The sequence below is a fragment of the Streptomyces sp. NPDC025638 genome (assembly GCF_055558775.1).
This window is the reverse complement of record NZ_JBVHLX010000003.1, coordinates 642897-684872: the sequence shown is the minus strand read 5'-3', so window position 1 is coordinate 684872 and position 41976 is coordinate 642897. Positions and strand designations below refer to the sequence as shown.

The following is a 41976-nucleotide window of genomic DNA, read 5'->3' as shown; positions in this document are numbered from 1 at the left end:
CCCGTCGCGGAACTGCCCAAGACCCGCTCCGGCAAGATCATGCGCCGGCTGCTGCGCGACGTCGCCGAGAACCGCCAGCTCGGAGACGTCACCACCCTCACCGACTCCGGCGTCATGGACCTGATCCAGGCGAAGCTCCCCGCCGCGCCGGCCGAAGACTGACCACGGAACAGGAACTGAGATGCGCATCGTTCTGATCGGCCCCCCGGGCGCGGGCAAGGGCACCCAGGCCCGTGTCCTGGCCGGCCGTCTGTCCGTCCCGGCGATCTCCAGCGGGGACCTGTTCCGTGCGGAGACCAGCCGGGGAACCGCGCTGGGTGAACTGGTCCGGCAGCACACGGAAGCCGGTGAGCTGGTGCCCGACGAGCTCACCACCACCATCGTCACGCGGCGTCTGCGCGAACCCGACGCGGGGGACGGCTTCCTGCTCGACGGCTTCCCCCGGACCGTACGGCAGGCCGAACTCCTGGCGCAGGCCCTGGGGGAGGACGAGACCGTGCTCGACGCGGTGATCGCCCTCGACCTGCCGGACGAGGAGATCGTGCAGCGGCTGACGGGCCGGCGCATGTGTCCGGCGTGCGGGACGACCGTGCACACGGTGTTCTCCCCGCCCCGCGTCCCGGACCGCTGCGACGGGTGCGCGGGCGCCCTCGTCAGGCGCGCCGACGACACCGAGGAGACCGTTCGGCGGCGCCTCGCGGTGTACGCGGAGCAGACCGTCCCGCTGCTGCGGTGGTACGCGGACCGGGAACTGCTGTTTCCCGTGGACGCGACGGGCACGGTGCCGGAGGTCTCCGACCGGATGCGCTCGGCCCTGGCGGCGGTGACGCGGTGAATCCCTACCCCCGGCCCGCCGCGCACCGCGAACCGGGCGGCACCCCGGCGACGGCGGCCCAGTCCGGGCCGCCGCCCGCGGACCTGCGCGAACTGCGCCGCCTCCGCCTCGCCTTCGGGATACCGGCCGGGGTCACCGTCGTGGGCAGCTATCTGCTCATCGCCCTGCTGGCCGGGGACTGGAACGCGGCCTCGCTCGCCTTCCTCGCCTTCGCCATCGCCGCCTCCTCCCTCGTGCCGACCATCGTGTACACGCTGTTCTGGCCCCGCTTCACCGCGGGCGGTGCGCTCCTCGGTCTCTACGGCGGCCTCGGCTGCTCCCTCGTGCTGGTCGCCTTCAGCCCGCTCGTCTCCTCCACGCCGGCGTCCCTGCTGCCCTCGGCGGACGTCGCCTGGTTCCCCCTGCAGAACCCGGGCATCGTCTCCGTCCCGGTCGGGTTCCTGCTGGGATGGCTCGGCACCGTCCTGAACTCCAAAACGACCGACGTCGCCGCGTACCGCGCGTTCGAGGAGCGCTGCCTGACCGCCGCGGAGTGACGCGGGGGACGACCTCACCCGGACGGCGACAGGGCCCCGGGCACCGTCGAAGGGCAGGCGACGGCGCCCGGGGCCGTGTCCCCTCACCGCTCAGGCCGGTTCGCTCCCAACAGCCGCTCCCGCACCCTCTTCAGATGCCGCTGGAACACGTCCCGTGCCTGCGGCGTCATGCGCCACCAGCGCCGGGTGCCTCGCGCAGGCCGGGAAATCCGCGGATCCGTGATCGCCGAGGAGGCAGCGATCTTGAGCTCCGACAACCACCCGCGACCAGCACGAGAACACGATCAACGACTGACGCCAGACCCATGACCAGCAGTTTCACGATGGCGGATCTTCAATGGGCATGCCAGGGTCGACCGGCTGTCCTGCACGCACAGCAGGTGGTGGGTGTGGCGGTTCGGCGAGGTAGCGGGCGTCTCGGTGCCGTGTTGAACTGAGCAGAGTGCGCGTCACTACGGCGCCGATCAACGCCGTCGTATGGTATCGGTCAAGTTCGGGTGTACGTCACAAAGCATGACATTGAGGATGTGGAGGCGGCTCATGGCGGAGTCGCGAGACGACGAGCAGCTCAGTCTGCGCCTGACGGCCGTAGCGGCGTTGGGGTTCGTGCTGATCGTTCCGCCGTTCCTGGCGGTGTTCGATCGCATGGGCATGGTCTTCGGCGTCCCCGTTCTCGCGGCTTACCTGTTTCTCGTCTGGGCGATCGTGATCGCTCTGGTCGCCGTGATCGGTGGCAGATCGAGGTAGGCCGTGCTCCAGACCTGGTTCATCGTCGCTGTTTCGGCCGGGTACCTGGGCCTGCTCTTCGCTGTGGCCTTCTACGGTGACCGGCGGGCGGATTCCGGTCGGAGCATCATCAACAATGCGACGATCTACGCGCTGTCCTTCGGCGTGTACGCCACCTCGTGGACGTACTACGGCAGTGTGGGCTGGGCCGCCAGGGCTGGAGTCGGCTTCCTGCCGATCTACCTGGGGCCGACGCTCATGCTCGCGCTGGGCTGGCTGGTGCTGCGCAGAATCATCCGGATAAGCCACCGGCACCGGGTCACCTCGCTGGCCGACTTCGTCTCCGCCCGCTACGGCAAGAGCACCGCGCTGGGTTGTCTGGTGACGATCATCGCTGTGGTGGGGGTTGTTCCCTACATCTCGCTGCAGCTCAAGGCGGTCTCCATCACCTTTGCGGTCATTCGGCGGCACCCCGAGGTCACCTCCGGACCGAAGCTGAGCCATATCCCGCTGTTGCAGGACACCGGGTTGTACGCGGCGCTGGTGCTCGCCGCGTTCGCCATCGTCTTCGGCACACGTCATCTGGACGCCACCGAACGCCACGAGGGCATGGTCGCCGCCATCGCGTTCGAGTCCGTGGTCAAGCTCGTGGCGTTCCTCTCGGCCGGGATTTTTGTGGCCTTCTGGATGTTCGGGGGGCTCCACGACCTGTTCTCCCGGGCCGCGGACGCCGGCTTCACCACGCTGTTCACGCTGCGCGAGCAGACCGGCTACGGCATGTGGGTCTGGCTCACGGTGCTGTCCATGCTGGCGATCGTGCTGCTGCCCCGGCAGTGGCAGATCAGCGTTGTCGAGAACGTCGACGAGAGGCACCTCAAACGGGCGATGTGGCTGTTCCCTCTGTACCTGCTCGCGATCAGCATCTTCGTGCTTCCGATCGCAGCCGGCGGGCTTCTGCGGTTCGGAAAGGCCGTCGACGCCGACACCTATGTGCTGACCCTGCCGATGGCCGGAGGTCAGCAGGCACTCGCACTGCTCGTCTTCATCGGCGGCCTCAGCGCGGCCACCAGCATGGTCATCGTCGAGACGACCGCGCTCAGCACCATGGTGTCGAACTCACTCGTGATGCCGCTGCTGCTGCGCAGCAAATCCCGGCTGGCGCACCGGGACAACCTCGCCGGGCTGGTGCTGGGCATTCGCCGGGCGACCATCGTGCTGGTCCTGCTGCTCGGGTACGCGTACTTTCGGGTTGCAGGCGAGCAGACGGCATTGGTGTCGATCGGCCTGGTGTCGTTCGCGGCTGTGGCACAGTTCGCGCCCGCCATCCTGGGCGGCCTGTTCTGGAAGGGTGGTACCCGCCGGGGCGTGCTGGTCGGCCTGGTGGCGGGGTTCGCCGTGTGGGCGTACACCCTCGTGCTGCCGACCTTCGCCGATGCCGGGTTGCTGTCTGCTTCCTTCTTGCGGGAGGGCCCGCTCGGCATTGGGCTGCTCCGGCCACAGCAGCTGTTCGGCCTGGCGGGAATGGACCCGATCAGCCATGCGATGTTCTGGAGTGTACTGCTGAACTTCGGGGGGTATGTCGCAGTCTCCCTCGTGGACCGACCGGACGCTGCCGAGCGGGCGCAGGCGGAGCAGTTCGTCGAAATCCTCGAAGAGCCCGTCAGGGAGCGGCGCTGGCAGGTCCGTGCCACGGTCGGCGAACTGCAGACCCTGCTGGAGCGCTTCCTCGGGCGCGAGGGCGCCCAGCGGGCGTTGCGCTCCTACCCTGGAACGAGGCCCGACTCACTGGCAGCCGAAGCGCCGCCGGAGCTGGTCCATCACGCGGAAGCCCAGCTCGCTGGTTCGGTAGGCGCCGCGTCCGCGCGGCTTGCGGTCGCCGCGGTGGCCGGAGAGGAGGAGGTCGGCACCGATGAAGTGATGGAGATGATCGGCGAGGCGTCGCAGCGGGTCGAGCTGGTCCGGTGGCGGCTGAAGTTGCTCTACGACGCGACCGGCGGCATCGGCACCACCCTCGATGTGACCCGTACAGCCGAAGAGCTGACGCAGGTCGCGGTTCCGCGCTTCGCCGACTACGTCACCGTCGACCTTGCCGAGTCCGTGTTGCGCCATGAGGAACTGGGGACGAACGGCACAAGCACCGGCAGTAAGCGGATGCAGCGCGCGGCCGTCAGCGGCATTCGCGACGACGCTCCCTTCTTCGCCGTCGGCGACCTGATCACTTTCGGGCCGTCCTCGCCACAGGCCCGCAGCGTCGAGAGCGGGCAGGCGGTCCTGGTGCCTCGTCTGCGTGATGCCACGCGATGGCAGGAGGTGGACCCCGCGCGGGGCTCCCGCATCATCGACTACGGGATCCATTCACTCATCACGGCGCCGCTGTCCGCCCGGGGCGTGCTGCTGGGCGTCGTCCACTTCTGGCGCTCCGAGAAGCCCGAGCCCTTCGATCAGGACGATCTCTCCCTCGCGGCCGAACTGGCCACCCGAGCCGCCGTGTCCCTCGACAACGCACGCCGCTACACCCGCGAGCACGGCTTGGCCGTGGCGCTGCAGCGGAGACTGCTGCCGCGCGCGCTGCCCGAACAGAACGCCGTCGAGGTCGCTTCCCGTTACCTCCCCGCGCAGGCAGTCGGCGGCGACTGGTTCGATGTCATCCCGCTGCCGGGCGCCAGGGTGGCGCTGGTCATGGGCGACATCGTCGGGCACGGACTGCACGCCGCAGCCACCATGGGGCAGCTGCGCACCGCCGTGCACAACTTCTCCACCCCCCTGGACCTGCCGCCCGACGAACTCCTCAGCCACCTCGACGAGTTGGTCACCCTTATCGACCAGGACGCGATCGCGGCCGGCGACAAGACCACCGTAACCGGCGCCACCTGCCTGTACGCGGTCTACGACTCCGTGTCCGGCAACTGTGCCATCGCCAGCGCCGGACACCTGGCGCCCGCGCTCGTACAGCCCGACGGGACGGTGGAGTTCCTGGACGTGCCGTCCTGCCTTCCCCTCGGCATCGGCGGACTGCCCTTCGAGTGCGCCGAGTTGCATCTGCCCGAGGGCAGCAGGCTCGTCCTGTTCACCGACGGCCTCGTCGAGCGCCGCGACCTGGACGTCGACACCGGGCTGCGGCTGCTCCGCGAGACGCTGGCGCGCGCGGACCAGTCGCCCGAGGAGACCTGCGACGCCGTGCTCGACGCCCTGCTCCCGGAGCTCCAGAGCGACGACATCGCGCTGCTCGTCGCCCGTACGCGGGTGCTGGGGTCCGGGCAGGTCGCCGAGTGGGCCGTGGAGTGCGACCCTGCCGCCGTTCGCCGCGTACGCGCTGCCGTCTCCGCCCGGCTCATGGAGTGGGAGCTGGAGGCCCTCGTGGACACCACGGAGCTGATCTGCAGCGAACTGATCACCAACGCCATGCGCCACGCCACCGGACCCATCAAGGCGCGGTTGATCCGCGACCGTGCGCTCATCTGCGAGGTCTCCGACCACAGCAGCACCTCGCCGCATCTGCGCTATGCGGTCAGTACGGACGAGGGCGGACGGGGCCTCTTCCTCGTGGCCCAGTTCGCCGAGCGCTGGGGCACGCGCTACACCAAGGACGGCAAGGTCATCTGGGCCGAGCAGGCGGCTCCGGGGACGCTCGGCAGCTGACCGGCGCCGCCCACGGACCCGGCCGCCCGCCCAGCCGCCGGAACCGGTTGGAACTACGCGGTGACCGGTGCCCGGATGGCGGACCTGCCGGAGCAGATGGCCCAGGCGGCCACCCGCGGCCCCGAGTCGGTGACGGTGCTGATCGGCGCGAACGACGCGTGCCGCTCGTCGGCCCGGGGACCAGGGATCCTGGTCGACCTGAGCATGGGGTGGCGAAGCATCTGTGGTGATCGTCACGGAGGCCCTCGGGGGCCGTTGCGTACGCTGTTCTCGGTAGTACGGAGGGGCGACCCGGGGAGTGACACCGATCCCGAGTAGCCCTTCCGGGCGTCTGACGCCCCACCAGGAAAGGCGCCATTCGGTCAGCATCAGTCCTGAGAAACCCGGGGAGAGCTGCCCGAACATACGACTGGCTGTAGTGTGTGGAAACAGCCCTTGACCTGCAAAAACGCAGGCAGGGAGCCTACTTTCAGGAGTACCCCCGATGTTGCGTACCATGTTCAAGTCCAAGATCCACCGAGCCACCGTCACCCAGGCCGACCTGCACTATGTGGGATCGGTGACCATCGACGCGGACCTGCTCGACGCGGCGGATCTGCTGCCCGGCGAGCTCGTCCACATCGTCGACATCACCAACGGCGCCCGCCTGGAGACGTACGTCATCGAGGGCGAGCGCGGTTCCGGTGTCATCGGCATCAACGGCGCGGCCGCCCACCTCGTCCACCCCGGCGACCTGGTGATCATCATCAGCTACGCCCAGGTGACCGACGCCGAGGCGCGGGCGCTGCGGCCCCGGGTGGTGCACGTCGATGGGGACAACCGGATCGTGGCCCTCGGCGCCGACCCGTCCGAGCCGGTGCCGGGCTCTGACCAGGAGCGCAGCCCGCAGGCCGTCCCGGCCTGACCGGCGGACGGACGACCAGGAGCGTGCGTGGCCATGAGTGACATCGGGATCCGGGACGAGCGGGCGGCGGGCCGCCTGGAAGCCGTCGGCGACGGCGAAGTGGTCGGACGGATCGAGTACTTCGTCCTCGAATCCCCCGAGCGCGCCCTGGTTCCCGTCCACACGATCGTGGAACCGGTCCACGAGGGGAAGGGCGGCGCCGGCTCCCTGGCCCGTGAGCTGTACGCCCTCGCCGCGCGCGAGGGCGTACCGGTGGCGCCCCTGTGCCCGTACGTCACCAAGTGGGCCGAACGCCACCCCGACGTGGCCCCGACGCCCGATCCCGAGCTGCGGCGGGCCGTGAAGGAGTGGCTGGTGGCGCAGCCGGGCCGGTTCTGATGCCCGCGTCGCTCGCTCTTCTGCACACCTCACCCGTGCACGTCCCGGTCTTCGACGCCCTGCGCGACGAATACCACCAGGGCCTGGAACTACGGCACTTCGTCGACGAAGGGCTGCTGGAGCGGGCCAGGCGGGACGGTCCGGAGGCGGCGGCGCCGGTAGTGGGTGCCCTGGTGGAGCGGGCCGTGGCCGACGGGGCACGGGCCGTGCTGTGCACCTGCTCGACCATCGGCGGGGTCGCGGAGGCGGCCGCCGCCGGGGCGGGGGTGCCGGTGCTGCGCGTCGACCGGCCGATGGCCGCCGCGGCCGTGGCGGCGGGCCCCCGCGTCCTCGTCCTGGCCGCCCTTGAGAGCACGCTCGGCCCGACCGCGGCCCTGGTCGACGAGGAGGCCCGCCGGGCGGGGCGGGACGTCACCGTACGCACCCTGCTCGTCGAGGGCGCCTGGGCCCGCTTCGAGGCCGGCGACGACGAGGGGTACGTACGCCGGGTGGCGGCCGCCGCCGACGCCGTCACCGGCGCCGACGCGATCGTCCTGGCCCAGGCCTCGATGGCCCCGGCCCAGCGGCTGACGACGACCGCGCTTCCGGTGCTGTCGAGCCCGCGGCCGGGTCTGGCGGCGGGGGCCGAAGCGGTGGCCGGAGCCGACGCGGTGGTCCGGGGCTACCCGAATTCCTGAGCATCCTCCCCCCGGCAAGCCCACCCGGGCCCCCGCGTTGCCGCCCACGGGTGAGTGGCGGAGCGGGCGTCGGGTAGGTGGGGGATGAGTCCAGAGGCGATGTCGAGCGACTGGCCGGAGGACACCATGACGACCCCCTATCCGGAACCCGTCGGGCCCGGGCCCACCCCCGGCCCGGACCCCCAGCACCCGGAGCCGCCCCCCAACCCGGTCCCGGCCCCCGAACCACCGCCGGCTCCCCAGCCGCCGCCCCCGGAGCCCCCGCCCGGCCCCCGGCCGACCCCGCCCCCGGAGCCGTCCCCGTCGCCGATCCCCCCGGGCCCCGAACCGGTCCCGAACCCCGAACCGGGCCCACCGCTCACCTGAAACGCACCCGGCCCCGGGCCCCCGGAAGGGGGCACGGGGCCGGGACGCCGCAGGGCCGTGCCGGGCGGTCCCTACGCGGACACCTCGGACCGGTCCCCGCCCCACAGCGTGTGGAAGGAACCGTCCCGGTCCACCCGCCGGTACGTGTGCGCCCCGAAGAAGTCCCGCTGCCCCTGCGTGAGGGCGGCGGGCAGGCGCTCGGCGCGCAGCCCGTCGTAGTAGGCGAGGGCCGCGGCGAAGCCCGGGGTCGCCACGCCCTGGCGGGTGGCGGCGATCAGGACCTCGCGCCAGTCGTCCTGGGCGGCCGCGATCTCCTGCGCGAACGTCTCGTCGGAGAGCAGGCTCGGCAGGTCGGGCCGGGCGTCGTAGGCGGCGCGGATACGGTCCAGGAAGGCCGCCCGGATGATGCAGCCGCCGCGCCAGATCGAGGAGACCGCGCCGAGGTCGATGTTCCAGTCGTACTCGTCGCTGCCCGCGGCGATCTCGTGGAAGCCCTGGGTGTACGACACGATCTTCGAGGCGTACAGCGCCTGCTCCACCCGGTCGGCGAAGGCCGCCGCCTCGGACTCGGACAGTGCCGTGGGCTTCGGCCCGGCAAGACCCCGCGAGGCCTCGCGCAGCGCCGCGTGGCCGGACAGCGAGCGGGCGAAGACCGCCTCCGCGATTCCGGAGACCGGGACGCCGAGGTCGAGGGCGATCTGGACGGTCCAGCGGCCGGTGCCCTTCTGCTCGGCCTGGTCCACCACGACGTCGACGAACGGCTTGCCGGTCGCCCCGTCCACGTGCGACAGGACCTCCGCCGTGATCTCGATCAGATAGGAGTCCAGACGGCCCGTGTTCCAGGTCCGGAAGATGTCCGCGATCTGCGCGGGGGAGTACCCGGCGACATCGCGCAGCAACTGGTAGGCCTCGCCGATCAACTGCATGTCGGCGTACTCGATGCCGTTGTGCACCATCTTCACGAAGTGACCGGCGCCGTCCGGGCCGACGTGCGTGACGCAGGGCGCGCCGTCCGCCGCCTTCGCCGAGATCTTCTCCAGCATCGGGCCGAGCGAGTCGTACGACTCCTTCGGGCCGCCCGGCATGATGCTCGGCCCGTGCAGCGCGCCCTCCTCGCCGCCGGAGACGCCCATGCCGACGAAGTGGATGCCCTGCTCGCGCAGCGCCTTCTCACGGCGGCGGGTGTCCGCGAAGTGCGCGTTGCCACCGTCGATGATCATGTCACCGGGCTCCAGCAGCGGGGCGAACTCCTCGATCACCGCGTCCGTCGGGCCGCCGGCCTTGACCATGATGACCAGCCGGCGCGGCCGCTCGAGGGCCGCCACGAACTCCTCGGCGGTCTCGGCCCCGATGAAGTCCCCCTCGTTCCCGAACTCCTCCACCAGCGCCTTCGTCCGCGACACCGTACGGTTGTGCACGGCGACCGTGTAGCCGTTGCGCGCGAAGTTCCGCGCGAGGTTGCGGCCCATGACCGCGAGACCCGTGACGCCGATCTGCGCTGAAGTGCTCATACCGCCTGCTCCTCAAAGATCCGGTGGATCCGCTGGATCCTGCAAAACAACAAGGGTGGTGCCGGGCGTGCTCGTCAGTATTGCCCTGCGACCATCCTGACGTGCCGGTACGGCGACCGCACATCCGACCCGCCAGGCTTGAGTACGCACGGAAGGTGCCCAGCGCCTCAGCCGGTTCGGCCGATCCGGCCAACGAGGGCCGATTCCTGGCCACTTGCGGTGACCAGTGGCCCGATTGCCGTCTTGTCATGGCCTGTTCGCCGCGCTTACTTTTGCCCCTCCTGACGCATGTCGAGGGGGCTCTCCATGGCCGTACGCGGCCGGCACCGCCGGTACCAGCCGAACAGGATCAACCGCGCCTCACTCACCGTCACGGCGGGCGGCGCCGGCATGGCGATCCCACTGGTGGCCGCCGGGACCGCCGGCGCGGCCGACGCGGCCACCTGGAACAAGGTCGCCGCCTGCGAGTCCAGCGGAAACTGGAGCATCAACACCGGCAACGGCTACTACGGCGGACTGCAGTTCACCGGGTCCACCTGGGAGGCCTACGGCGGCACCAAGTACGCCCCGCGCGCGGACCTGGCCACCAGGGACCAGCAGATCGCGGTCGCCGAGAAGGTGCTCGACGGGCAGGGCCCCGGCGCCTGGCCGGTCTGCTCGGTGCGGGCCGGACTCACCCGGGACGGCTCCGCCCCCGACGTCCACACCGAGAGCGTCTCGACCCGGCCCACCAAGAGCGCCGGGAGCTCGGTGCGCGACGTACAGCCGCAGACCACGCCCCAGTCCCGGGCGGGCAAGGCCGAGATGTACACCGTCGTGCACGGCGACACGCTCTCCGGCATCGCCGAGGAGCGGCACGTACCGGGCGGCTGGCACCGGCTCTACTCCGCCAACCGCACGACCATCGGGTCCGATCCCGATCTGATCCTGCCGGGGCAGCGACTGAACCTGCGCGGCAAGGCCGCCCCGGCGGCGGGCAGCGACACCCACACCCCGGCCAAGCCCTCGACGAAGAAGCCTGCTTCGAAGCACCCTTCGAGGTCGGCTCCGGGAACGAAGAAGTCCTCGTCCGAGGGCACCCGCACGACGTCCACGAGCGGCCACTCCCTGGTCGCCCCGGTCCACGCGGCCATGGGCACGCCCTACCACCAGGCAGGTTCCCACTGGTCGAAGGGCTACCACACCGGCGTCGACTTCCCCGTGCCCACCGGCACCTCCGTGCGGGCGGTCGCCGCCGGACAGGTGGTCGCGGCCGGCTGGGGCGGCTCCTTCGGCTACCAGGTCGTCATCCGGCACGCCGACGGGCGCTACACCCAGTACGCCCATCTGTCGGCCATCTCCGTGAAGGCCGGGCAGCCGGTCTCCGCGGGGCAGCGCATCGGCCGCTCGGGCTCCACCGGAAACACCACGGGCCCGCATCTGCACTTCGAGGTGCGGACCGGACCCGGTTTCGGTACGGACATCGACCCGGTCGCCTATCTCCGGGCCGGTGGCGTCAGGATCTGACCCTGATGCGGTGCCGCTCCACGCCGGTGCGGTGCCGGTTCACGACGGGCAGCGGTACATAGACGCCCGTGTAGAAGGGGCTGTAGGTGGGCACGAGGAGGTAGGGGTCCGAGGGCTCCTCGGTGCTGTCGCCGCGTGTCCCGTCCGCCGCCGGTACGAGGACGTCGTCCAGGGGGGTGTCGTCCAGGATCTCCTCCAGGTCCGCCAACTCCTCCAGGTCCGCCAACTCCTCCAGTTCCTCCAACTCCTCCAGTTCCTCCAACTCCTCCAGGGCCGATGCGACCCGCTGCTGGGGCAGGACGACCGACGGTGTTCCGGCGGGTGCCGGCTCGGCGAGGGCGAGGGCGGGCGCGGCCGGCGCGAGCGGGGCCGGTCCGGTCTCGGGCAGCGGCTCCGTCGTACGGGGGGTGTGCTCCAGCCGCTCCGTGGTCAGCAGGATCAGACCACCCGCCGCCACCACACCGCAGCTCAGGGCGAGCGCGGTGCCCGTGGTGCCGTGGCGGAAGGTCTCGCCGAACATCGTGATGCCGACCGCGGCCGCGAGCACCGGGTTCACCACGGTCAGGGTGGCGAGCGGCGCCGCGAGGCCGCCGCCGCGGTAGGAGGCCTGCGACAGCAGTACACCGGCGACCGCGAACACACCGATCACGGCCAGCGACGGCAGTTCCTCGAGGGAGGCGCCGCCGGTCCAGTCGACGGCCACGGTCTTGGTGAACACGGACGACATGCCGAACGCTATGCCGGACGCGGTGGCGAGCAGCACGCTGCGCACCGCCGGGTGCCGGTGCGCGGCCCGGCCCGCGAGCATCAGCGCGACGACCGCCCCGCCGGTGACCATGGCCACGGCCACGCGCTGCGCGGCGTCGAGGGACGTGGCGTCGGACGAGCCGACCAGGGAGAGCAGACCGGCGAGGCCGACCGTCGCCATGATCGCGCCCCGCCAGGCGGTCGCCCCGGCCTTGCGGCCGACGAACAGGGCCGCCATGGGCAGCGCGAACACGATGGTCAGGGCGCCCAGCGGCTGCACCAGACTGAGGGGGCCATAGGCCAGCGCCACCACGTGGAGCAGCCCGCCGAGCCCGTTCAACGCCACCGCCGCCCACCAGCTGAGGCGGCGCAGCGGCGCATACTGCCCGTCGGGGGAGGACACCGCGACCTGCTCCTGCACGATCGCTCCGCCCGCGTACGCGACGGCGGAGACGAACGACAGCAGCACGGACACCGCGAGGGCGCTCATGAGCTGTTCCTCTGCGTGAGGCCGGGGCCCTGGGCCCGGTTCGACGAACGGTCTGCTTGCATGGCCAACACTCTGCCGTGTCGAGTTCTTCCCGTCGTCGTACCTGAGCAGGCAATGGGTCCTACTGCCGATGGAGTACGCCTGGACCCCGATCATCCCCAGGGTGGGCGACACAGGGTGGAGACCCTCGGGGGCACGCTGCTACCGCCCCTGGTACTACTGCTGCTCGTGGACCTCGACCCGGACCTTGCCGCGCTCCGCCCGCTCGGTGGTTTCTTCGTCCTGCGCACGGCAGGAGGAGCGGCCGGGGCAACACCGGGAGGGCTGCCCACACTTGCCGAAACCTACGAAAAAGCGACGGCGGATGTCGACGACAACACGCTGACGTTCCGCGTCGAGACCGTCGCACACCGCCTCCGCACCCGGGAGTCCCGGGTGGCGGCCTCGATCGCCCATCAGGCGCTCGCGGCCCGCCTGTGGTCGCCGGCCCTCGGCTGCGCCGCCCTGTACGGCCGCCTCCCCGACCTGGACCCCCACCTGCTGCGCTGGGACCCGGCCGCCGTCGCCCCCGACGACCTGTGGCTGACCGAGCCGCGCCCGCTGCCCGGGAACCCCGGGAACGCCGCCGCCCTCGCCGCTGCCGTGCTGCGGGGCCATCTGGAGCCCCTAGGGGAAGCCCTGAGAGCCCGGTACGGCCTCGCGGCCGGCCTCCTGTGGGGCAACGCGGGCTCGGCGCTCGCCGGAGCGGCCCGCGAGCTCGACCGGTGGGCCCGCGGCAACGGCCGCGGCGACGTGGCCGACCGGGCCCGCACACTCACCGCCGAACTCTTCACCCACCCCCTCCTGACGGACACCGGCACCCTCACCGGCACCTCCTTCCGGCGCCGCAGCTGCTGCCTCTACTACCGGGTACCCGGCGGCGGGGTCTGCGGTGACTGTTGTTTCACACGGCCACCGTGCTCTTCCCCGGGCGCCGCATCTGGGTGACCATGAGGGGACCGGCCGGTGAGACCAGGGGGTTGCAGGTGCGAGTGGGACTGCTGAGCCGGGAGTACCCCCCGGACGTGTACGGCGGCGCGGGCGTCCATGTCGAGTTCCTGGCGCGGGAGTTGAGGCCGCTGGTCGACCTGGAGGTGCACTGCTGGGGCGAGGGCCGCGCAGTGGGCGTCGTACGCCACCGGCCCTGGTCCGCGCTCGACACCGCCAACGACGCACTGCGCACCTTCTCCGTGGACCTCTCCATCGCCGCGGCCCTCGAAGGCCGCGAACTCGTCCACTCCCACACCTGGTACGCCAATCTCGCCGGCCACGTCGCCAAGCTCATGTACGGCGCCCCGCACGTGCTGACCGCCCACTCGCTGGAGCCGCTGCGCCCCTGGAAGGCCGAGCAACTCGGCGGCGGGTACGCCCTGTCCGGCTGGGCCGAGCGCACCGCGATCGAGGCCGCCGACGCTGTGATCGCCGTGTCGGCGGCGATGCGCGAGGACATCCTCGGCTGCTACCCCGCGCTGGACCCGGCGCGGGTCCACGTCGTGCACAACGGCATCGACACCACCCTCTACCGGCCGGACCACGGCACCGACGTCCTCACCCGTGTCGGCCTGGACCCGGACCGCCCCTATGTGCTGTTCGTCGGCCGGATCACCCGGCAGAAGGGCGTGCCCCATCTGCTGCGCGCGGTGCGGAACATCGACCCGGCGGCACAGGTCGTGCTGTGCGCGGGCGCGCCCGACACCCCGGAGATCGACCGGGAGTTCCGCGACCTGTTCCAGGAGCTGAGCCGGGTCCGCGAGGGGGTGCACTGGATCCCGCAGATGCTGCCGCGCGCGGACGTCATCCAACTCCTCACGCACGCCGCCGTGTTCGCCTGCCCCTCGGTGTACGAACCGCTCGGCATCGTCAACCTGGAGGCGATGGCCTGCGGCACGCCCGTCGTGGCCTCCCGGGTCGGCGGGATTCCCGAGGTCGTCGAGGACGGTGTGACGGGCCTGCTCGTCCCCGTGCACAAGGAGGGCGAGGATGCCGGGGAGTTCGAGGCGGGCCTGGCGCGGGCGCTGGACACGGTCGTCGGCGACCGGGAGACGGCCCGGCGGATGGGGGAGGCCGGACGGGAACGCGCGGTGGGCGAGTTCGGCTGGGACACGGTGGCCCGGCGAACGGTCCGGCTGTACGAGGAGATCCTCAAGCAGGCTTAGCACGCCTTTCCCGGGGGCAGGCATGGGGCAACCAGGGTGAGGGGGAGCGGCCATGCGTCGTGGAGGACCTTCAGTTCTCGGAATCGTGCTGGCGGGCGGCGAGGGCAAGCGGCTGATGCCCCTGACCGCGGACCGGGCCAAACCCGCGGTCACCTTCGGCGGGACCTACCGGCTCGTCGACTTCGTGCTCTCGAACCTCGTCAACGCCGACATCCTGCGCATCTGTGTGCTGACCCAGTACAAGTCGCACTCGCTGGACCGGCACATCACCACCACCTGGCGGATGTCCAGCCTGCTCGGCAACTACATCACCCCGGTGCCGGCGCAGCAGCGGCTGGGCCCGCGGTGGTACCTGGGCAGCGCGGACGCGATCCTGCAGTCGCTCAACCTCGTCCACGACGAACAGCCCGACTACGTCGTCGTGTTCGGCGCCGACCACGTCTACCGCATGGACCCGCGCCAGATGCTGGCGCAGCACGTCGAGGGCGGCGCGGGTGTGACGGTCGCGGGCATCCGTGTGCCGCGGGCGGAGTCCTCCTCCTTCGGGGTGATCACCCCCGGTTCGGACGGGCAGAGTGTGGAGCGTTTCCTGGAGAAGCCCGCCGACCCCCCGGGCCTGGCGGACGACCCGGAGTGCGTCTTCGCCTCGATGGGCAACTACATCTTCACCACCAAGGCGCTGATCGAGGCGTTGCAGCGGGACGCCGAGGACGAGCAGTCCGTGCACGACATGGGAGGTTCGATCCTGCCCCAGCTCACCGCCCGGGGCGAGGCACAGCTGTACGACTTCAGCGACAACCACGTCCCCGGCGAGACCACCCGGGACAAGGGCTACTGGCGGGACGTCGGCACCCTCGACGCCTACTACGACGCCCATATGGACCTGATCGCCGAGCGCCCCGCCTTCAACCTCTTCAACCGCAGCTGGCCCATCTACACCCACTCGGGCCAGCTCTCCCCGGCCCGCTTCAGCGCCGGCGGCATGGCCGGCGAGTCCATCATCAGCTCGGGCTGCCTGATCCGCGGTCAGGTCACCCGGTCCGTCCTGTCACCCGGCGTGGTGGTCGACCCGGGCGCCGTCGTCCAGGGCTCGATCCTGCACGACAACGTCCACATCGGCCGGGGCGCGGTCGTGCGCGGTGCCGTCCTCGACAAGAACGTCGAGGTGCCGCCCGGCGCGACCATCGGCGTCAATCCCGAGCGGGACACCGAGCTTTACACGGTGTCCAAGGGCGGAGTGATCGCGCTCGGGAAGGGGCAGCGGGTCCCGTAGGTCTCGTACGCCTGTTTGGTGGCTCCCTCTTCTGACGCGACGCGTTTTGTTCAATTAACCCTGGATGCCCGGGTTTCGGATCTCCGACCCTCACGATGCAGACAGCGATGTCGAACCATCGGAGGTCATCCGACATGAGACGGACCCGGCACCCGCGGCTGTGCCTGGCCGGGGTGATGACAGCGTCCGCGCTGCTCGCCGCCCCTGCCGCAGGTGCCGCCGAGCCGACCGGCGATCACCTCACCGACCTGGTGAACCCGTTCATCGGGACCCAGGACGAGGGCAACACCTTCCCCGGCGCGGCCATGCCCTTCGGCATGGTGCAGCTCTCGCCGGACACCGGGCACAGCACCGGCTACGACTACTCCCAGAACCGCATCCGAGGCTTCTCCCTGGTCCACCTCTCGGGCGTCGGCTGCCGGATCGGCGGTGACCTGCCCGTCCTGCCGACCACCGGCGACGTCACACAGACGGACAACGCGAAGTACGCCGCCGCCTTCCGGCACGAGGACGAGACGGCGAGCCCCGGCTACTACCGGGTGGGCCTGGCGTCCGGCATCGGAGCCGAACTCACCGCGACCGCGCGTACCGGCGTCCAGCGCTTCGCCTTCCCTGCCACCGACAAGGCCAATGTCCTGCTCAACGCGGGCCAGTCGCTGCACAAGAAGGTCTCCGCCGAGGTGGAGGTGCTGGACGACCGCACGGTGCGCACCGCCGTCACCGGCCACGGATTCTGCCGGGACACCCTGCCGTACACGGTCTACACGATCACCCGCTTCGACCGGCCCTTCACCGCGTACGGCACCTGGGACGGCAAGTCCGTCACGCCCGGCTCGCGGACCGGGAAGGGCGGCGCCTACGTCCGCTTCGACGCGACCAGGGACCGTACCGTCACGGCGACCACCGCCCTGTCCTACGTCGACGCGAACGGAGCGGCGGTCAACCTCCGCGCGGAGGGCGGCCGTTCCTTCGACGCGGTACGCGACGCGGCCCGGCGGGCCTGGGAGGAGCGCCTCGGCACCGTCCGTGTCCAGGGCGGCGGGCAGACCCTGCGGCGCACCTTCTACTCGTCCCTGTACCGGTCCTTCCTGGCCCCGAACACCGGCAGCGACGCCGACGGCCGCTACCGGGGCTGGGACCTGCGCGTCCACCGCGCCCAGGGATTCACCTACTACCAGAACTGGTCCCTGTGGGACACCTACCGCACCCAGTGCCAGCTCCTCGCCCTGCTCGCGCCCCAGGAGGCCCGCGACATGGCGCTGTCGGTGCTGAGGGTCGGCGAGGAGGGCGGATGGCTGCCCAAGTGGGGCTACGGCACGGTCGAGACGAACATCATGACCGGCGACCCGGTCACCCCGTTCCTGACCACCGCCTACCAGCAGGGCCTGCTGAAGGGACATGAGGAACAGGCCTACCGGCTGCTGCGCCGCAACGCCGACGGTGTGCCGCCCGCCGGCCTGCCGATCGCGGGCCGCGAGGCCAACGCCGAGTACATCGCGAACGGCTTCGCGCCCTACGTCAAGGGCCGCCCGCAGACCAAGCTGGGCGACTCGGACTACCACCAGGGGGCCTCGGTCACCCTGGAGTACGCCCTGTCCGACGCCATGCTGGCGCAGATGGCACGCGGCCTCGGCCACGTCGCGGACGCCGAGCGGTATGCGGCCCGCTCCCGCAACTACCGCAACATCTTCGACCCCTCGACCGGGTTCTTCCGGGCCAGGGACGCCTCCGGTGCCTTCGCCGGACCGGACGACCCGGCCCTGAGCGTGGGCTTCCACGAGGGCACCGCCTGGCAGTACCAGTGGCTGGTGCCGCAGGACCTGCCGGGCATGATCGGACTGATCGGCGGCGAACGGGCGGCGAACGACCGGCTCGACGCGTTCTTCGCCTACGACCGGCTGCTGGCCGACCCCGAGCGCACCGCGCGCGAGGCGTGGGTGCACGGCAACGCGTACGCCTACTACAACGCGGCCACGTACAACCCGCAGAACGAGCCCGACCTCATCGCCCCGTACACCTATCTGTCGACCGGGCAGCCCTGGAAGACCACCGACGTGGTGCACGCGGCACTGACGCTCTTCACGGACTCGCCGACCGGCATGACCGGGAACGACGACCTGGGGACGATGTCCGCCTGGAACGTGCTGTCGTCGATCGGGCTCTTCCCGGTCCAGCCCGGATACGGCACCTGGGGTCTGTCCACACCCGTCTTCGACCGGGTCGACCTCGCCCTGGACCGCCGCTACTGGCCGGGCGGCCGGCTGACCGTGACCGCGCCGGGCACCTCGGCCACCGACCGCTACGTCCAGTCGGCCCGCACGGACGGATCGCCCTACGGCCGGACCTATCTGACGACCGATGCGCTGCGCTCCCTGCGTCAACTCGCCTTCACCGTCGGGCCCGACCCGTCCGAGTGGGGTACGTCACGAGAGGCGGCGCCACCGGTGCTGAAGTGACCTCAGGCGGCTCTTGAGTCCCGCCCGTTTCACTGAGGGCGGGACTTAATCTGCTGTTAACTGAGCGTAGCCTGATCGTACTTGACCGTAATTGCTTGTGGGAGGTTGACTTCTTGCCCACCCACCGTCGACGCGAGGCAAGCCCTTGACTGCTGACCTGCTCGCTCCCCTCGACCTGGCGTTCTGGAACATCGAGTCCGACCGGCACCCGATGCATCTCGGCGCACTCGGTGTCTTCTCCACGCACTCGCCCACGGCAGGTGCCCACGCGGCCGATCTGCTCGCCGCCCGTGCCGCGGCCGTGCCGGGACTGCGAATGCGCATCCGGGACGTCTGGCAGCCACCGGACCTGCGCCGGCCCCTGGCCTTCGGCGGCGCCACCCGCGAGCCCGACCCCGGCTTCGACCCGCTGAACCATGTCCGGCTGCATGCCCCGACCGCCGACTTCCACGCCGCCGCGGGCCGGCTCATGGAGCGCCCGCTGGAGCGCGGCCGGCCGCCGTGGGAGGCCCATGTCCTGCCCGGGGAGGACGGCGTCTCCTTCGCCGTGCTCTTCAAGTTCCACCACGCCCTCGCCGACGGCCTGCGCGCGCTCAAGCTCGCCGCCGGAGTCCTGGACCCGGTGGAGCTGCCGGCGCGCAGTCCCCGCCCGATCGAGCCGCCGCGCGGTGTGCTGCCCGATGTGCGCAGACTGCCCGGCCTGCTGCGAGGCGCGCTGTCCGACATGGGCCGGGCCCTCGACATCGGCGCCTCCGTCGCCCTGTCCACCCTCGGTATCCGCACCTCCTCCGCACTGACCGCCGAGCCCAGCGGCACCCGGCGCACCGCCGGAGTGGTCCTGGACCTCGACGATGTGCACCGGATCCGCAAGGCCGTCGGCGGGACCGTCAACGACGTGCTCATCGCCGTCGTCGCGGGCGCCCTGCGCCGCTGGCTCGACGAGCGCGGCGACGGCAGCGAGGGGGTCGCGCCCCGCGCCCTGATCCCCGTCTCCAGGCGCCGCCCGCGCACCGCGCACCCACAGGGCAACCGGCTCTCCGGCTATCTGATACGGCTTCCCGTCGACGACCCCGACCCCGTCAGCCGCCTCGGCACGGTCCGTACGGCGATGAACCGCAACAAGGACGCCGGCCCCAACCGGGGCGCGGGCGCCGTCGCCCTGCTCGCCGACCACGTGCCCGCGCTCGGCCACCGCCTCGGCGGCCCGCTGGTCGGTCAGGCGGCCCGGCTGTGGTTCGACATCCTGGTCACCAGCGTGCCCCTGCCCGGCCTCGGGCTGCGGCTCGGCGGCCACCCGCTGACGGAGGTCTACCCCTTCGCGCCGCTCGCCCCCGGCCAGTCCCTGGCAGTGGCGATCTCCACGTACCGCGGCCGGGTGCACTACGGGCTGGTCGCCGACGCACGGGCGGTGCCGGACCTCGACGTGCTCGCACGGGCGGTGACCGACGAACTGGAGTCACTGATCGCCGCCTGCGACCCCTGAGGGACCGGTCTGCGGACCGGGTTTGGCGGTTCGTCCCGGCGCTCCGTAAAATTCCCCGTTCGAAAGCGGACGCGAGTCGGAGCGCCGCGCAGTGATCAGGGAAACGGCAGCGCGATGACGGTGACACAGGACGGCCCGATGGCCGAGGACGAGGCGGTCTACGGCCCCGGCATCGACCCCGAGCGCCTGGCCGTCTGCCTCAGTGTGCTCGACGAGCTCGACCAGCTGGACGTCGACCACCCCGACGCCATCGCGGTACGCAGGGCCACCGCCGGCATCTACCGCACGGTCAAGCAGCGCCGCCGCCAGGAGCGCCGGGCCGCCAAGACCGCCCACGACAAGGCGGTCACCGAGGCCACCGCGACCGGCTCCGCCCAGCGCATCGACGACGAGACCGAGGGAATCCTGCCGTCGTCGATCACCGAGGAGGGCAGGATCGCGGGGATACTCCAGCGCCCGCGCTCCTGCTACACCTGCAAGGCCCGGTTCGTCGAGGTCGACTACTTCTACCACCAGCTCTGTCCGGACTGCGCCCGGACGAACCGGGCCAAGCGCGACGCCCGCGCCGACCTCACCGGCAAGCGCGCGCTGCTCACCGGCGGCCGCGCCAAGATCGGCATGTACATCGCGCTGCGGCTGCTGCGCGACGGCGCGCACACCACGATCACGACCCGCTTCCCCAAGGACGCCATCCGCCGCTTCAAGGCCATGGACGACTCGGCGGACTGGATGCACCGGCTGGAGGTCGTCGGGATCGACCTGCGCGACCCGGCGCAGGCCGTGGCCCTCGCCGAGCAGGTCGCCGAGGCGGGTCCGCTCGACATCCTGATCAACAACGCGACGCAGACCGTGCGCCGCCTGCCCTCCGCGTACGCGGCCCTGGTCGAGGGCGAGAGCGCTCCGCTGCCCGCCGGGGAGCTGCCCGCCCACCACGTCATCGGCGCCTTCGGCTCCGGCGCCGTCGACGGCATCGCCGCACTGCCCCTCGGCACCGGCGGCCTGGACGCGCAGAAGGTCGCCGACCTCGCGCTCGTCGCGGGCAATGCCAGCGTCGCCCGGCACCTCGACGGCACCGCCATCGACGCGGGCGGCCTCGTCCCCGACGTCGTCGAGAGCAACACCTGGGTGCAGACCATCGACCAGATCTCGCCGGTCGAGCTGCTGGAGACCCAGCTGTGCAACTACACGTCGCCGTTCATCCTGATCAGCGCCCTGCGCCCGGCGATGGCGGACGCCGCGAAGAAGGCCGCCAGCGGCCGTGCCTACGTCGTCAACGTCTCGGCGATGGAGGGCGTCTTCGGCCGCGGCTACAAGGGTGCCGGGCACCCGAACACCAACGCCGCCAAGGCGGCCATGAACATGGTCACGCGAACCAGCGCCCAGGAGATGTTCCAGACCGACGGCATCCTCATGACGTCCGTCGACACCGGCTGGATCACCGACGAGCGTCCGCACTACGACAAGCTGCGCCTGGCCGAGGCCGGCTTCCACGCCCCGCTCGACCTGGTCGACGGCGCGGCCCGCGTCTACGACCCGATCGTGCGCGGCGAGCAGGGCGACGACCTGTACGGCGTGTTCATGAAGGACTACGCGCCGGGCAAGTGGTGACACCCGCTCCCGGGCGATAGTCCGGTGGCCGGTGTGCAGGTCACGCTCACATTCCACCAGGCGGGCCCTCGCCGGGTGCGCCGCCCTTCAGGGGTGCCCGCGCGGCCGACTCGATCTCGGGCCCCCGCCGCAGCCGCTCGTGCACCGCGTACGGCCCGGAGCCGGACGCGGCCCGCACCCGGGTCCCGCCGTCCACCAGCAGATCGGCGCCGGTGACCCAGGCGGCCGCGTCCGAGACCAGCCACAGCACCGCCCGCGCGACGTCCTCAGGCTCCCCGATCCGCCCGAGCGGCAGCCCCGCGGCGATCTCCTCCTCGCCCGCCTCCCACACGAACCGGGCCATGTCCGTGCGGACGAGGCCGGGAGAGACGGAGTTGACCCGCACCCCGGGCGCGAGCTCGCCCGCCAGTTGCCGGGTGAGATGGACCAGGGCGGCCTTGCTGGTGCCGTACGCCCCCACGTGCGGCCCGACATGCCCCGCGCCCTCCGTGCAGATGTTGACCACCGCGCCGCCGTGCTCGCGCATCCACCCCCGCCACGCGCACTGCACCAGCCGCAGCGGTGCCTCGACATTCACCGTGAACGCCTCCCGCCACGCTTCGGGGTCGACGTCCATGAGCGGCCCGTACGGCTGGTTGGTCGCCGCGTTGTTGATCAGGACGTCGAGCCGGCCGAACTCCCGCAGGGCCAGCTCCGTCAGCCGCCGCGGCTGCTCCGGGTCGGCCACGTTCCCGGCCAGCCCGATGCCGCCCAGCTCGGCCGCCGTACTCCGCACCTCGTCCGGGTCCCGCGCGCTCACGCACACCAGCGCCCCGGCGGCCGCAAGGGCTGCCGCGACGGCGCGCCCGATCCCGCGCGTGCCGCCGGTGACGACGGCCGCCCTGCCCTTGAGCCCGTACGACGACGTCATCGCCGTACCGTCTCATGACGGACCGTCAGTCAACAGCCCCCAGCGGTGAGTTCCGGGCCGACACCAGTTCCAGCACGGTGCGCCAGTCCTCCAGGACCCCGGCGTCGAATCCTGCGGTGCGGCTCTCCTCGTCCGCCTGGCGCAGCCGCTGCAGATCGTCGTCGGCGAGGCCGAGGGGCCCGCGGTGGTGGCGTACGAGGTGGGAGACGCGCTCGCCGAGCAGGGGACGTACCGCGTCGGCCGCGCGGTCCGCCTGACCGGTCTCGTCGCCCGGGCCCAGCAGCCGGCCGATGCCGTGCACCAGTCCGGCCACCTGGAGCTCCTTGTCGGCGGGACGGCTGCGGCGCAGCAGGGCGGCGGTCCGCAGCGCGTGCTGGTGCCGGCAGGCATACAACAGCTCCATCAGCTCCTCGACGCTGCGCAGCTCCATGCGTCAGTCCTCCCGCGAGACAGCCGTTGCGGTACCTCAGCAGATCATGGCGAGCTTGCGGCGCGGCCAACGGCAACTGAACTGCACGACGTGGTCGCTCATGTACGCCAAGTGGGTGATCCGAACCAAGCAATATGTAATGAATAGTCCCAGAATGGTGCTGATGGAGTACCGAGCGACTCGAGATAGTTACACCTTGTTTGCACTCCCGATCGAGCGGACCCCCGCTCATTTGGTTACGCTGTACTCCGACGGACAGCAGTACGGGGTCCCACCCACACCCACGGTCCGTCCCGGGACAAGCCGGTTCACCACGGCCTGCCCTTGCGAGTAACCGGCGCCACCGCGTCCGAACTGGCCTTCAATCCAGACCCGAGCGGGCGTCAGGCACCGGATCGCAGACTGACCGGTACGCCCCGAGGGTGACCCGACACATAAGGAGTGCGCGGTGACACCGGAGAAGACGAATCGCGATCAGCGCCCCAAGGAACGCACGGAGCGCGCGGGCCGCAGGCCCGGAGAGCTCGGCAGCCTCGACGTGTGGGCCCGGTCCGCCCCGATCCGCCTCGCGGGCTACGAGGACGACCTCGCCGAACCCCACATCCTGCCGAGCGTGGACTGACCCACCGGTCGGCCGCATCGCGTTCGCCTGGCATGGGCGTGCGAGACTCACGCCCATGCTGATCAGAGAAGCCGTGGCCGACGACTGGCCACGGATCTGGCCCTTCTGGCACCGGATCGTCGCCGCCGCCGAGACATACGCCTGGGACCCGGACACCTCGGAGGAAGCGGCCCGGTCCCTGTGGATGGGCCCGGGCAAGCGGGTGTACGTCGCCGAGGACGACACCGGCGCCGTGGTCGGCTCCGCCTATCTCACCCCGAACTACGGCGGCCCCGCCGCGCGCGTCGCGGGCGCCGGGTTCATGGTCGACCCGGAGCGGGCCGGCCGCGGCATCGGCCGTGCCCTCGCCGAACACCTCCTGGCCGAGGCCGGGACGCAGGGCTATCGCGCGATGGTCTTCAACGCCGTCGTCGAGACCAATCCCGCCGTGAAACTCTGGACCGCCCTCGGCTTCACGATCCTGGGCACGGTGCCGGAGGCGTTCGACCACCCCCGGCACGGCCGGGTGGGGCTGCACATCATGTACAAGGCACTGGGCTGACGGGCGCGGGACGCGAGCGCTAGTCGAGAGGCGCCGTGCGCTGCCACGGGTGCAGCTTCTCCAACTGCTCGGCCAGCTCCAGCAGGGCCGCCTCGGTGCCCGGCCGGCCCACCAGTTGTACGGCGCAGGGCGCGCCCGAGGGCAGGGTGCCGAACGGGACGGACATCGCGGGCCAGCCCGTGAGGTTCCACGGTGGCGTCAACGGCGAGTAGTTGGTGTTGGCCAGGACGTTGGGCAGCCAGCCCCGCTCGTGCCAGGGCACCGACCGGGGGGAGCGGCGGGCCAGGGCCGGGGTCAGCAGAACGTCGTGCTCGGTGAAGAAGGGGGTCAGCCGGCTCCGGAGGCGTTCGCGCCGCTCGCCGGTGCGCACGCCGCGTACGAAGCGGCGGCCGACGGCCGCGTGCACCCGGGTCCGCCGGGCCAGCCGCGCCGGGTCGAGGCCCTCGGCGTCCACCGCCGTGCCCGCCGTCCAGTGCTGGAGCGCGGTGACGCCGAGCGAGAGGGGGTACGGCGGATTCGCCCGCCGCACCTGGTGACCGGCCCCGGAAAGCACACCGGCCGCCTCGCGGACCGCGGTCGTATACGGCTTGGTGACGGCGACACCGGCGAGGGGGCTGCGCAGCGAGACCGCGATGGTGCGGGTCGCGGGCTCCTCCCGGCGGATGAATTCCTCCTGGGCCAGCACCGAGAGCACCAGGCGCAGATCCTCGACGGTGGTCGCCAGCGGTCCGTTCTCCGACATCCCGAACCAGTCGCCGTTGCCGATCCCGGCCGGCACCACCCCGTGGCCCGGCTTCAGCGTGACGAGGCCGCAGTTGGCCGCGGGTATGCGCAGCGAACCCATGCCGTCGTTGCCGAGGGCGACCGGGACCATCCCGGCGGCCACCGCGGCCGCGCTGCCGCCCGAGGAACCGCCCGCCGTGCGCGAGGTGTCCCACGGATTGCGGGAGGTGCCGAGCACGCCCTCCGTGGTGCCGAAGATGCACAGCTCGGGCACATTGGTCAGGCCCACGACCACCGCGCCCGCCGCCCGCAGCCGGGCCACGGTGACATGGTCGTCGCCGGCCGGTGTGTCCGGGGTCGCCACCGAGCCGATGAGGGTGGACTCGCCGCGCACGGCCAGATTGTCCTTGACCGCCACGGGCACGCCCGCCAGGGGGAGTTCGGCCAGATCGGAGCGGTTCGCCAGCTCGTCGGCGGCCGCGAGCGCCGAGTCGGCCAGCACCTTGCGGAACGCGCCGATGCGGCCGTCGAGGCGCTCGATCCGCGCCAGGTGTTCCGCCACCACCTCCCGGGGAGCGGCCCGCTTCTCGCGTACGGCGGCGGCGATCTCGGCGGCGGTCCGGCCGATCCAGCTGGTCACGGGCGCTCCTAGGGAGGGTGCGGGGTGGTGCGCGGGCGCGTACCGGTCGGTACGTAGGGAGAACTGTGCACGGTCGCGCGCGGCGCGTCGAGAGGTCGTCGGGGCCGGGGTGCCTGTCGAGCCGCCGGTCATCCCCTGCGCTCGATGTACGCCCGCAGGTCGGCGGGCAGCAGGTCCGCGATGCGAGACCGTTCCTCCGGGGTCGCTTCCGGGGCCGACGCCAGCCGCAGCAGCCCGACGTGCGCGTCGGCGACCTCGTGCGCCGCGATCAGCTTCTCGGCCGCCTCGATCCGCACGGTGACGGGCACGTCCTGGTCGGCGAGCACGGAACGCAGCACTTCCCGCGCCCGGTTGCGTGCCGAACGCCACCTCATGAGCCCGTCCGCCGCCAGGACACGGTGGCGGGCGTGTGCGTGTCCGTCCTCCACGACCCGGCGGTAGGCGGCCTCCGCCTCGCACCCGACGTCCAGCTTCACCCAGGCGGCAGCCACGCCGAGATGGGCCTCGGGGTCCGTCGTGCCGGGACCGGAGAGCGAGCGCAGAACGACCCGGCCCGGTTCGCCCAGGTCCTCGGCGAGCAGAGCGGCGGCCCGCGCGCGGACGTCAACCGGACAGTCCGTGTCCGCGGCCAGGGCACGGACGACGGGAATGCGGTTGAGGGCGCCGCTCGCGGGGAGGTGCTCGCAGATGGCGACCCGGAGTTCCGGTGGCGTGGTGTGCTCGGTGGCGAGGATGTGGCAGGACTCGTCGAGGCTCGCGCCGAGGGTCGTCACCGCTGCGATCCGCTCGGCGAGGGGCGCCGCGGAGTCACGCACCCACGAGATGAGCTGCTCCCGTACCCGCTCCGAGGTGCCCTCGTCGTGCACCAGTAGCCACAGATGGCCCAGCCGGGTGACCGCTTCCGGGCGCCGTCGCTCGACGGACTCGGTCCAGTACGCCGCGGCCCCACGAGGATCGACGCCGGCCAGCGCGCCCACCGGGACGATCACGGCCTCCTCGCCCTGGGCGAACGCGAGGGTCTGCCACACCGCCGGGTCGTACGCGGAGGATCCGGTTCCGCCCAGGGTCAGATGGAGGCTCAGCACGTGCATGGGGTCCGGGCTGACCCCGGCCATGAGGTCCTTCCAGCGCGGGTACGGAACCAGCCCGAGCAGAGCGCCGGCAGCCCGGGTGCGTGCCCACGGCTCGGCCGCGGGATCCTCCGCGATCCGGGTCAGGGTGTCCCGGAGGCGGGGGACGACGACGGCGACCTGCAGCAGGGACTCGTCCTCGATGTCCAGGAGCGATTCCGTGGGCACCGTCACGTCGTCGATCAAGGCGTCCAGGCGCCTGCGCAGCGTCACGTCCGGGGTCATGGCATCGGCCAGGGCGAGAAGCCGCCACAGGTGCTCGTCGGGCAGCCCTGCCTCGTCGAGGACGCGGTGCAGGATCTCGGCGGCGGCTCGCAGGTCGACGTCGGCCAGGTGGTCGAGGGCCCTGATGCGGTCGAGCAGGCCGACGCCGGTGTCCTCGGCGATGCGGCGCAGCAGAGCCGAGGCGGCGCCTCGGTCACCGGTCTTGAGCAGTTGGGCTGCCGCGTCGCGGCGCACCCGTCCCGGCACGGCGTCGTCCGCCGCGATGCCGTGGAGCAGACCGGCGGTGACGGCAGGGTCGACGTCCCCCAGGGCCTCCACCGCTTCGAGCCGGTCCGCCGCCGCGACACCGGTGTCCTCGGCCATGCGCCGCAAGGGCGTCCGCAGCAGGTCCGAGGCGCCCAGGCCGATGAGCGAGGAGACGTGTTTGAGACGGTCGGTGACCGTGTTGCGCGGATCCTCGAAGGCGTCGACCAGGATCTGTCGGGATCGGACCGACTCCCCGAGTTCGCGCAGGAGTTCCGAGACCCGCGGAAGGTGCCAGCCGTCGACCGAGAGAGCGCCGAGGCATTCGGCGGCGACGGCCGGCCGGTCGAGCCGGATCAGCCGCCCGACGGCCCGGAGCCGGGTGTACTGGCTCAGCCGGCCGTCGCGTGCCACGCGCTCGACGAGGGCCGCGTCGTGGATGCTGTCCACCGCGATGGCGATCGCGTCCTCGGACGACCCCGGGCTCTCCACGACCTGTGTGCACAGCAGACGCATCGTCTCCTGGTCCGGGTGTCCCCGGTGTCCGGGGAAGTACTGGGTGGCCCGGTGCCGCAGATACAGCGGAACCGTGGGGTCCGCGCACAGTTCCTCCAGGAGATCGGGCCAGGCGCGCACCAGCAGAACGCCGCTCAGATAGTCGATGATGTGCGGGTCCTCGGCCTGCAGGGGATGCCCGGCCAGGGCGTCGGTGAGCGCCACGCACGTCTGCGGCGGCAGGTCGTCGGGGAGCAGCCGCAGCAGGTTCTCGACGTACGGCCGGGGGAAGTCCGCGGTGCGCAGGAGCAGGGCGAGCGCGTCGGTTCCCGCGGCCTCGTCCAGTGCGAGGAGCGCGACGGCGGCCTCCTGCCGGGTCTCCGGCACATGGTCGCGATCCCCGGCCAGAGCCATCAGGCGACGGCACGCGGCCTCGGGATCGCCCGCCCGCGCGAGGTGTGTGGCCGCCACGACCCGCAGGTCGGCCGGAAGATCCGGGTCGTCGGCGAGTTCGGCGGCGAGGGCCGCGGCCTGCTCCGCGCCGCGCCGCACGTAGTGCCTCAGCGCCCCGGAGCGCGCCCAGTGCGGGACCGTGGGATCGCCGATGACGTCGACCAGGCCCGGAGCATCGAGCACCGCGTACAACCGGTCCAGCACCGTGTCCACGTCGAGGTCGCCCACGGTGACGTCGCCGCCGCCGTACAGCTTGAGCACGGCCCGGGTGAACCGCACCGTGAGCCGCTCGTCCGTGACGAGTTCGTCGCTGAGGATCGTGGCGCACAGCAACAGGTCGCGCCAGCCGCCCCCGTCCACGACCGTGCGCAGGAACTCGGCGATCGGCATGCCCTGTTCGTGCCAGCGGGCGGCCATGAACAGGGCCTGGTTGGGACGCTCGGCCGCGATCGCCTCGCGCACCGTGCGCAGGGCTTCCGGATCCTTCGGGTCGAGGCGGTCGGCCAGGGCATGGCCGGCCAGATACTCCTGGACGGTGTGGTGAAGGAAGTAGAGGTCCTCGCCGCGCTGTCGCACCAGACCGGTGAACGTGAGCGCGCGCAGCACGGTCTCCCGCGTCGCGGCATGGGGCGGGTCGTGGTCGGCGAGCAGTTCGAGGACCTGGTCGAGCAGCGAGCGGGTGTCCCCGCGCTGCCTCAGCTCCGCCACCGGATGCAGGGCGTCGTACACGCGCTCCAGCAGCAGGGGTGTGATGCCGTGGACGGCCGGGTCGCTCCGTACGAGCCGCTGGGCTCCCTTCTGCCGGAGGATGCCGATGAACCGCGCGTAGAGCCCGGCGGGGTTGCGCGGCAGGTCCCGCACGGCGGCGACCGCGCAGACCATGGTCAGGTACAGCGGATTGCGCGCCACCTCGGCGAGCCGTCCGCGGCGCAGGTCGCCGGCCAGCGCGCCCGCCCGCCGCCCCGCGTCCTCGACGTCGAGCGCCTCGAACCACGCGTGGGCGAGTTGCTCGATCTCGTCGTCGTCCAATTCGAGCAGGGTGTACCGCTCCAGCTCGTCCAGCCGGTTCATCTCCGCCGTCACCAGCGACCGGCTGGCCACCACGAAGCGCAGATACGGCTCACGCGCCCACCGCTGGATCAACCGGATGACCCTGCCGCGGTCCCCGGGGTCCAGCACTTCGTCGAGCCCGTCGACGCAGACGAGCCAGTCGACCGTCGGCACCGGCCCGTTCTCGAAGAGCTCCGGTGCCGGCGAGCGGCGCAGACCCGGCAGATCCCGCGCCAGCGCATCGGCCAGCGCCTCGGGCAGCGGGCGGTCCAACAACTGGTCGGCGGCGACCAGCACCGGGACGTACGAGGGTGCCAGGCCGGGGTCCCCGAGCCATTCGGAGGCGGCGGTGAAGACCAGACGGCGCAGCAGGCTCGACTTGCCGCTGCCGGCGCCTCCGGTGAAGAGCACATGGCGGTGCTCGGCGAGCACACGCCCGGCGGCGGACCTGCTGCGGCCGGCCGGGCGGTGGCCGGGGCTCTCCTCGGCCCGGTCCTCGGTGTGCGAGGCCTCCTGGCGGACGTAGACCGTGGACAGCGGGATGCCGCCGGAATCGGTGAGCAGGGCGGCGTAGGGATGCTCGTCGGCGGCCTCCCGCGCCGCCTCCAGGTAGTCACGCAACAACGCGCCCGGATACCTGAACCCGCCCGCGCGCAGCTGTTCGTCCGTGAGCGTCCCCAGCCAGGCAACCGGCGCCTGCGTAACCGGGCAGCGGGCCACGACCTCGGAGATCGGGACCAGGTGCGCGCTGCCCGCCTTGTTGGAGCGCGCCAGCATCCCGCACACCGCGCCCGTGCGCTCGTTGACGACCGGGCTGCCGCTGAAGCCCTCGCCGACCGGTGTGCCGTAGCCGCGCGGCATCGGCATCGCGCCGTCGAAGGAGAGCCGGGAGTCGCCCTGGTATTCGAGGCCGGCCCACTGGCCCGCGCGGTAGTCGCCCCTGGGATGGCCGTAGGCCCACATGCGGTCGCCGAACTCGACGTACGGGGAAGTCAGGGCGCACGGCGCCGAGGACGCCTGCGGAGTGAAGCGCAGGAACGCGATGTCCAGGCCGTTCACCGCCCGGTACCGCTCGTCGTCCGACACCGTGAGCGTCAGTTCGGCGCCCGCGCCGATACGCCCGCGCACGCCGCCCGGCCCTGACACGACATGGGCGCATGTCACCACGACGCCCGGGGCGATCACGAAGCCGGTTCCGCCGGAGCCCGCCTCCGGCAGGTCCAGCGCGACGGTCGCCGCCTCCAGCAACTCCCTCCAGCCGGCCACCCCTACGCTCCCGGAGCCTCCGGCGCGCTCCACTCCAGGGTCACTTTCCAGGTGGACCTGGACGACGCCTTGCCCACCACCGCCAGGAACTGTCCGGTGTCGAAGGAGACGTCGCAGCCGAACTCAACGGTGGCCTTCGACGCCCCCGTCTGCTGGAGCCGCGTGCCCATGGCACGGGCGACCGCCGTCAGGCCGTCGAGCACCGGTTCGAGACGCGGGCGGCGCCAGCCGATCTCCTGTTCCTCACCCAGGTCGAGCCCCGGCTGCCGGCCGCCGGGAGCGACCGACATCAGCACCGTCTGGCCGTCGATCTCGACCGGGACCATCGTCTCCGCGCCCTCGTCCAATCCCATGTTCCTTCCCCCGTGGCCGACTTCAGACGGACGGCTCATCGTAGCGAGCGGCGGCCGCGGTGCTGCCACGGACCGTCAGGCGCGGCACCGGCACCCGCACCGCGCGCGCCGCGCCCCCGTCCAGCAGCGCGGTCAGCTCGCGTGCCGCCGTACGCCCGAACTCCCCGCTGTCCCGGGACAGCGCCGACAGCCACGGCTTGACCATGCGGCACAGCGCCGAGTCCTCCCAGGACACCACGGACACGTCCGCGGGCACGGAGAAGCCGAGTTCGGCAGCGGCGGCGACACCGGCGACGGCCATCACGTCGTTGTCGTAGATCAGGGCGGTCGGGGGAGGGGAGCCGCGCAGGACTCGACGGGTCACGGCCGCGCCCTCGGCGTCCGAGTAGTCGGTGGTCACCGACGTCACCCCGGTCAGGCCGCGCCGCTCTGCCTCGGCGCGCAGCGTGCGGATGCGGCGCTGGGTGTGCGCGAGCCCGGGCAGTCCGGCGATGTGGACGATCCGGCGGTGGCCGAGGGCGGTCAACTCGTCGACGACCGAGGCCATCGCGCCCGCGTCGTCCGCCCACACCGTCGACAGCCCCGGGTGGCGCTCGTCGGGCGCGCCGCCGATCACCACGGCGGGCAGGCCGAGTTCGTCCAGCAGGTCGGGGCGCGGGTCGTCCGCGCGCGGGTCCACGACGAGCACACCGTCCACCCGGTGCTCGGCCCACCAGCGCCGGTACACCGCGCACTCGTCGGCGACGTCCTCCACCACCTGGAACAGCAGCCCGAGATGACGCTCCGCCAGCACCTCCTGGATCCCGGAGACGAGCTGCAGGAAGAAGGAGTCCACGCCGAGCGTGTGGGCGGGACGGGCCAGGACGAAGCCGACCGTGGCCGCGCCCTCCCCGGACAGGGCGCGGGCCGCCGTGCTGGGCCGCCAGCCGAGCTGCTCGGCGACCCGGCGCACCCGGTCGCGGGTGACCTCGGAGACGCCCGGACGGCCGTTGAGCGCGAAGGACACCGCGCTCTCGGAGACACCGGCGCGCTGCGCGATGTCCTTCATCGTCGGCCGGCGGGCGGGGGAACGCTTGGCTGTCACGTTGCTCCCATTTCTGCGCGGATTACAGCTAATGCGCTTGAGTGCAAGAACCCTAAAGCGCATTAGCGATCCATCGCAAGTTTTCAGCCACACCGCATTGACCTGCACTAATGTCAGCGAAATTTCTTTAGCTGCGGCCAATCCATTGACTTCTCCCAAACGCCGCGGGCATGGTCGCTGGCGTCCCAGCCGCCGACGCCGCCAAGGGAGCCGTGTCACCGTGCCCACATCCCGCAGAGCCTTCGCCGCTGCCGCCGTCGCCGCCCTCGTCCTGCCGCTGAGTGCCTGCGGCTCCGGCGACGACGGCGGCGGATCGACCGACGCCTCCGGCAAGGTCGAGGGCGACATCACCTTCCAGACCTGGAATCTGCGCGCCAACTTCAAGTCCTACTTCGAGGGCGTGATCGCCGCCTTCGAGAAGAAGTACCCCGGGACTCACGTCAAGTGGATCGACCAGCCCGCCGAGGGATACGCCGACAAGATAAGCGCCGACGCCGCCGGCGGCACCCTGCCCGACGTCGTCAACGTCTCACCCGACCTCGTCGCCCCGCTGGCCAGGGCGGGCCTCGCGCTCGACCTCGACAAGGCTGCCGCCAAGTACAAGTCCGAGTACCTGGACGGGGCGTGGGCGAGCCACCGGATACCGGGGACGAGCGGGACGTACGCCTTCCCGTGGTATCTGAACACCGGCCCGCTGTTCTACAACAAGTCCCTGTTCAAGAAGGCCGGGCTCGACCCGGAACAGCCCCCCAAGACCTACGACGAACTCTTCGCCGACGCCCTGAAGCTGGCCGGGCAGAGCGACGGCAAGGTCGCCACCCTCGCCAACGTGCCCACGATCGAGGACTTCGGCCGCTACGGCGTCGAGCTCATGGACCAGCAGGGCACCGGCTTCGCCTTCAACGACGCCAAGGGCGTCGAACTCCTCACCAAGTACAAGGAGTTGTACGACGCCAAGGCGCTCGACCCGCAGGCCCTGACCGCGACCCCGGAGTCCTCCGGCAAGAAGTTCCTCACCGAGGCCGTCGCCATGAACCCCGGCAGCGCCCTCGACCTCGGCAACTTCAAGAAGCAGGCGCCGAACCTGTACCGGAACATCGGCATCACCGACCAGATCACCAGCACCGGCCACGTCAACATGTATGTGATGGGCGTGATGGTCAACTCCCGCACCAAGCACACGCCCGCCGCGGTCGCCTTCGCGCACTATGTGACCGACGCGCGGAACCAGATGTCCTTCGCCAAGAAGGTCGCCATCTTCCCGAGCACCGCCGGCTCCCTCGACGACCCGTACTTCACCAAGGAGGACGGGACCGACGGGACGAAGGTACGGATCGCCGCCGCCAAGTCCCTGAAGAACGCGGTCAATTACACACCGGTGCTGTTCAGCGAGCAGATGAAGACCGCGCTGCGCAACGAGGTCGCCAAGGCGCTGCAGGGCAAGGAGAGCCCCAAGACGGCTCTTGACAACGCTGTCAAGGCCTGCGACCGGCTCCTTCAGCAGCAGGGCTGAACCGGCATGGCGGATCTCACGGTACGTTCCCCGGTGCGGCGCCAACTGCCCACCAGCCCCTGGCTGTTCGCGGCCCCGGGGCTCCTCGTCACGGGCGCCTTCGTGCTCTACCCCTTCCTCTCCACCCTCTACAACTCCCTCACCGACCGGCGCACCCTGATCCCGGGCCGCTTCGTGGGCCTCGCCAACTTCCGTGAGCTGCTCCACGACGACATGTTCTGGACCGGGCTGCGCAACAGCTCCCTGTACGTCCTCGGCGTCGTACCGGCGCTTGTCGTCCTGCCCCTGCTGCTCGCCCTCCTCGTGCAGAAGAACATCCCCGGCATCACCTTCTTCCGGTCCGCCTTCTACACCCCGGTCGTCGCGTCGATCGTCGTGGTCGGGCTCATCTGGGTGTGGCTGCTGGACGAACGCGGGATGGTCAACTCCCTCCTGGAGACGGTCGGGATCGGCCGGGTCGGCTTCCTCGGCGACCAGTGGCTGCTCCTGCTGAGCGCCATGGCCGTCACGGTCTGGAAGGGCCTCGGCTACTACATGATCATCTATCTGGCCGCGCTGGCGAACGTCCCCCGCGAACTGCACGAGGCCGCGGCGGTGGACGGCGCGGGCCCGGTGCGCCGCTTCCTCGCGGTCACCGTGCCCGCCGTGCGCTCGACCATGGTCCTGGTCGCCGCGCTCTCCTCGGTCGCCGCCTTCAAGGTGTTCTCCGAGGTCTATCTGATGGCGGGCCCGAGCGGCGGCCCGGCCGGCGAGGACACCACCCTCGTGATGCTCGTCCAGCGCACCGGCACCGGCCTGACCGGCCGCGTCGGCTACGCATCCGCCCTGTCGGTCGTCGTCTTCGCCGTGACCGTCGTACTGATGCTGCTGGTCCTGCGCGCCGACCGGAGGGACGAGACATGAGCGTCATGGAGAAGGTACGGCCCCCGCGGGCGCCCGCCGCCGCCCGGGAGACCCGGGTCACCGACGAGCACGGACGCCGCATCCGGGTGTGGGAACTGGTGCTGCGCTACACGCTGTTGCTCATCGTGCTCGCGCTCACCGTCGGACCGTTCCTGTGGCAGCTGTCCACCTCGCTCAAGGGCCCCACCGAGGACATCTTCAGCTCCCCGCCCACGTTCCTGCCCGGCCACCCGACCCTGCACAACTACGCGCGGGTCGCCGACACCATCCCCGTCTGGGACTACGCCCTCAACTCGCTGAAGGTCGCCGGCGCCAACGTCCTGACCAACTGCGTCGGTTCGGCGCTCGCCGGGTACGCCCTGGCCCGGCTGCGCTACCGGGGCCGCGGGGTCGCCACCCTCGTCTTCGTCCTGGCGATGCTCGTGCCCGTCGAGGGCATCGTGATCGCCCAGTTCACCACCATGCGCGAACTCGGCCTCAACAACACCCTCATCGGCGTCGTCCTGCCCGGCTCCGTCGGCGCCATGAACGTCCTGCTGATGCGCAACGCCTTCCGCAACCTGCCGTACGAGATCGAGGAGGCGGCCTTCGTCGACGGTGCGAGCGCCTGGCAGCGGTTCCTGCGGATCGCCCTGCCCTCGGTCAAAGGGACCCTCGCCGTCGTCGCGATCTTCGCCTTCATGGGCGCCTGGGACGACTTCCTGTGGCCGCTCATCGTGCTCAGCGACCCGTCCAAGTTCACCCTCACCATCGGGCTCAACTATCTGCACGGCACCTTCGCGGGCGACGAACGGCTCGTCGCCGCCGGCACGGTCATCGCCGTGGCACCGCTCATCGCCCTCTTCTCCTGTCTCCAGCGGTACTTCTTCCGCGGGGTCGGCGAGGGCGCCGTCAAGGGCTGAACCCCGATCACCGCTCGCAAGGACACCGCATGCCTCCTGCCGTGCGCTTCGGCGTCAACTACACCCCGAGCGAAGGGTGGTTCCACCACTGGCTGGACTTCGACCCGGACTCCGTACGCGCCGACCTCGACTCGATCGCCGCACTGGGCCTGGACCACATCCGGGTCTTCCCGCTGTGGCCGTACTTCCAGCCGAACCGCGCACTGATCCGGCCGCGTGCCGTGGAGCAGCTCCTCGCGCTCACCGACGCGGCCGCCGAGCGCGGACTCGGCGTCAACGTGGACGGACTGCAGGGGCACTTGAGCAGCTTCGACTTCCTGCCCGCCTGGACGGGCACCTGGCACCGGCGCAACCTCTTCACGGACCCGGACGTGGTCGAGGCGGAGGCCGACTACCTGCGGACCCTCGCGGCCGCCCTCGCCGATCGGCCCAACTTCATCGGGATGACGATCGGCAACGAGGTCAACCAGTTCGCCGCCGGTCCCCACCCCGACCCCGACCGCATCACCTCCGAGCAGGCGGCACAGTGGCTGTCCCGGCTCCTCGCCGCCTGTGCCGAGGGTGCTCCCGGCAGGCTCCATCTGCACGCCTCGTACGACGCCGCCTGGTACCAGGACGACCAGCCGTTCACCCCGGAGCACTCGGCCCGCCTGGGCGACGTCACCGCCGTGCACTCGTGGGTCTTCAACGGCACCGCCCAGCGCCACGGCCGCGCCTCCGTGCCGACCGAGCACCATGCCGCGTATCTGATCGAACTGAGCAAGGCCTGGGCCGACGACCCGCACCGGCCCGTGTGGCTCCAGGAGGTCGGCGCGCCCGCACCGCTCGTCCCGGCCGCACACGCGGCCGCGTTCACCGAGGCGACCGTCGCGAACGCGCTGGACTGTCCCGAGCTGTGGGGCATCACCTGGTGGTGCTCCCACGACGTCTCCCGCACCCTTGCCGACTTCCCTGAACTCGAATACACACTGGGCCTGTTGACCAACGACCGGCGGCCCAAGGACATCGCGCGCGTGCTCGCGGCCGCCGCTCGCGAACCCCGGGCCGAACCCACCGCCCGCGGTACGGCGCTCGTCGTACCGGCCGAACCGGCCCACCGCTCCCGGTGCGCCCCCGGCGGACCCGTCTTCGACGCCTTCTTCCGGCTGACCGCCGACGGCGCCCGCCCCACCACCGTCCTCGACTCCCGCGCGGACGACAAGGACCACCTCGCCGCCCGCGGCATCACCGAAGTCGTCACCTCCGACCAGGTACTCCCCACCCCACAAGGAGGCACCCGCTCGTGAACCCCACCAGACGCACCGTGCTGATCGCCGCCGGCGCGGCGGCCCTGACGCCGTCCCTGTCCGCCGCCGCGGCCCCGAAGGCCGGCGCCGCGGCCCCGCCGTACGCCTCCTACTGGTACCCGGACTCGTTCCCCTCGGGCACCCCGGACACCGGCATCACCTGGCGCAGCCTGAAGAGCTGGCGGGCCGCCGACGACCCCGACCTCGCCTTCAACGCGGCCACCGTGCCGCTCGCCGCCCGCTTCACCCCGACCCCGGCCAACACCACCGCCCGCTCGGGCCAGGCCCGCATCCAGGCGCTGGTCTCCTTCGGGCCCACGTCCAGCAACCCGTCCCAGGGCTCCGCCACCGCCGACCACTACGCCCTCACCCACTGGGCGTACCTGGACGAACTCGTCTTCTGGGGCGGCTCGGCGGGCGAGGGTCTGATCCTCGCCCCGAACGCGCCGATCGTGGACGCCGCCCATCGGCACGGCGTGCCCGTCCTCGGCAACATCTTCCTGCCGCCCGTCGCCTACGGCGGACAGCTCCAGTGGACCCGCGACCTCGTCCAGCAGGACTCCGCCGGGCACTACCCGCTGGCCGCGCAGCTCGTCGCCGTGGCCGCGGCCCACGGCTTCGACGGCTGGTTCGTGAACGCCGAGACGGGCGGCGGGAACAGCGCCCTGGGCTCCGCCATGCTCGGTTTCGTACGGGAGCTGAAGTCCCTCGCCGCGGCGAAGGGGCAGCGGGTCACCTGGTACGACGCCATGACCGTGAACGGGAGCGTGAGCTGGCAGGGGGCGCTCGACAGCCAGAACCAGGCGTTCTTCCAGGCCGCCGACGACATGTTCGTCGACTTCCGGTGGAGCTCGGGCACGCTCGCCTCCTCGGGGCGCAAGGCCGTCCAACTGGGCCGGAACCGCTATGAGTTGTGGGCGGGGGTCGATGTCGAGTCCAACGGCTCGAACACCTCGGTGAACTGGGAGGCGATCGTGCCGACCGGCAAAGCTCATGTCACCTCCATCGGCTTCTACCGGCCCGAGTGGACGCGCAACCACCTGCCGGCGGGGCGCACCCCGGGCGACTTCCACGCCGCCGACGACCGGTTCTGGACCGGGCGGTCGCTGGATCCGTCGCGGCCGGACGGGAGCGACCCGTGGCGGGCGCCGGCGGTGTCGGTCGCGGACCGCTCGACCGTGTCGTCGGTGCCGTTCGCGAGCGTCTTCAACACCGGGCACGGGCTGCGCTGGTACGAGGACGGGGCGGTCACCTCGGACACGCCGTGGAACCACCTCGGTCTCCAGGACCGGCTGCCGTCCCGTCGATGGGCGGTGCGCACGACGGGGCAGCGGCCGACCGTCACCTTCGACTTCGCGGACGCGTGGCGGGGTGGCAGCAGTGTGCTGGTGGACGGTGAACTCGATCAACCGGTCGTCTTGGACCTGCATGCGACACGGCTGCCGATCACTGTTGACACGGTTGTCGAGCTGACGCATCGGGCCGACGCCGGGGGTGTGAACGTCGAGCTCGCCGTCGCCACCGCCGAACCGGGCACCGCCGGTGCGACACCGCCGTACACGTATCTGCCGGGTGGCTCCGCTGGCTCTGGTCTCTCCGGCGCGGCTGTGAACTCGGTCAACGGCTGGCAGACCACGACCGTACGGCTCACAGGCCTGTCCGACACCCTCCACGCGATCGGCGTCCGGCTCACCGCGACCGACGGCCCCGTCCGCTGGCGGCTGGGCCGACTCGCCGTCCAAGACACGCCCCGGACCCCCGCCGCCCCCACCGACGCCCGGATCACGGCCGCTTCCGGCGGCGACCTGCGCTTCGCCTGGGGCGCCGCTCCCGGCGATGTACGCCACTACGAACTGCACCGCCTGCTGCCCGACGGCATCCGCCGCTTCCTCGGCGGCACCTGTCAGCGGGCGTACTTCGTCCCCGGACTCCGGCCCGAGCAGGGCGAGCAGACGGCACGGTTCGAAGTGCGGGCCGTGGGGGAGCTCTACACCGCGTCGGCCCCCGTGACCGTCACGCACACCTGGTAACCGCCCTCGACCCAGCAACGGAGCACCCCGCATGCATGACGACCGCAGCCTGGTCGAAGCCCGTCTGAGGCGCGTCCTCGACGAACGCGTCCGCCCCGCCGTGTACCCCGAGTCCGTGCCCCTCCAGGTCGCGGTGTGGCACGCGCCCGGCGAACCCGTACCGGTCGCCGAGGGGCTCGCGGCCGAGCCCGAGCCGATCGCGGTGGGCGCCCGGTGGGGTGCTCCCTGGGGCACCAGCTGGTTCCGGGTGACCGGGACCGTGCCCGAGGCCTGGGCCGGGAGGACCGTCGAAGCCCTCCTCGACCTCGGCTTCGACGAGAACATGCCCGGCTTCCAGTGCGAAGGCCTGGTCTACCGGCCCGACGGCACCCCGGTGAAGGGCCTCAACCCGCGCAACCAGTGGGTGCGCATCGGCGCGCCCGTCGAGGGCGGCGAGGAGGTACGGCTGCACATCGAGGCCGCTTCCAACCCCGTCATCCTCGACTACCACCCCTTCCGGCCCACACAGCTGGGCGACAAGGACACCGCGGGCAGCGAACCGCAGTACACCCTCACCCGCATGGATCTCGCGGTCTTCGACGAGACCGTGTGGCAGCTGGTGATCGACCTGGAGGTGCTCGGCGAGCTGATGGCCGAGCTGCCCGTGGAGTCGGCGCGCCGCTGGGACATCCTGCGCGCGCTGGAACGGGCGCTCGACGCCATCGACCTCCAGGACGTCAACGGGTCGGCGGCCGCGGCCCGTTCCTGCCTCACCGAGGTCCTCGCGGCCCCAGCCGTCCCCTCCGCCCACCGCATCAGCGCCGTCGGCCATGCGCACATCGACTCTGCTTGGCTGTGGCCGCTGCGCGAGACGGTCCGCAAGGTGGCCCGTACGACCGCCAACATGACCGCTCTCATCGATGACGAGCCCGACTTCGTCTTCGCCATGTCGCAGGCCCAGCAGTGGGCGTGGGTGAAGGAGCACCGGCCCGAGGTGTGGGCGCGGGTGAAGAAGGCGGTGGCGGACGGGCGGTTCGTGCCGGCCGGTGGCATGTGGGTGGAGTCGGACACCAACATGCCGGGTTCGGAGGCGATGGCCCGTCAGTTCGTGCACGGCAAGCGGTTCTTCCTCGACGAGTTCGGCATCGAGAACGACGAGGCCTGGCTGCCCGACACCTTCGGCTTCGCGGCCGGCCTGCCGCAGATCATCAGGGCCGCGGGCGCCAAGTGGCTGCTCACGCAGAAGATCTCCTGGTCGCAGACCAACAAGTTCCCGCACCACACCTTCCAGTGGGAGGGCATCGACGGCACGCGGATCTTCACGCACTTCCCGCCCGTCGACACCTACAACTGCTCCATACGCGGCGCCGAGATCGCCCATGCGGCCCGCAACTTCAAGGACAAGGGGTCCGCCCGGCACTCCCTCGCGCCCACCGGCTGGGGAGACGGAGGCGGTGGCACGACCCGCGAGATGGTCGCCAAGGCGGCCCGCCTGCGTGATCTGGAGGGCTCGGCGACGGTCGTCTGGGAGACCCCCGGAGCCTTCTTCGAGAAGGCGGAGGCCGAGTACGCCCATCCGCCCGTCTGGGTCGGCGAGCTCTATCTCGAACTCCACCGCGCCACCCTCACCAGCCAGGCGCGGACCAAGCAGGGCAACCGCCGCAGCGAACACCTCCTGCGCGAGGCGGAGCTGTGGGCCGCCACGGCCGCCGTGCGCACCGGATTCCCTTACCCCTACAAGGAGTTGGACCGCATCTGGAAGACGGTCCTGCTGCACCAGTTCCACGACATCCTGCCCGGTTCCTCCATCGCCTGGGTACACCGCGAGGCCCGCGCCACGTACGACCGTCTCGCCGCCGAACTCGACGCGATCACTGAGGCGGCCCAGCGGGCCCTGGTCGGCGAGGGCCCGACCCCCCTCGCCTTCAACGCGGCCCCGCACGCCCGGGCCGGCATCCCGGCGGGCGGCGCGGGCACCCCGGAGACCGAGGGCGCGACGACCCTGGCACCCGGCCCGGACGGCGGACACGTGCTGGACAACGGCCTGCTGCGGATCGTGATCGACGCCAAGGGCCTGGTCGTGTCGGCGTACGACATCGACGCCGACCGCGAGACGATCGCCCCGGGCCGGGCCGCCAACCTCCTGCAACTCCACCCGGACTTCCCGAACATGTGGGACGCCTGGGACGTCGACGCCTTCTACCGCAACACGGTCAGGGACCTCACGGACACCGACGAGGTGACCGAGGGGGAGGACGGCCGGTCGGTGCGGATCGTACGGTCTTTCGGTGCCTCCCGGGTCACCCAGGTGCTGTCGCTGCCGCCGGGCGAGCGACGGCTGGTCCTCGACACCGAGGTCGACTGGCACGAGACGGAGAAGTTCCTCAAGCTGGCCTTCCCGCTGGATCTGCACGCCGAACGGTACGCCTCCGAGACCCAGTTCGGGCACTTCCACCGGCCCACGCACACCAACACCTCCTGGGAGGCGGCCAAGTTCGAGGCCTGCAACCACCGCTTCGTCCATCTGGAGGAGCCCGGGTGGGGTGTCGCGGTCGTCAACGACTCGACGTACGGCCATGACGTGACCCGTACCGTCCGCACCGACGGCGACCGCGGTACGACCACCACGGTGCGCGTCTCCCTGCTGCGCGCCCCGCGCTTCCCCGACCCCGAGACCGACCAGGGTGTCCACCGCTTCCGGCACGCGCTGGTACCGGGCGCGGGCATCGGCGACGCGGTCCGCGAGGGCTGGCGGATCAACCTCCCGGAACGCCGGCTGACCGGCGCCCACGAGGTCGCCCCGCTGGTGGCGGTGGACGACTCCGCGGTCGTGATCACGGCGGTGAAGCTCGCCGACGACGGCAGCGGCGACGTGGTGGTGCGCCTGCACGAGGCCCACGGAGGACGGGCCAGGGCGACGCTGACGGCGGGCTTCGAGGTCGCGGACGTCACGGCCACGGACCTGTTGGAGCGCGCGTGGGACGAGGGGGAGCCGCCGCAACGGGACGGCGACCGCATCACCGTACGGCTGCGCCCGTTCGAACTGCTGACGTTGAGGCTGCGCAGGGGATGAACGCGCGGTACGCACGGCCGGCGCCCGGTGTGTCCGGCCGTGCGTCCGCCCGGGGTTTCCCTGGCGCGGGCCCGGCCACGATGATGTGCCGATGAGACGAAGAAGGGTCCCCGACAACTCCTGGTCCGCGGAGCCGGATCCCCTGCTGGCCCTCGCCCGACGGGAGTTGACGTTCTACGCACGGACCTGTGACCGGGCCAGGAGGCTGCACCACGTCACCGAACTCGGCGCTCTCCTCACCACATCGGTGACGGTCGTGGCCGCCGGTCTGCATGCTCCCGCCTGGCTGACCGCGCTGATCGCGGGCGGCGCCGTCTTCTTCACCGGCATGCGTCAGCTGTACGGCGCCGGCTCCCGCTGGGTGCTGGCCGCGCAGGCACGCGAGACCCTGCGCCGGGCGATCGACCGCTACCTCCTGCTGCCCGAGCCCGAACGAGACACCGCGGCCCGGCAGGCGTTGCAGGCGGTGGTCGAGGAGGTCGGGGCCAATGAGCTACGGGCCTGGTCCGAGGCGCGGGGAGGGCGCCCGGAGCCACCGGTGCCTGTGGTGGGTGGATGACTGGGTGCGGGTGGGCGGGGCCCTGGCTGGGTCTTGGGCTGCTCCTCGATCTTGCCTGCGTGCGAGTCGGTGCCGGTGGTGGAGCGTGTCCGGATGTGGGTGGGTCAGGGCCCTGGCTGGGTCTTGGGCCGTTCCTCCGCCTCGCCCGGGTGCGGGTCGGTGCCGGTGGTGGAGCGTGTCCGGATGTGGGTGGGTCAGGGCCCTGGCTGGGTCTTGGGCCGTTCCTCCGCCTCGCC

The 41976-nt window shown here is 71.6% G+C and carries 31 protein-coding genes and 1 pseudogene; 24 read left to right on the top strand and 8 right to left on the bottom strand.

Going from position 1 to position 41976, the window contains the following annotated elements; translation table 11 throughout:
- The first annotated feature begins 181 nt into the window (after positions 1-181).
- The 8 genes and pseudogenes from ACZ4EG_RS11085 to ACZ4EG_RS11050 all read left to right on the top strand — a co-directional run bounded on the left by ACZ4EG_RS11085 (position 182) and on the right by ACZ4EG_RS11050 (position 7695).
- Positions 182-835, top strand: coding sequence for an adenylate kinase (locus ACZ4EG_RS11085; RefSeq protein ID WP_467790404.1), 654 nt, complete (start codon positions 182-184; stop codon positions 833-835).
- The gene (locus tag ACZ4EG_RS11080) at positions 832-1371 is read left to right on the top strand and encodes a sodium:solute symporter family transporter (RefSeq protein WP_467790403.1); all 540 of its coding nucleotides are present in this window, start codon (positions 832-834) and stop codon (positions 1369-1371) included. The genes ACZ4EG_RS11085 and ACZ4EG_RS11080 overlap by 4 nt, the downstream gene beginning before the upstream one ends.
- Positions 1372-1911: 540 nt before the next feature.
- Complete coding sequence (locus ACZ4EG_RS11075) at positions 1912-2118, top strand: hypothetical protein (protein ID WP_390705694.1); 207 nt, start codon at positions 1912-1914, stop codon at positions 2116-2118.
- Positions 2119-2121: 3 nt separating this feature from the next.
- A complete protein-coding gene (locus tag ACZ4EG_RS11070; RefSeq protein ID WP_467790402.1) occupies positions 2122-5736 on the top strand; it encodes a SpoIIE family protein phosphatase in 3615 nt (1204 codons plus the stop codon).
- A gap of 33 nt (positions 5737-5769) precedes the next feature.
- Positions 5770-5910: pseudogene (locus ACZ4EG_RS11065) on the top strand (SGNH/GDSL hydrolase family protein); the annotation flags it as partial.
- A 310-nt stretch (positions 5911-6220) separates the two neighbouring features.
- Positions 6221-6640, top strand: coding sequence for an aspartate 1-decarboxylase (gene panD, locus ACZ4EG_RS11060; RefSeq protein WP_390705696.1), 420 nt, complete (start codon positions 6221-6223; stop codon positions 6638-6640).
- A gap of 33 nt (positions 6641-6673) precedes the next feature.
- Positions 6674-7018 carry a GNAT family N-acetyltransferase gene (locus ACZ4EG_RS11055; protein ID WP_467790401.1) on the top strand — a complete coding sequence of 115 codons (345 nt, stop codon included), beginning with the start codon at positions 6674-6676 and terminating at the stop codon, positions 7016-7018.
- Entirely contained in the window at positions 7018-7695 is a 678-nt protein-coding gene (locus tag ACZ4EG_RS11050) for an aspartate/glutamate racemase family protein (RefSeq protein ID WP_467790400.1), read from the top strand. The genes ACZ4EG_RS11055 and ACZ4EG_RS11050 overlap by 1 nt, the downstream gene beginning before the upstream one ends.
- A gap of 437 nt (positions 7696-8132) precedes the next feature.
- On the opposite strand, the gene gndA is transcribed toward ACZ4EG_RS11050, so the two are convergent.
- Positions 8133-9572, bottom strand: coding sequence for an NADP-dependent phosphogluconate dehydrogenase (gene gndA, locus ACZ4EG_RS11045; protein ID WP_467790399.1), 1440 nt, complete (start codon positions 9570-9572; stop codon positions 8133-8135).
- 306 nt (positions 9573-9878) lie between these two features.
- Here gndA and ACZ4EG_RS11040 point away from each other — a divergent pair, with 306 nt between their 5' ends.
- Positions 9879-11078: a transglycosylase family protein gene (locus ACZ4EG_RS11040; RefSeq protein ID WP_467790398.1), complete on the top strand. Its 1200-nt coding sequence runs from the start codon at positions 9879-9881 to the stop codon at positions 11076-11078.
- Here the strand turns inward: ACZ4EG_RS11040 and ACZ4EG_RS11035 are convergent.
- Positions 11068-12315, bottom strand: a complete 1248-nt coding sequence (locus tag ACZ4EG_RS11035) for a DMT family transporter (protein WP_467790397.1) — start codon at positions 12313-12315, stop codon at positions 11068-11070. The genes ACZ4EG_RS11040 and ACZ4EG_RS11035 overlap by 11 nt on opposite strands.
- 210 nt (positions 12316-12525) lie before the next feature.
- Here ACZ4EG_RS11035 and ACZ4EG_RS11030 point away from each other — a divergent pair, with 210 nt between their 5' ends.
- The 6 genes from ACZ4EG_RS11030 (at position 12526) to ACZ4EG_RS11005 (ending at position 21330) form a co-directional block, all read left to right on the top strand.
- The gene (locus ACZ4EG_RS11030) at positions 12526-13302 is read left to right on the top strand and encodes a (2Fe-2S)-binding protein (protein ID WP_467790427.1); all 777 of its coding nucleotides are present in this window, start codon (positions 12526-12528) and stop codon (positions 13300-13302) included.
- A 38-nt stretch (positions 13303-13340) separates the two neighbouring features.
- Positions 13341-14510, top strand: a complete 1170-nt coding sequence (glgA, locus tag ACZ4EG_RS11025; RefSeq protein WP_467790396.1) for a glycogen synthase — start codon at positions 13341-13343, stop codon at positions 14508-14510.
- A 52-nt stretch (positions 14511-14562) separates the two neighbouring features.
- Positions 14563-15783 carry a glucose-1-phosphate adenylyltransferase gene (gene glgC, locus ACZ4EG_RS11020; protein ID WP_467790395.1) on the top strand — a complete coding sequence of 407 codons (1221 nt, stop codon included), beginning with the start codon at positions 14563-14565 and terminating at the stop codon, positions 15781-15783.
- 134 nt (positions 15784-15917) lie between these two features.
- Positions 15918-18239: a GH92 family glycosyl hydrolase gene (locus ACZ4EG_RS11015; RefSeq protein ID WP_467790394.1), complete on the top strand. Its 2322-nt coding sequence runs from the start codon at positions 15918-15920 to the stop codon at positions 18237-18239.
- A gap of 145 nt (positions 18240-18384) precedes the next feature.
- A complete protein-coding gene (locus ACZ4EG_RS11010; protein WP_467790393.1) occupies positions 18385-19722 on the top strand; it encodes a wax ester/triacylglycerol synthase family O-acyltransferase in 1338 nt (445 codons plus the stop codon).
- Positions 19723-19836: 114 nt separating this feature from the next.
- Complete coding sequence (locus ACZ4EG_RS11005; protein ID WP_467790392.1) at positions 19837-21330, top strand: SDR family NAD(P)-dependent oxidoreductase; 1494 nt, start codon at positions 19837-19839, stop codon at positions 21328-21330.
- A 46-nt stretch (positions 21331-21376) separates the two neighbouring features.
- Here ACZ4EG_RS11005 and ACZ4EG_RS11000 read toward each other — a convergent pair whose 3' ends face one another.
- Both ACZ4EG_RS11000 and ACZ4EG_RS10995 read right to left on the bottom strand, forming a co-directional pair.
- Complete coding sequence (locus ACZ4EG_RS11000; RefSeq protein ID WP_467790391.1) at positions 21377-22240, bottom strand: SDR family oxidoreductase; 864 nt, start codon at positions 22238-22240, stop codon at positions 21377-21379.
- Between the two features lie 25 nt (positions 22241-22265).
- Complete coding sequence (locus ACZ4EG_RS10995) at positions 22266-22670, bottom strand: HD domain-containing protein (RefSeq protein ID WP_467790390.1); 405 nt, start codon at positions 22668-22670, stop codon at positions 22266-22268.
- 448 nt (positions 22671-23118) lie between these two features.
- Here ACZ4EG_RS10995 and ACZ4EG_RS10990 point away from each other — a divergent pair, with 448 nt between their 5' ends.
- Positions 23119-23292: a hypothetical protein gene (locus ACZ4EG_RS10990; RefSeq protein ID WP_110633937.1), complete on the top strand. Its 174-nt coding sequence runs from the start codon at positions 23119-23121 to the stop codon at positions 23290-23292.
- A 55-nt stretch (positions 23293-23347) separates the two neighbouring features.
- Positions 23348-23833, top strand: coding sequence for a GNAT family N-acetyltransferase (locus ACZ4EG_RS10985; protein ID WP_467790389.1), 486 nt, complete (start codon positions 23348-23350; stop codon positions 23831-23833).
- A gap of 19 nt (positions 23834-23852) precedes the next feature.
- Here ACZ4EG_RS10985 and ACZ4EG_RS10980 read toward each other — a convergent pair whose 3' ends face one another.
- The 4 genes from ACZ4EG_RS10980 to ACZ4EG_RS10965 all read right to left on the bottom strand — a co-directional run bounded on the left by ACZ4EG_RS10980 (position 23853) and on the right by ACZ4EG_RS10965 (position 31495).
- Complete coding sequence (locus ACZ4EG_RS10980) at positions 23853-25196, bottom strand: amidase (protein WP_467790388.1); 1344 nt, start codon at positions 25194-25196, stop codon at positions 23853-23855.
- A gap of 128 nt (positions 25197-25324) precedes the next feature.
- Positions 25325-30058: a trypsin-like peptidase domain-containing protein gene (locus tag ACZ4EG_RS10975; protein WP_467790387.1), complete on the bottom strand. Its 4734-nt coding sequence runs from the start codon at positions 30056-30058 to the stop codon at positions 25325-25327.
- A gap of 2 nt (positions 30059-30060) precedes the next feature.
- On the bottom strand, positions 30061-30411 hold the full coding sequence (locus tag ACZ4EG_RS10970; protein ID WP_453545719.1) for a CU044_2847 family protein: 351 nt from the start codon (positions 30409-30411) through the stop codon (positions 30061-30063).
- Positions 30412-30433: 22 nt separating this feature from the next.
- Positions 30434-31495: a LacI family DNA-binding transcriptional regulator gene (locus ACZ4EG_RS10965; protein ID WP_390705713.1), complete on the bottom strand. Its 1062-nt coding sequence runs from the start codon at positions 31493-31495 to the stop codon at positions 30434-30436.
- A 220-nt stretch (positions 31496-31715) separates the two neighbouring features.
- Between ACZ4EG_RS10965 and ACZ4EG_RS10960 the strand changes: the two genes are divergently transcribed.
- The 7 genes from ACZ4EG_RS10960 (at position 31716) to ACZ4EG_RS10930 (ending at position 41740) form a co-directional block, all read left to right on the top strand.
- Complete coding sequence (locus ACZ4EG_RS10960; RefSeq protein WP_467790386.1) at positions 31716-33008, top strand: ABC transporter substrate-binding protein; 1293 nt, start codon at positions 31716-31718, stop codon at positions 33006-33008.
- Positions 33009-33014: 6 nt separating this feature from the next.
- A complete protein-coding gene (locus ACZ4EG_RS10955; RefSeq protein WP_467790385.1) occupies positions 33015-33911 on the top strand; it encodes a carbohydrate ABC transporter permease in 897 nt (298 codons plus the stop codon).
- Positions 33908-34813, top strand: a complete 906-nt coding sequence (locus tag ACZ4EG_RS10950; protein ID WP_467790384.1) for a carbohydrate ABC transporter permease — start codon at positions 33908-33910, stop codon at positions 34811-34813. Before ACZ4EG_RS10955 ends, ACZ4EG_RS10950 begins: the two co-directional genes overlap by 4 nt.
- Positions 34814-34842: 29 nt before the next feature.
- A complete protein-coding gene (locus ACZ4EG_RS10945) occupies positions 34843-36099 on the top strand; it encodes a glycoside hydrolase 5 family protein (protein WP_467790383.1) in 1257 nt (418 codons plus the stop codon).
- Positions 36096-38129 (top strand): endo-beta-N-acetylglucosaminidase, encoded by a 2034-nt coding sequence (locus ACZ4EG_RS10940; protein WP_467790382.1) that lies wholly within the window; start codon positions 36096-36098, stop codon positions 38127-38129. Before ACZ4EG_RS10945 ends, ACZ4EG_RS10940 begins: the two co-directional genes overlap by 4 nt.
- A 31-nt stretch (positions 38130-38160) precedes the next feature.
- On the top strand, positions 38161-41181 hold the full coding sequence (locus ACZ4EG_RS10935; RefSeq protein WP_467790381.1) for an alpha-mannosidase: 3021 nt from the start codon (positions 38161-38163) through the stop codon (positions 41179-41181).
- 91 nt (positions 41182-41272) lie between these two features.
- On the top strand, positions 41273-41740 hold the full coding sequence (locus tag ACZ4EG_RS10930) for a DUF4231 domain-containing protein (RefSeq protein ID WP_453545735.1): 468 nt from the start codon (positions 41273-41275) through the stop codon (positions 41738-41740).
- The last annotated feature ends 236 nt before the right edge of the window (positions 41741-41976 follow it).

Excerpts from the sequence above, each read along its gene's own strand:
- ACZ4EG_RS11085 (WP_467790404.1), top strand. The coding sequence starts at position 182 with ATGCGCATCGTTCTGATCGGCCCCCCGGGCGCGGGCAAGGGCACCCAG.
- ACZ4EG_RS11075 (WP_390705694.1), top strand. The coding sequence starts at position 1,912 with ATGGCGGAGTCGCGAGACGACGAGCAGCTCAGTCTGCGCCTGACGGCC.
- panD (WP_390705696.1), top strand. The coding sequence starts at position 6,221 with ATGTTGCGTACCATGTTCAAGTCCAAGATCCACCGAGCCACCGTCACC.
- ACZ4EG_RS11055 (WP_467790401.1), top strand. The coding sequence starts at position 6,674 with ATGAGTGACATCGGGATCCGGGACGAGCGGGCGGCGGGCCGCCTGGAA.
- ACZ4EG_RS11050 (WP_467790400.1), top strand. The coding sequence starts at position 7,018 with ATGCCCGCGTCGCTCGCTCTTCTGCACACCTCACCCGTGCACGTCCCG.
- gndA (WP_467790399.1), bottom strand. The coding sequence starts at position 9,572 with ATGAGCACTTCAGCGCAGATCGGCGTCACGGGTCTCGCGGTCATGGGC.
- ACZ4EG_RS11040 (WP_467790398.1), top strand. The coding sequence starts at position 9,879 with ATGGCCGTACGCGGCCGGCACCGCCGGTACCAGCCGAACAGGATCAAC.
- ACZ4EG_RS11035 (WP_467790397.1), bottom strand. The coding sequence starts at position 12,315 with ATGAGCGCCCTCGCGGTGTCCGTGCTGCTGTCGTTCGTCTCCGCCGTC.
- glgC (WP_467790395.1), top strand. The coding sequence starts at position 14,563 with ATGCGTCGTGGAGGACCTTCAGTTCTCGGAATCGTGCTGGCGGGCGGC.
- ACZ4EG_RS11015 (WP_467790394.1), top strand. The coding sequence starts at position 15,918 with ATGAGACGGACCCGGCACCCGCGGCTGTGCCTGGCCGGGGTGATGACA.
- ACZ4EG_RS11005 (WP_467790392.1), top strand. The coding sequence starts at position 19,837 with ATGACGGTGACACAGGACGGCCCGATGGCCGAGGACGAGGCGGTCTAC.
- ACZ4EG_RS11000 (WP_467790391.1), bottom strand. The coding sequence starts at position 22,240 with ATGACGTCGTCGTACGGGCTCAAGGGCAGGGCGGCCGTCGTCACCGGC.
- ACZ4EG_RS10995 (WP_467790390.1), bottom strand. The coding sequence starts at position 22,670 with ATGGAGCTGCGCAGCGTCGAGGAGCTGATGGAGCTGTTGTATGCCTGC.
- ACZ4EG_RS10985 (WP_467790389.1), top strand. The coding sequence starts at position 23,348 with ATGCTGATCAGAGAAGCCGTGGCCGACGACTGGCCACGGATCTGGCCC.
- ACZ4EG_RS10970 (WP_453545719.1), bottom strand. The coding sequence starts at position 30,411 with ATGGGATTGGACGAGGGCGCGGAGACGATGGTCCCGGTCGAGATCGAC.
- ACZ4EG_RS10955 (WP_467790385.1), top strand. The coding sequence starts at position 33,015 with ATGGCGGATCTCACGGTACGTTCCCCGGTGCGGCGCCAACTGCCCACC.
- ACZ4EG_RS10950 (WP_467790384.1), top strand. The coding sequence starts at position 33,908 with ATGAGCGTCATGGAGAAGGTACGGCCCCCGCGGGCGCCCGCCGCCGCC.
- ACZ4EG_RS10945 (WP_467790383.1), top strand. The coding sequence starts at position 34,843 with ATGCCTCCTGCCGTGCGCTTCGGCGTCAACTACACCCCGAGCGAAGGG.
- ACZ4EG_RS10935 (WP_467790381.1), top strand. The coding sequence starts at position 38,161 with ATGCATGACGACCGCAGCCTGGTCGAAGCCCGTCTGAGGCGCGTCCTC.
- ACZ4EG_RS10930 (WP_453545735.1), top strand. The coding sequence starts at position 41,273 with ATGAGACGAAGAAGGGTCCCCGACAACTCCTGGTCCGCGGAGCCGGAT.